Source organism: Oceanicaulis sp. UBA6590, assembly GCF_002433705.1.
GTDB lineage: Bacteria > Pseudomonadota > Alphaproteobacteria > Caulobacterales > Maricaulaceae > Oceanicaulis.
This window is the reverse complement of record NZ_DJIQ01000022.1, coordinates 247,387-300,294: the sequence shown is the minus strand read 5'-3', so window position 1 is coordinate 300,294 and position 52,908 is coordinate 247,387. Positions and strand designations below refer to the sequence as shown.

Below are 52,908 nucleotides of genomic sequence, written 5' to 3'. Positions count from 1 at the left end.
CAGAGCGGGCGGCCGGCGCGTTGGGTTCGGGAGGGGTGGTGGTGTCCCGAGCGGGCGCGGTTTAACGCACCGCGCTGCAGCGAAAAGGCGGGACTTCGTACATTCCGGCGATCCTGTTGGAGCCGCGCCCCTGGGGCAGGAATCCCTGGGGCGGACGTCTGACAAACGTCCAGCTTGGACAGGCTGCGTAGAACTGGCGTCAGCAAGCCGGTCGAGGCCGTAGAAAACACCACCGCGCGCGGGAGCCTTATCGGGCTCCATAACAACAATAAAACAGACCTATAATCGCCCGGACTGCTCCCGCGCGCCCTGCTCATGCCCTCGCCGCATCGCGGCGGGGACAAGGGTGCTGAAAAGCCTCTACTCCTCCGCCCGTCTAGGCGAGGACGCGGCGCCGGCGAGGATGCCGCCATCCAGATGCAAATCCGTACCGGTCATGTAGCTCGACGCCTCCGAAGCGAGGAACAGCGCCGTCTCGGCCACTTCCCCGGGCCGTCCGAACCGGCCCATGGGAATGCCCGCCTCCACGTCTGCGACGGCGCGGTCGCGCGCTTCGCCTTCGCCCAGCATGTCCTCCCACATCGGGGTCAGGACCGCGGCGGGCAGGATGGCGTTGCAGCGAATGGCGTAGCCTTGTTGCGCGCAATAAAGCGCCACGGTGCGGGTATGGTTCAGCACCGCCGCCTTGGACGCGGCATAGGCCGCCGCGGCGGGAATGCCCACCACGCCCGAGCGTGACGACAGATTGATGATCGAGCCGCCCTGGCGCGCCTTCATCAAACGGATCGCCCACTGACAGCCCAGCATGACGCCATCGGTATTGACCCGGTGCACGGTGCGCCAGGCTTCAAGCGAGACATGTTCGGGATCATGGAGACCGGGCGCCTGGGCGAAGCCGGTGATGCCGGCATTGTTGACCAGCACATCCAGACCACCCCAGCTCTGCTCGACCCATTCGGCGGCCTGGCTCCAGTGCGTCTCATGGCTGACGTCCAGCGTGCGCGCATGGGCCCGCTCGCCCAGCCGCGCGGCCAGCGCCTCGACGCCTGCGCCATCAATATCGGTGAGCAGCACCTCGGCGCCCTCGCGGACAAAAAGCTCCGCAATCGCTGCGCCTATGCCGCGCGCGGCGCCGGTGACCAATGCCTGCTTGCCTGAAAGTCGTGCCATGTGCGCCTCCCTTTGGGACGCTGCTATAAGCGCCCCGGGCGGGCCCGAAAAGGTCAGGAAGGGCTCAATCCCCGCCTTCGCGCAGACCGGGTTCAGAACGCCAGCGAGTCGGCATCGAGATCCTCCGGGCCGGTGCAGGTGAACTCGATGACGGTCCGTTCGATATTCACCCGCTGGACCACGCCATTGCGCACGATCAGCAGATACCGCTTGCTGCGCTCGCCCATATGCAGATGGTCAGGCAGGGTTTCGGTGAGGCCGAACCAACGCGAGAACGCCATGGGTCCGTCTGCATAGAACTGAAGACGTCCCTCGGGGTCGATCTGGCGGCGCCATTGGTCCACCGCGAAGGGGTCGTTGGAGACAATGCAGCTGATCTGGTCAAATCCTGACTGCTTCAGCGCAGGCGCCTTCTCGATGAAGCGGGGCAGATGACGCTTGGTGCAAATCGGCGTGAAGGCGCCGGGGACCCCGATAACGATATGGGTCCCCTGATCCAGAATGCCGCGCAAGCTGATCGAAACGGGCAAGCCCGCCTCGTCGAGATGGCCGACATTCACGTCGGGAATGCGCTGGCCCAGTATGACCTTCATGACTTCAGCCCCTCTCCCTGATCGGAATGAGGCGCCCGAAGTCATGAAAGAGGCTTTACACAGCTGCGCGACTAGCGACCGGCGACACAGGCGCCAGAGCTGACAACGCTGACGCCGGCGGCGGCCGCCGTGCAGGCATTGCCGTAAGTCTGGCCGTCACAGCCGCAGACCGGACGGTATTCCCGGGTGCACATTTGCGGGCGCGCGGTGCAGGTTCCCATCTGGTCCGCCGCACCGCACTGGGCGGTCGGGGCGTAGGCGCAATAGGCGGCGCCGGTCTGTTCGCCTTCGCACATGATCCCGGCCATGCCGCCACAGGCTTGCCCAAGGCCGACCACGCGCCAGTCATTGTCCGGGCCGCCATTGATCGGCGCATCGCCCGGAGAAGTCGCGCTACAGGCGCCCAGCACCATCATTCCAAGAACCATGAAGAAAATTCGCATCTGCGTCCCCTTGAAGCTGCGGCTTGCGTCCCGTGCCCGCCTGTCATGATCAGCGTCCGTCAAACTCTGGCGTCGAGCGCCTGTTCGCGCAACACTGCAACGCCCAGTCTGCATGGAGGTTCCTGAATGTCCGATGATCGCCAGCATCCCGTACCCAGCCCGTTTGGAGCCCGCTCCACCGCCGCTGAAGTCGCCGCGGCGGCCGATCTGAAGGGCAAGACCGTCATCGTCACAGGAGGCTATTCGGGCATCGGACTTGAAACCACCCGCGCCCTTGTCGGCGCTAGTGCGCGTGTGATCGTCACCATACGCTCTGAAGGCAAGGCGCAAGCCGCCCTGGACGGGCTCGGGGTCGAGACCGTCAAGCTGGACCTGATGGAGCCTGACAGCGTCGCGGAAGGCGCCCAGGCGCTCAGGGACCTCACCCCGGACGGCATCGACATCCTCATCAACAACGCCGGGATCATGGCGACGCCCCTGCGGCGCAATTCAAAAGGGTGGGAAAGCCAGTTCGCCACCAATCATCTGGGGCATTTCGCCCTGTTCGCGCGCATTTGCGATCTCCTGCTCAAGCGCCCGGGCGCGCGGGTCGTGGCGCTGTCCTCTCTCGCCCACCGCATCAGCGATGTGAATCTGGACGACTGGAACTGGCGTGATGCGGACTATGAGAAATGGCCCGCCTATGGCCGGTCCAAGAGCGCGAACGCCCTGTTCGCGCTGGAGCTGAACCGACGGTATGAGCCGCGCGGCCTGAAGGCGTTCTCGGTCCATCCGGGCGGGATCATGACCGAACTGCAGCGCGATCTGCCCGAGGCCGAAATGCGCGCCCTGGGATGGTTTGATGAAAACGGCGTGTTGAACCCGGTCTTCAAGACGGTGGAGGAAGGCGCATCGACCACGCTCTGGGCCGCGACCTCTCCTGTGCTGGATGCGCGCGGCGGCGTCTATTGCGAGGATTGCAACATCGCCGCCCCGAACCCGCCCGAAGGCGCGTTCTACGGCGTGCATCCGCACATCCGCAACGCCGAAACGGCCAGGACGCTCTGGACGCTGAGCGAGGAGATTACAGGGCTGAAGGCCGCCTGAGGCTTTCACTGAGCCCCGCTTCGGTTTAGGTCCAAGCCCAGACTCCAACAGCCAAGACGCTCCGCCATGACCTTACGCCTCGCCTTCATGGGAACTCCGGATTTCGCCGCCGCCTCGCTCGCCGAGATTGTCGGCGCGGGTCATGAGGTGGTTGCGGTCTATACCCAGCCCGAACGTCCGCGCGGACGCGGCCAGACTCTGGTGAAGACCCCGGTCCATCAGCTCGCCGAGCAGTTCGGGCTGACCGTCCACACGCCCGAGAGCTTTCGTGATCCTGACGTCATCGCCCAGTTTGAAAGCCTCGATCTCGATGCGGCCTGCGTTGTCGCCTACGGCCAGATCCTGCCCCAGCAGGCGCTCGACGCGCCGCGCCTTGGCTGTCTGAACCTGCACGCCTCGCTGCTGCCGCGCTGGCGGGGGGCCGCGCCCATCCAGCGCGCCATCATGGCGGGCGACGAGATGACCGGCGTGCAGATCATGCAGATGGAGGCCGGGCTCGACACCGGCCCTGTGCTGATGAGCGAAGTGGTCCCGATTTCCGAGACCGACACCGCCGCCAGCCTGCATGACCGGCTGATGAGCACAGGCGCGCTTTTATGGCCGCGCACCCTCGCCGCGCTTGAGCGCGGCTCGCTCAACGCCGCACCGCAAAGCGAGGAGGGCGTCACCTACGCCAAGAAGATCACCCGTGAGGAAGCGCGCATCAACTGGTCCAAACCCGCCAGCGAGGTGGCGGACCATATCCGCGGCCTCTCCCCCTTCCCCGGCGCATACTTTGAACTGCCCGGAGACAAGCCCGTGCGGGTGAAGGTCCACTTCGCCCAGCCGGAAGCCGGCGACGGCGAGCCGGGCGAAGCGCTCGATGACTCGCTTCTGATCGCTTGCGGGCGCGGCGCTGTGCGCCTGGTCCGCCTTCAGCGCGAGGGCAAGGGCGTGATGGACGCGAAGGCCTTCCTCAACGGCGTGGACGTGCCCAAGGGCACGGTGCTGGCCTAGCCATGCCGCGCTACAAGCTCACCATCGAATATGATGGCGGCCCGTTCGTGGGTTGGCAGCGGCAGGACAATGGCCCCTCGGTGCAGGGCGCGCTGGAAGCGGCCGCCGCCAAGCTCGATGGCGGCCCGCGCGAGGTCTATGGCGCGGGGCGGACCGATTCCGGCGTCCATGCGCTCGGTCAGGTCGCCCATGTGGATCTTGAAAAGGATCTCCCCGCCGACAAGGTGCGCGACGCGATCAATCATCATCTCAAACCCCACCCCATTGCGGTGGTCGAGGCGGTGCGCGTCACGGACGAGTTTCACGCCCGCTTCAAGGCCCACCGGCGCGGCTATATCTACCGCCTGCACGCAAGGCGCGCGCCCCTCACCCTGACCCGCGGTCAGGTCTGGCGCGTCTATCAGCCGCTTGATGTGGAGGCCATGCACACCGCCGCCCAGCATCTGGTCGGCACGCATGATTTCACGACCTTCCGCGACAGCCAGTGTCAGGCCGACAGCCCGGTCAAATCACTCGACAAGATCGCGGTGTTCCACTCCGGCGAAGAAATCCATGTGACGGTGGAAGCGATCAGCTTCCTGCACCGTCAGGTGCGCTCGATTGTGGGCTCGCTGGTCGAGGTGGGTCTGGGCAAATGGACGCCAGAGGATTTCAAGGCGGCGCTTGACGCCGCCGACCGCTCCCGCTGCGGCCCTGTCGCCCCGCCGGACGGGCTCTACCTGTCGCTGGTGGCGTATCCGGACGGGTTCGAGCTTCCCGAGTGAATTCCCGGGCGAGCGAAGCGAAGACCCGGGACCTTGTTCCGCGCATCGCGCCTTATCCTGATGGAGGCCCCGGCTCTGCGCTGCGCTTGGCCGGGGTTTCACTCTCTCAAAATGTCATTCACCGGTTTATCCGGTGAATCCATGCCGTGACCTGTGATCGGACCAACCGGAATGGATCCCCCGGACAAGCCGGGGGATGACAGGATGAGAGGTTTGAGGATTAACCCCTACTCCGCGCCCCAGGGCGCGGGCGGAGTCTCGACCGGTTCGGTCAGGTCAAACTCCACCGCGAAATGCCGGTTCGGGCGATCGAGCGCATAGGTGAAGCTGTCATCGTCGAGCGTGATCGACCAGACATTCGCCATAGAGGCGGGAATGTTCTCGCGCTCGAACAGGGCCTGGCTCTCCGCATCGGCGGGAAAGTCCGCACGCACAGGGCCAGCCGGACCGTCGGTGTCGCCGCCATACTGGGTCAGCACGTCTTCAGAGCCGTCCTCATGGCGGTGATCATGCTTGAGCCGCAGCCCGTCCTCGGGCAGGCGCGTGATCACCCAGGTCCGAGAGCGATCCTCGCCCACATGGAAGGGGATGCGCATCTGCGTCTCGCCGCACGTACGCACATGCATGACCAAACGCTCTGTGGCGAACGCTTCGTCACGCGGATCATCAGAGATGACCCGGCCTTCAAAGGCCTGCCCGCAATAGGCGCTCAGGCGCTCGAACAGATCCGGTTCGGGCTGGGCGGCAGGCGCACAGGCTGCCAGAGCCAGCGGCGCGCTCAGAAGCGCGAAGCGAAACCCGATCACTCGGCCGCTTCCGTCGGGGCGCCGCGCTGCTTGACCAGCTTCTGGACCTTCTTGACCGCGCGATCCCGCTTCAGGCGCGACAGATAGTCGATGAAGACGACGCCTTCGAGGTGATCCATCTCGTGCTGGATGCAGACCGCGAACAGGTCTTCGGCGATCTCTTCACGTTTCTCGCCGTCATAGTCGAGATACTCGACCTTCACCTTCTTGGGCCGCTCGACGCTGTCAAACACATCCGGGACCGACAGGCAGCCTTCCTGATAGGGTTTGAGGTCTTCGGTCAGCGGGGTGATCACCGGATTGACGTAATAGCGCGGATCATTGCGCTCGTCCGACAGGTCCATGACGATGACGCGCTTGTCCACGCCCACCTGGATCGCCGCCAGACCAATGCCGTCGGCGGCGTACATGGTCTCGACCATGTCATCCATCAGGGCGCGAAGCGCGTCGTCCACCGCGTCGACCGGCTTGGACACCAGCTTCAGACGCGGATCGGGAACGGTGAGTATCTCTCGAATAGCCATGCCTGATAGGTAATCCCGCAAAGGGTTTGGTTCAAGCGCATCGCGCTGCGCGCCTGGACGCGATCAGACTGGAACCCGCGCGCAAAGCGTATAGCCTGCCTCAAACACCAGTCTGGGGGGATATCATGAAAACCGTCTTGCTCGCCTGCGCTTTGGCGTTCACCGCCGCGACACCTCTCTTCGCCCAGACGCCCGAGCCGGACTCCGAAAGCCCTGTGACCATCGGCGTGAGCGTGGTTCTCGATGCGCCGAGCCTGAATGATCAGCGCGAAGTGAATATCTGGGTCCCGCCTTTCCTCGATCAGCTCGAAGAGCCGATCAACGTCGTCTATCTCGTTGATGGCGGGCAGGATCAGGACTTCGTCCACATGGCCGGCCTTGCCCAGCTGGGCGCGCTGAGCTGGCAGTATGAGCCCTTCATGCTGGTGGGCGTTCAGACCAGGACCCGGCTCTTTGACCTGACCCGTCCTGCGGAAGACCCGCGCTATCAGGCCCAGTTCCCCGAACAGGGCGGATCGGAAGCCTTTCTCGCCTTTCTGACCCGGCAAGTGATCCCCTATGTGGAGGCGCATTACCCGGTGTCGGATCGCCGCGCGCTGATCGGGGAGTCCCTGGCGGGTCTCTTCGTCACCGACACCTTCCTGAACGCCCCATCGAGCTTCACCGACTATATCGCGGTCAGCCCGTCGCTGTGGTGGGATGATCAGGCCGCGAGCAAGGCCGCTCCGGCGCTCTTGGCGCAACACGATGACGCCGAACGCCATCTTTATCTGACCATGGCCGATGAAGGCGGGACCATGCAGGCCGGGCTCGACCGGCTTCTGGCGGCGCTGCGTGAGGATGCGCCTGAAGGCCTCGACTGGACCCATGTGGACCGGTCAGACACCGAGAGCCATTCCACGATCTTCCACCCGGCGGCGCTCGATGCCTTCCGCACCCTGTTCGCCCTGCCGCCCTATGAGTATGGCGAGGCGCCCTGGTATCTGATCGAAGGCGGGGAGCCGCCTGCCGAGGAAGAAAGCGAAGGCTAGGCCTTCTCCTCGTCCGGGCCGGTCAGGAGCCTTGGCGCTTCATCGACCTGGGCCGGAGACTCGATCTGCTTCATCTGGCCATTGAGCTGGGCCATGTCGCGCGCCTTGGGCAGCACCCGGCTGTCAAACGAGCCCACCGCCTTGTTGTAATTGGCGGTCGCCGATTTCAGGCCCGCCCCCACACGCCCCAGATGGTCGGAGAAGGTATTGAGGCGCGTGAACAGCTCATCGCCCAGGGCGGCGACCTTCTGGGCGTTCTGCTCCAGCTTCTCCTGCCGGAAGCCATAGGCGACGGCCTTGGCGAGCGCGAGCAGGGTTGCGGGCGTGGTGATGATCACATTGGCCTTGATGGCGTCGTCAAACAGGGCCGGATCTTCCTCGATGGCGGCGGAATAGAAGCTCTCGCCGGGTATGAACAGCGCCACGAAATCGATCGCGCCATCCACGCTGGCCGCATATTCCTTTTTCGCCAGCTGTTTGACGTGGGTCTTCACCTGCTGGGCGTGACGGCGCAGCGCGTCACGGCGGCTCGCCTCATCCTCGGCTTCCACAGCGTCGAGATAGGCGGTCAGCGCCACTTTTGAGTCCACCACGAAACGCCCGCCGCCCGGCAGCTTGATCACGAAATCCGGCCGCAGCGCCGCCCCGTCCGTGTCGCGGGTCTGGTGCTGGGCGTCGTAATCGATGTTCTTGGTGAGGCCCGCGAGCTCGAGGATGTTCTCGACCGTGCGCTCGCCCCACTGACCGCGCGTTGTGGACTTGCGCTGCAGGGCGTTGACCAGCTTTGCGGTTTCCTTGTGCTGGTCATTCAGGCCCTGGCTGAGCTTGGTGATCTGCTCGGCGATCGCGCCGGAATTGCGGGCGCGATCCTGCTCCATCTTCTCCACCTGTTCGCGGAATTTATCGAGCCGCTCGCGGATCGGATCGACGAGGGATTTGACCCCGCCCTCCGCTTTCTCATGCTGGGTCTTGAAGCTCTGCTGAGCCTGTTCGAGCAGCTTTTTCGAGGACACGTCCAGCGCCTCGTCCGCCAGAGCCTTGAAGCGGTCCTGCATCTCCTGGCTCAGCGCGGTCAGGCGCTCGCGTTCGGCCTTCACCGCCGCATCGCGCTCTTCCAGCCGTTCGCGCAGGGCCCGCAATTCCGATGACGCGCGCTGCTCGGCCTGCCGGGTGGCTTCGAGCTGCTCTTCAAGCCCCTGAACGCGGTCGGCCTGGGTGCGGGCGCTGGCGAGTTCGCGTTCCGCCTGATCCCGCACTGTCCGGGTCTTCTCAAGGTCGACCCTCAGACTTTCGATCTGGCGAAGCTCGGTCTGCGCTTCGCGCAATTCCAGCTGCGCCTCTGACAGCTCCGCCTGCATCTCACTGAGACGAGTCCGCAAACCATCGGCTTCCCCCCAGGCCTTGCGCAGAAGCACCACGCTCACCCCGCCCAGAATGAGACAGGCGCCGCCGAGCGCGATCAGAGCAAGTGAAACGGGATCCATGGCGCACCTTCACATCAGACCAGAACGAAACGGGACCATACATGAGTCCCGTTCGGCGCGCGCCTTGCATTTTCACCTGAAAGACGACTTTCGGGGGATCAATATGCGCCTGTTTGATACGCCTTTGTCCGAGCTTGGCATCCGGGACCTGGACCGGTGGCGGGAACTGGCGCGTCCGGATGGGCGTCTTGTCAGCCCCTATCTCCTGCCCGATTTCGCCCAGATGGTGGATGCCCAGCGCCATGATGTGCGCGTCATCATCGCCGAGGAAAACAGCGCCCCGATTGGCTATTTCGCCTATCACGCCCCCCAGGGCGGCATTGCGCGCCCGGTGGGAGCGCCGCTGTCAGACTATCAGGGGTTCGCGGCCGTTCCCGGCTTCAGGGTGGATGAAAAAGACCTTTTGACCGCCATGGGCGCGGATGTGCTGGTCTATGACAACTGGATGGGTCAGCCTTTGGGCAAGACCCGCGCGCAAACCCGCTCCTCCATCATTGATCTAAGCGAGGGCCTCGACAGCTGGATGGCGCGCAAGGAAGCCACCCAGCACAAGCACTTCAAGAAGCTGCGCCAGCGTCAACGCAAGGCCGAGCGCGAATTCGGACCGATCCGCGTGGTGTTTGGCGACCCGCTGGGCGATCACTTCGACACGCTGCGCACCTGGAAGAGCCAGCAATATCGCGATACGGGCCTGCTGGATCTGTTTGGCGTCGCTTGGGTGGACTCCGTCATCCGCAATTGCGCCGCGCGCAGCTTCGGTCCGTTCCGCGGCCTCGTCGCCTCCCTGTATCTGGGCGAGCGTCTGGCGGCGGTGGAAATGGGGATTGTCGCAGGCGATGTGTATCATTCCTGGATGCCCGCCTATGATCCGGCCTTCCGCGCCGTGTCGCCCGGCCATTTGCTGCTTCAGGGCATCATCGAGGCCGCGCCCAACATGCGCATCAACCGCATCGACCTGGGCGGCGGCGATTACGCCTACAAGGCCGCCTACACCGATTACGAGGTGGCGCTCTCAGGCGGACGCGCCATGAAGCCGAGCGCGGCCATGGCCAGTCTTCTCGCCTGGGATGGCGCGGAGGCGGCCGCCCGTCTCCTGCCTGGCCCGCTGGCGAATGCGCCCCTGAAGCTGCGCCGCCGCTGGGCCCAAACCGCCGCCGCCGAACCGGTCCTGGTCCGGCGCGTCCACCATATGGGCGAAGCCTTCCTCAAGGCGCCGCAACGACTGACGGCCTAGCCTTTAACGGTTCCATTCAGCGCCTGATCGCCTATCTTCCCGGCAAACCATTTACGGGGAGACCACTATGATCCGTTCCACCGCCATCGCCGGCCTGAGCCTCATGGCTCTGTCCTCCGCCGCCTTCGCCCAGGACGTCATTGAGACCGAACAGGCCGATTTCATCGTCGAAACCGTCGCGGGCGGGCTGGAATACCCCTGGTCCATCGCCTTCCTGCCGTCTGGCGAGATGCTGGTCACCGAGCGCGAGGGCCGACTGCGCGTCATCGATGCGAACGGGCTTCGCGAAGCCCCGGTTTCGGGCTTGCCGGATGACCTGCTGGTGGAACGTCAGGGCGGTCTGCTGGACGTCGCGCTGGCGCCCGATTTCACCGACAGCCGCATGATCTATTTCAGCTATGCCGAAGGCACGGCGCAGGCGAACAACACCGCCCTCGCCCGCGCGACCCTCAGTGAAGACCTCACCACGCTCGACAATGTTGAAGACATCTTCCACGTCAATTTCGAGAAGGCGGGCGGGTTCCACTTTGGCGGACGCATCCTGTTCAACCCGGACGGGACGCTGTTCCTGACCCTGGGCGAAGGCGGCAATTACCAGCAGGAATCCCAGAACCCCGAGAACCATCTGGGCGCGGTCGTGCGCCTCAATCTCGACGGATCGATCCCGGCTGACAATCCGGTGATCGAGAACGGCGCGCCGGGCGTCTACACCTATGGCCACCGCAATTCCCAGGGCATCGCCCGCAACCCCATTACCGGCTCGGTCTGGGAGCTGGAGCATGGCGCGCGCGGCGGGGACGAGATCAACATCCTTGAAGCCGGAACCAATTACGGCTGGCCCGAAATCACCTACGGCATCAATTACGACGGCACGATCATTACCGAGGACCGTGAACGCGAGGGCCTCGCCCAGCCGATCTGGTACTGGAATCCCTCCATCGCCCCGTCCGGCATGATGTTCTACACCGGCGACCGCTTCCCTCACTGGCAGGGCGACCTGTTCGTCTCCGCCCTGGCCGGCAGCAAGATCGAGCGTCTGGAAGTTGATGGCGACCGGGTGATCAGCGTCGAACCGCTGCTCGAGGATCTGGGTCAGCGCTTCCGCGATGTGCGCACGGGCCCGGACGGCGCCATCTACACCCTGACCGATGACTTTGAAGGCTCGGTGCTGCGGCTTGTCCCGGCGGAATAAGATCCTGAAGGGCTGGCTCTAGAGCCAGCCCTTTTTCCGGAACCACCAGATCAGACCGCCCGCCACACCGAGACACAGGGCGCATACGAGGGCGAAGGCATAGGGCCAGTTGGCGCCTGGCAGTCCGCCCACATTGATGCCCAGAAGCCCCGTCAGGAAGCCCAGCGGCAGGAACACCGCGGCCACCACCGAGAGCAGCAACATGGCCGAGTTCATCTCCTCGGCCCGCGCATCCACCATCTGATCGTTGAGGATCGAGCTGCGGTCGCGAACCATGTCCAGCTCCTCCACAAGCCGGGTCAGCTGATCGGCCGTCTCGCGCAGACTGACGCGGACACCGGGCACACGCAGCGGGCCGATATCCTCCACCGACAAGCGCGCCAGCACATCACGCTGCGGAGCCAGATAACGCCGCAGCGCAATCGTCGTGCGTCGCACCTCGGCCAACTGTCCGCGCAGACCGGACGCCTGGTCCACGCTCCGCTCCTCCAGATCATCGATCTCGTCCACCAGCTCGTCGAGCACCGGCTCCATGCGCGCGGTCAGCCCCTGAGCCAGGGCGCAGATGAAGTCCGAGGCGGTGGCGGGTCCCTGCCCGGCCCTGAAACCGTCCGCAATCTCGGCGACCGCCATCAGACGCCGCATCCGGGTTGAAATCACGAGCCGGTCACTGACCCAGAGCCGGATGGAGACCATGTCCTCGGGGTCCGAGTTCGGATTGAGGTTCACCCCTCGCATGATCAGGATCAGCCCGTCGGCATGTTCGGCCACACGCGGACGCGTGTCTTCCCGGCCCAGGGCGCTGGCGACGACCGCATCGGCCTGCGCCTCGATCCAGGCGGTTACGCCCTCCGCGCTGCGATCCAGGTGAACCCAGCGATACACGACCTCCCGGCCCGCGGGCGCGCCAAGATCCTCGACCGGGCGCGTTGCTCCGCCCGCCATGACATCAAACGCGTAAATGGGTGTGGGCGTCATGCGTCAGCTCCATCCGCACCGGAACTGGTCTGTCCCGGGATGATGTGCAGGTCCCGTTGCGGGAACGGAATCCTGACCCCGTTCGCCTCGAAGCGGTCGACAATGGCGAACATGACCTCGCTTTGCGGCACCATGCGGCCCTTGGTGACGTCGCTGACCCAGAACCAGAGCGTGAAGTCGATGGAGCTGTCGCCAAAGGTTCGCATCACGCAGAGCGGCGCCGGATCCTCGATGCACAGCGGGTGCGCGCTCGCCGCCTCCAGCATCAGGGACTGGGCGAGGTGCAGGTCCGAGCCATAGGCGACCCCCACCTTGATCTCCACCCGGCCGCGCGTGTTGTTGAGCGTCCAGTTGATCACCCGGCCGGTGATCAGCTCCTCGTTGGGGATCAGGATTTCCTTGCCGTCAAAGGTCTCCAGCAGGACATAGCGGGCGCTGGTGCGTCGCACGAACCCGGTCGTGCCGTCGGCCAGCTCGACAAGATCATCTTCCTCCACAGAGCGTTCGGCCATCAGGATCAGACCGGAAATGAAGTTCGAGGCGATCTTCTGAAGCCCGAACCCCAGGCCAATGCCCAAGGCGCCGCCAAAGACCGTCAGGGCGGTCAGGTCGAGCCCCACCACGTCCAGCGTGATCAGACCGGCGATGATGTAGATGGCGATGCGGACGATCTGGGCGATCAGCGAGCGCGTGCCGGACTTGAACGCCTTGGAGCTGCGGATGCGCGTGTCGAGGACCCCGGCGATGACCGCAGCCATCCAGTAGACCAGCGCGAGCACCACGATCACCCGCGCCACCATATAGGCGGTGATAGTGAAATCCCCGGTCGAGAAGCTCAGTCGTTCGGAACTCAGAAGACGTTCAACCGGATCCAGCCAGCCCGCCACACCGGCGACCAGAATGGCGCACAGGCCCAGAAACAGCGCCCAGAGGATGAGCGGTCGAAACCGCGAGCCTTGCGGCTTCTCGTCGATGGTCTCGGTCTCTTCGATCATGGTCCGTCCTGATTCCTGTCACTCGGTCCGTCGACCAAAATGCGTCAGGACTCGCCGACTTGCCAGCGTGCTGACATCCGGAAGATGTCAGACCTGAGCGTCCGCATCGCCTGGACGCGCCTCAGGACAGAAAAAACCCCGCCGGTTTCCCGGCGGGGCAGAGTACGGGTTCCTTTGAGGATCCTAGAACTGCTTGCGCAGCGTGATCCCGTAGGTGCGAGGCTGGTTTGGATAAGCGGAGAAGGAGCCCGCTTGCAGCGTCGTCGGGAACCCCGAAGTGTAATACTCGTCCTCGTTCAGGTTCCGCGCCCAGAGCAGGGCTTCGAGACCGTTATCGAGGTTCACCCCGAAGGAGGCGTTGATGGTGTTCACCGACCGGGTGATGTCATCCGGCAGGTTGTTGAGCAGCTTGACCTCGGATTCGTACTGGTAGTCGGCCCGGAAGAAGGCCTCGCCGCCATTGAAGTCGCGAGTGTACTGAACACCGAAGGAGCCGGCGAATTCGGGAATGCCCGCAACGTCCTCGCCGCTGAGATCGCCCACGCCATTGGCGACGCCGTCCGCCAGGTCTTCCGGACTGCCCGTGACGACGGGCGCCCCCGGATAGCTGTCATACTCGGCGTTCATCCAGATGCCTGACAGGGTGAAGGTCAGGCCCGGAATGGCCGGCGGGTTGATCGTGCTGTCAAACTCCAGGCCCTGGCTGGTCTGTTCGCCGGCGTTCACCACCGCAAAGCCCGCGCCCTGGAAGATGGAGGACTGGAAGTCCTCGATGGTCTGGTCAAACAGCGCCACATCCAGCGAGCCCCAGGAGAAGCGGGTCTTGAAGCCGATCTCGAGCGTGGTCGTGATTTCCGGACGGGCAAAGCGCTGATTGCCGGCGACCCCGAGCGCTTCCGCGGTGTTCACCACCGTGGGCAGGCCCAGAGCGTTGTCCGCCGCCAGTTCGCCGGCCGCCCTCAGGGCGGCGACATCCGCCGTATTCGGACGGGTGTCCGGCGTCAGGTTCCAGGAGGACGCCTTGAAGCCGCGCGCATAGGAAACGTAGACATTGGTCCGGTCCGTCGCGTCGTAGGCCAGACGCAGGGTGTAGGGCCAGTCTGAATCATTGGTCTGGCCGTCTTCCACCGAGTTCGGGAACGGGGTCAACGCGCCCAGCGGCTGGAGTCCCAGCTGGAAGAAGTCCAGAAGCGGGTTGGCCAGGGGCAGACCCGTCGCCGGGTCCACCACGACGCCGTTCACCAGCACGCCGCCATTGCCCAGGGCCACCGAGTTGAACGTGGTCGAGGCGTTGACGAAGGCGTTGAAGATCGCCGGTTGGGAGGCCGCAAAGGCGCCCACCTGCGTCGGGTCATTGGGATTAACGCCGGCGCTCTGCAGGAAGCTGCCCAGACCCAGCTGGACAAAGTTCAGGTCCGAGAACGGGTTGGTGCGGATCACATTGGTGAAATCAACGCTCTTGTTGGTCTCGAAGTAAGCCAGGCCCGCTGTCAGGACCAGGCGATCGGTCAGATTGAAGTCCATCTGGCCGAAGATCTGGAACTGCTCGTCGGTCTGTTCCGCCGTGAAGCGCGTCCCGCCGCCTTCGGCATAGAAGGTGCCGGGCGCGAAGCCGAGCGGCGCCTCGAACATCGCCAGGGCGCCGCCGGTCAGGATGTCCACATAGGCGCGGGAATCTGCGCCATAGATACGGGCGTCCTCCACGGTCATGTCTTCGTCCGAATAGAACGCGCCCAGCAGGAAGAAGGCCCGGTTGTTCCAGTCGCCGGTCAGGCGGAATTCCTGGGTGAAGGTGCTCACGTCCAGCCCCCGGATATTCTCTCCCAGGATATCCAGATCGGTGAAGTCGCCCTCATAGTCGACGAAATCGTCGTACTGACGGAATGCGGTGATCGAGCTGAGGGTCAGATTGTCGTTCAGCTCCCAGTCCGCCTGCAGCGAAATCCCCGAATTCTCGATCTGGTTCCGGTTGGGCAGATCGGTGGCGATCCGGTAGGCGAAATCGCCCTGCGAGGTCTGTCCGCCCAGCAGGCCCCGAATGGCGGGGCCGGCGGCGCCGTCGGTGACGCGATCCGTGCCGCAGCATTGTTCGTCGATCTCGTCATAGTCCGCGATCAGGCGCAGTTCGAGATTGTCGGTCGGCAGCATCAGCAGCTGGCCGCGAATGGCGTAGCGGTCCCGATCATTGAAATCGCCGCCCGGCCCGCTGTTCTCGTAATATCCGTCACGCTGGTTCATGCTGCCGGACAGGGAGAAGGCGACATTCTCGTTGAGCGGTCCGGTGACCGAGCCCTTGAGGATCGTCGCGCCGAAATTGCCGAACGTGACCTCGCCCGTTCCGCCCCACTCGAAAGACGGGCTCTCGGTGATGATGCTCACCACGCCCGCCGTGGCGTTCTTGCCGAACAGGGTCGATTGCGGACCGCGCAGCACCTCCACCCGCTCGATCCCCATCAGGTCAGACAGGACCGAGCCCGCCCGAGGCCGGAACACGCCATCGATATAGACGGCGACCGACGGCTCGATGCCGGGATTGTTCGCGCCATTGCCCTGGCCGCGAATGATGAAGGTCGTGTTGGAGCTGCGCTCCAGCTGACTGACGCGCAGGGCCGGCACGACGGACTGCAGATCAAGCGCATCGATGATCTGCGCGTTCTGGATGGTTTCAGCCTGGACCACGGACACCGCGATCGGCACTTCCTGAAGCGTCTGCTCCCGCTTCTGGGCGGTCACGGTGATGACATCAGGCTGCTGAGCATGCGCCAGTCCCGTCAGACCAGCCGCGAGCGCTGTTGCGCCAAGCGCAACGGACTTGATGGATTTCTTCATTCTTTCCTCCCCCGACGCCTCGCAGCTTTGTCGCCGCTGTTTGGTACAGGCGTGTCCGGACAGGTTAGAGAAGCTTGTGCAGCACAAGCAAGTAAAGACTTGAACAGATATGGATATAACCAATTGTGCAGCGCACCAGAATTTTGGCGACTCCACTCGGGAATTTTGCTGCGCAAGCGAAGCCTGCACTTCTCAAACGTAATGCAATTATGCTTTTATCTGCACTTCTGCATGCAAGTCCGACGTCAGAATACCTGCTGCGCCGCACTCAAAACAGACGCCATGAAAAAACCCCTCGGAGCCGGGCTCCGAGGGGTTTTATCTCAGGATGCCTGAGAGGATCAGGCGCTGGCGGCGCTGATCTCGTCAGACGGGTCACGCAGCACATAGCCGCGGCCCCAGACGGTTTCAATGTGGTGATCGCCGGAGGTGGCCGAAGCGAGCTTCTTGCGCAGCTTGCAGATGAAGACGTCGATGATCTTAAGCTCCGGCTCGTCCATGCCGCCGTAAAGATGGTTGAGGAACATTTCCTTGGTCAGGGTCGTGCCCTTGCGCAGGGAAAGCAGCTCCAGCATCTGGTATTCCTTGCCGGTCAGATGCACGCGCTGGCCATTCACTTCGACGGTCTTGGCGTCGAGGTTCACAGCGATGTCGCCGGTCTTGATGATCGACTGGGAGTGGCCTTTGGAGCGACGCACCACCGCATGAATGCGGGCGATCAGCTCTTCCTTGTGGAAGGGCTTGGTCATGTAGTCGTCAGCGCCCGAACCGAGGCCGCGCACCTTGTTGTCGATGTCGGCATTGCCCGAGAGGATCAGGATCGGCGTATCGACCTTGGCCACGCGCAGGGTTTTGAGCACGTCAAAACCGGGCATGTCCGGAAGGTTCAGATCCAGCAGAATGATGTCATAGTCATAGAGTTTGCCGAGATCGACACCCTCTTCGCCCAGGTCCGTCACATACGTGTTGAAGCCCTCTGACTTCAACATCAGCTCGATACCCTGCGCTGTCGCGCGATCATCTTCGATCAGCAGAACCCGCATCGGTTCCCTCCCATGGCCGACGCACGAATCACCACCTCCGCGCGACGTCACAACCGTTAACCTTATTCGCTATCAGAGGCGAGAAACCCTTATGGGAAGTTAACGACTGTTTGACTCCCGTGGCAGAATCGAGTCCTGCAGCTCGAATCACAGATTAAAGGCCATATTAATCATGAACTTGATTGTGCTGGAAAAAATTCACGAATCGTAAAAAAGCCCCCGCCGACAGACCGGCGAGGGCTTCTCAAATCCGTGGAAAACTCCGAAAATCTCAGCGGTTTTCAGGGCCTCGTTTTCAACGCCACAGAGCTATTCCGCGGCCTGCATCAGCGCCGGCGCCAACGCCGCCAGAACCGGCGCCCATTTGTCGTCCTGGCTCTGCACCCGGCCATCATAGAGGATGCGATCCTCATAGCCGCTGATCCACAAAGCCTCGGGATTGCGGCGCGCGATCACGATGTCGCTCTGCCGGTCCGAATGCGGCGTGCGGTGCAGGCGGAAAACGACCAGACCGTCCGCCAGCGCCTCACCCAGCTCGCCGCCCAGCGAACGCAAACGCTCATCCCCGTCGATGACCGAGACCATCTCCATCTTGCCCGCCTCGGTGGACAGGGCGAAGCGCGAGCGCTCGATCCCTGACAACCCATGCTGGCTTTCGGCGTGCAGCTTCCAGGCTTTCTCGACCGGCACGGCGAAGGCGCGGAAGCCCTCGATCTCGCGACACTGGAAGAAATAGTGATTGTTCACACCCATGCGCTTGAGCTCCTGCTGCATCAGGCGCAGGGCGTCCGCATCGTCATTCACGCCGTCAATGATGGGCGTCTGGTTCTCCAGCGTCACAAAGGGACGCGCCCGCAGTCGGGTCGCCGCCTGTTCCACGAGCGGGTTGCGCAGCGGGCGACCGCGCTCATCACGCACATAATCGCCGTTCACATCCAGACGCAGGAACTCATCGGGGTGGGTGAAGTGGACCATGAAGGCCACCAGCACCTGGGGATGCACCTCATGGAAGAGATCGAGCATGCGGAAGAAATTGTCGTCAAAGCGCTCGGGATAGAACGCCATCTCCTTGGTGCCGATGCGGATCACCTCGACGCCCGCTTCCGCAAGGCCATTGAGATAGTCAAACAGATTGCGGTTCGACAGCACCATCGGGTCGCCGCCCGACAACAGGACCTCGCGCACCTTGGGCTTGTGGGTGATCTCGCCGCGTTCGACCTTGGCGTTATGGGTCTCGATATAGTCCTTCACCTCGTGGATCGAGGCGGTGTCCTTGCCCGTCTTGCCGGTCAGGAAGTCCGACCGGTAGCAATACCGGCACCAGCTCGAACAGGTGCGCACCACATAGACGAGGCACAGCTCGTATTTGTGCAAGAGGCCCGGAATGGGGCTGTATTTGAGCTGGTTGGACGGATCGGCCTCGCCCGAGAGGTCTTCCATCTCTTCAGGACGCGCCTTGATCAGGTTCTTCACCGCCGTCGAGCGCTTGGCGAGATCAAGGTAATAGCCCGTCGCCCGCGGCGGCAAACGGTTTGAAACCCCCGCCGCTTCCAGCTCATCCAGCTCCTCGGCGGAATAAACCTCCGCCCCGCCCTCATCGAGATATTTGCGATACCGCGGCAGGTCGTGAACGACATAGCGGTTGAACTTGCTCTCTTCTATCTGGCCGTAGAGATTATCTTTGTTTTGACGCGAAATGGCTTTTTTCTTCGGGCGCGATCCTGCGATGCGCACAGTCTTGGCGTTGAGCGACATAAGGCTCCCTCGTCGTCGAATACTCGGCGGCGGCGCTTGCGCCAGCGATGTGAAACTAGGTGAGGCACCGGATTTCAGTCCCTCGACGCGCCCTGGACCTTCGTTCGAAGACCACCCCTTGCTGGCGCAAAGGCTCGGATACGGGCGCGTGAGCACGCTGTCAGGCGGCTGCAGCCCGTCGAGCCGAAGGGGAACATAGCCATTCGCACTCAAAAGAAAACCGGCTTACGGAAGTTTATTGCGCGCGTCACAAAGCAAGTTCGTGCAGCGACGTTTACGCGGCTGAAACCGCGTTTGGGTTAAACAAGGGTTCCAAGCGGGGAAAAGCCCTGTGCAACAACGCGAGAAGAGCGGTGGATAGCCTGATCGACCGGATCTCCAATCTGGAGACCCGAACGTTCAAAGGCCGCGTATCAGCGGTCAACGGCCTGTTGGTCGAGGCGGAGGGGCCGGCGATGGCGCTGACCCTCGGCGCGCGCGCTCATCTTGACGGTCCTGTCAAAGCCAGTTTCGAAGTCGTCGGCTTTCGGGGCGAGACCGCCCTGATGATGGCCTATGACGATCTGACCGGCGTCCGCCCCGGCGCGATCGCCACGCTCGATCCGCGCGGCGACGCCATCCGTCCGCACAAGGCCTGGCTGGGTCGGGTGATGGACAGCTTCTGCCGCCCACAGGATTCTCTGGGCTTCCTGCCCGAGGGCGATGTGGAGTACGCCCTCAAAGGCCGCCCGCCGGGCGCCCATAGCCGCCAGCGTCTGGGCGAACGCCTCGATCTGGGCGTGCGCGCCATGAATGTCTTCACCCCGATGCGGCTGGGCCAGCGCCTGGGTGTCTTCGCCGGCTCGGGCGTGGGCAAGTCGGTACTGCTGTCCATGCTGGCGCGCGGCTCTGAAGCGGATGTCATCGTCATTGGCCTGATCGGCGAACGGGGCCGCGAAGCCCGCGAATTCGTCGAGGACGTGCTGGGCCCTGAAGGTCGCGCCCGCTCTGTCGTGATCACCGAAACCTCGGACGCTCCCGCCCTGGCGCGGCGCCGGGCCTGTTACACCACGATGGCGACGGCGGAATACTTCCGCGATCAGGGCCTGAATGTCCTGTGCCTGATGGATTCCATCACTCGCTTCGCCCTCGCCCAGCGCGAAATCGGCCTCGCCGCGGGCGAGCCGCCGACCACGCGCGGCTATACGCCTTCGGTCTTTGCTGAACTGCCCGGCTTGCTCGAGCGCGCCGGCCCCGGACCGCAGGGCACGGGCACCATCACGGGCCTGTTCACCGTGCTGGTGGACGGTGATGACCATAACGAACCCATTGCGGACGCCGTCCGCGGTATTCTGGACGGCCATATCGTGATGAGCCGTTCGATCGCCGAGCGCGGGCGGTTCCCCGCGATCGACGTTCTCAAATCGATTTCTCGCTCCGCGCCCGAAGTCTATGCGCCCGAAGAGGCGCCGCTCGCGCGTGAAGCTCGAAAACTCCTCGCCGCCTATGCGGACATGGAGGAGCTGATCCGACTGGGAGCCTATTCCAGCGGGTCGAACCCGGAGGTGGACCGGGCGATCGCGGCCAATGAACCGCTTGAAGCATTCCTGGGACAGGGAAAAGACGAGACCTCATCCATTGGAGAGAGTTTCGCACACCTGGCCGGGATTTTGGGTGATGGATAGGGATAAGACATGGCGACACGTTCACACGCACCGCTGATCCGGCTGGCCCGGTTCAAGGTTGAGGAACTGCAAAAGCAGATGGCCGAGATCGAGCGCGCCCGCGCCTCGATCAACGATCAGATCGACCGGCTCGAGGAAAGCGTTCCTGAAGAGCAGGCGATCGCAGAGGAAAACCGTGACGGCTACCTCGCCTATGGCAGCTATGCCCGCTCGGTGATCCAGCGCAAGGACAAGCTGCGCACGTCTCTGGGCGAGGTGGATGCGCAGGCCGACGAGCTGCGCGGCCGTCTGGAAACGGCGTTTGCCGATCTCAAGAAATACGAGCTGCTTGAAGAGCGTCGCCTGACCCGCATCCAGGATGCGCTTAAGGCCGCCGAGCAGGCCCAGATGGACGAGATCGCCGGCCAGATGCGTCGACGCGCCCAGTAACAGGACCGCCCCGGCTCTCAACCCTCGTCAGGCGCAACCACGCCTGAGAGGAGAGTTTTGGCTTGATCCCAATCCTTTACACAGTATTAATCCCCTTCAGACGTGACGGATCCTGGGGGGGATATGAGGGGACGACGCATACTGGAGCTGGGGCTGGCCGCGATGATTGCGAGCGGCGGCCTGTTTGCAGCCTTCGTACCGGGCGCCGCCTCTGACGCGCCAGTCCATGACCTTGATCCGTCGCTCACCGGTCACGCCCTGCCCACACCCCGGGTCAATCCCGCTCAATTGCGCAATCCGGAATTCTATCGCGACCTGAGAATCTCCGAAGCCTCGCGACGTGTGGCCAACGCAGTCATGTCCCACACGGTTGATCTCGATAACTCCAGGCCGGACGAGCGGATCGCCTCTCCTCACATCGCCATGGAAGGCTTCGCCATCTCGCCGCGCGCGCAATCGGAATCCGGCGATGGCTGGTCCGCCTCGGCGCTTGGCGTGCAGGTGCGCGTCAATCCGGAGACCGGCGTCTCAGATCCGCAATGGTGGATTGTGGGTGGCGCGGGCCGCGAGAGCTATGCCGTTTCGCCGGGCAGTCTGCGCGAGTTCACGGTCGCCCCCTTCTCGTCCGAAACCGTGATCGGCGACACCCATGTGGGCGTCGCCGTCAAGCTCTCCGACCGCGCCCACGCCAGCTTCGGCTATGTGCGGGAAAAGCGTGAGTTTCATCTTGGACGCGAGGACTGGGAGGAAGACGAACACTTCCTCGGCGTCGGCCTGCACGCGCGCTGGTAGCGAGGATCAGGCCGCCGAGGCCAGTTTCGCCGCCATGGCGGGTTTGGCGTACAGACCCCGATGCCCGCTGATCGGACGCAGGCTGTCGGTCAGACCGACCACCGTTTCCGCCGCGCCCAGAAGCAGGAAGCCGTCATCGGCCAGTTGCGCCGCCAGACGGTCGAGCACCTTGGCCTTGGTCTGGATGTCGAAATAGATCAGCACATTGCGGCAGAAGATAACGTCCATCTTGCCGAAGCGCGCAAAGTCATCGAGCAGGTTGGCCTGTTCGAAGCGCACTTTCTGACGCAGCTGGGGTTTGATCCGCCAGGAATCGCCGACCTGATCGAAATGCTTCACCAGGCGCTGGATCGGCAGGCCGCGCTGCACCTCGAACTGGGTGTAGATGCCCGCCTTGGCTTTCTCCAGCACAGGCGCGCTCATGTCCGTGGCCAGAATATCCGCGCTCAGGCCGGGGATCTCATCCAGCAACATGCCCAGGGAATAGGGCTCCTGTCCGGACGAGGCCGCCGCACACCAGATTTTCAGCTGGCGTCCCATGCGCGCCGTCTTGAGCGCCGGCGCAATCACGTTCTCGAACAGGTCAAACGGCGTCTTGTCGCGGAAGAAGAAGGTTTCATGCGTGGCGAGCGCCTCGCTGGCGGCCACGCAGATGCGCTGGTCGCCGCGCATCATGGCGTCGATCAGGGCCTCAACGGAGGCGAACCCTTCCTTGCGGGCGAGCGGGCCCAGCCGACTGTCGATCAGGTACGCCTTCTCCTGGCCGAGCACCAGGCCTGAACGCTTGCGAACATCCTGACAGAGAAAGTCGAACTTGTTTGAAGGAAGAGCGCTCATAGCGGTCCTTTCAGGCGCCGGGTCAGTTCCGGCCCAATGTCTTTTAGGCTCAAGATTTGGTCTGCGAGTCCGGCTTCGGCAACCGCGCCCGGCATGCCCCAGACCACGCTGGACGCCTGATCCTGGGCGATGACCTGGCCGCCGGCCTCACGAACAGTGCGGGCGCCGTCGCGGCCGTCATGACCCATGCCGGTCAACACGACGGCGAGCACGCCATTGCCGGCGACCTTGGCGCAGCTGTTGAACAGCGGATCCACGGCCGGACGGCAGAAATTCACAGGCGGGGACTGATCCAGATGGGTCGTGATCACCCCGTTGTTCGAACGCAGGGTCATGTGGAAATCACCCGGCGCCAGATAGATGCGGCCCGGACGCAGCGGTTCGCCTTCCTTGGCTTCCGCAGCCGGCATGCCCAGCTTGCTCAGGTGCTCGGCCAGAATGGCGGTGAACAGCTTGGGCATGTGCTGGGTGATGACGATGGGCACATTGGTGTCGCGCGGCAGCGCGCCGATGACGTCGCGCAAGGCCTGCGGTCCGCCCGTGGACGAGCCGATCGCGATCAGGCTGGGCCGGCGCGCCGGCGCCACGGGGCGCGGCGTTGCGGGTTTGACCGAGATTGGACGCGGCGCCATCCCGGCCGGGCGCGGGCTCAGCGCCACCAGCTTGTCGAGCAATTCCTTGCGATAGGCTTCCGCTCCCGCCACGCGGCCCGCCTCGGGCTTGGGCGCATAGTCGGCCGCGCCCAGCGACAGGGCGCGCATGGTGATCTCGCCGCCCTTCAGGGTCAAAGTGGACGCCATCACCACCTTGGCCTTGGGGCAGGCCTTGAGGATTTGCGGCAGGGCCGTCAGCCCGTCCATGCGCGGCATCTCAATGTCGAGCACCACGATGTCAGGCTGCAGTTCGGCCGCCTTGCGCACGCCGACTTCGCCATCTGAACAGGTCGCTGCAACCTGCAGGCGGGAATCCGCCTCGATCCAGCGCGACACCAGACCGCGCACCACGGCGCTGTCGTCGATGATCAAGACGCTGGGCAGCCCGGATCGGCCCGCAGGGGAAGCAGATACGCTCACTTGGTTCTTCCGATCTAGACCAGGCCGGTTTCGGCGAATTTGCTCTCGATGATGTCACCGTCAAACGGCTTCATGACATACTCATCCGCACCCGCGCGCAGCGCCTGGGTGATATGGGCCATGTCATTCTCGGTCGTGCAGAACACGACGACAGGCTTCTTCCCGTCGGGCTCTTCGCGCAGCTTGATCAGGAAATCCAGGCCGTTCATGACCGGCATGTTCCAGTCCAGAAGCACCGCCTCGGGCATGTTCTTCTTGCAGTAATCCAGCGCCTGCTGGCCGTCGGCGGCCTCTTCACAGGCAAAGCCCAGATCTTCAACGATTTTACGGGCGACTTTCCGGATAACCCGGCTGTCATCCACAACAAGGCAGGTCTTCATAGCCATGCTCCAAGATTAAGCCGCAAGTCCGCCTTGCCAGGCGATCAGGGCTCGGATGTCCAAAACCGCCAACAAATCCTTTTCCAGACGGTGAACGCCCTTGAGCAGAGCGCGCCATTTCGGATCCAGATGGGCCGGGGTGGGTTCAAGCGTATCGGATTTCAGGCGCATGACTTCGCCCACCTGGTCGACCAGGACCCCGAACAGCTCCGTACCTTCTTCTAGTCCCAGGGCCATGACAGCGGCGTCCGGGTCGCGGGGCGGCAGCCCCAGACGGTGGCGTGCATCAACCGCCGTCACGATGCGGCCGCGCAGGTTCAACAGGCCCGCGATTTCTCCCGGCGCACGCGGGACAGACGTCACGTCCTGCGGCGAGAAGACTTCCCGGATCTGTTTAACTTCGACGCCGAACAGCTGGTCGCCAATGCGAACCGTGACGTATTCGAAGCTATCTTCAACAGACATGCCTGCTCTCCTCTAGGCCGCGCTGCGCGCGGCTTGGTCCAGCGCCGCGATCAGGCCGCCACGATCCCCGGCCGGCATGATGGCGACAAAGCCCTCGGTCGACTGGGTGTAATCGTGCTCACCGACGCCCAGTCTAGGCACATTGGTGTAAACACCTTCTTCCTGAAGACGCGCGAGTGCAGCCGGATCCCCGACCAGCACGTCGTATTCCGCGCCCATGGTCGCCGCGTCACGCGCTTCGTGAAGCCCGCCCGCCACGGTGACGTCATAGCCCGCCGCCGCCAGCAGCGGAGCCAGCATGCGCCGGGAGAAGGCGTCGGCCTCAACCAGCAGCACCGCATTGCGGCCCGTGCCGGACTTGCCCTTGCGCTGCGGCGCGCCATTCCAGGCGCGTTGCATGTGCCAGGCGATATCGAGCACTTCGGTCGCCTTGCCCTTGATGATGGCCGAACCGATCACGCCCGGGCGATCCGATCCCATTTCCAGATCGAGGCGCTCTTCCACCACGTCGAGGATCTCGTCCACCGCGACGCCCGCGGAGCGGCCATCCTCGGCGAAGACCAGAACCGGCTGACGCCCCTCGGTGGGGAAGTGATCCATGCCGCCCGCATGCGCCAGAGGCAGCAGGCGTCCGCGATACTGAACCACATAACGTCCGTCGGTCTGTTCGATGGTGTTCGCTTCGAAGTCTTCCAGACGCGTGATGAGGCTGACCGGAACCGCCTTGGGCTCCTCCCCGCCGGCGCGGACCAGCAGCAGGCGCTGGCGGCCATTGGCGCCATGCGCCTCGGACGCGTCCTCGGCGGCCGCATCGCTCTTCTCTTCGTCCTCGGCGGAGGAGGTTTCCTGCGCCAGACCGTTGGGATCGAGGATCATGATCACCGAGCCGTCGCCCAGAATGGTCGCGCCGGAGAACACATTGATGCTGCGCAGCGGACCCGAGAGCGGCTTGACCACGATCTCCTCGGTGTCGAGCACGTCATCCACCACAAGGCCGATCTTGCGGCCGGCCGCCTCGAGCACGATGACATAACCGGTCATTTCGTCTGCAGAGGTCGGCGGCGCGGTGTTCAGCACTTCGGTCAGCGCAATGACCGGCAGAAGACGGTCGCGCAGGCGGATCATGTTCGCGCCATTCAGCGTCTCGACCGCGATCGAGGAGCCCGCGCCCACCCGGACCAGCTCTCGCACCGACAGTTGCGGCGCCGCGAAGCGCTCCTCGCCCGATTTCACGATGAGGGCGGAGACGATCGCCAGGGTCAGCGGGATCTTGATGGTGAAGGTGGTGCCCTTGCCCTGTTCGGAGAACAGTTCGATGGACCCGCCAATCTGTTCGATATTGGTGCGCACCACGTCCATGCCGACGCCGCGGCCGGACAGGTTGGTGACCGCCGCCGCCGTCGAGAAGCCCGGCGCGAAGATGTAGCGCTGGATCTGCGCTTCGCTCATGTTCTCGAGTTCGGCCTCGGTCGCGAGACCCTTCTCGATCACCTTGGCGCGAATCTTTTCGGCGTTCAGCCCGCGACCATCATCGATGATCTTCATGATGATGGCGCCGCCTTCGTGATAGGCGGACAGCTTCACCGTGCCCATTTCACTCTTGCCGGCGGCGACGCGCTCATCGGGCGTCTCCAGGCCATGGTCGCAGGAGTTGCGGATCATGTGGGTGAGCGGATCACGGATCAGCTCGAGCACCTGCCGGTCCAGCTCGGTGTCTTCGCCTTCCTGGACGAGGCGGATCTTCTTGCCCAGCTCCTGGCTGACGTCGCGCACGATTCGCGGCAGCTTGCGCCAGGCGTCGCCGACCGGCTGCATGCGGGTCTTCATGACGCCGTCCTGCAGCTCGGCGGTCACCGAGGACAGGCGCTGCAGCGGGGTCTTCAGAGCGGAATCGTCGGAATCGCGAACGATCTGGTGCAGCTGGTTGCGGGCCAGAACGAGCTCGGAAACCGTCGTCATGAGGTTTTCGAGCGTATCCACATTCACGCGGATGGTCGCCTGGGAGCGATGGGATTGCTGCTGACCGCCATCATCATTGGCCGGCGCCTTGGCTGCCTTGGGCGCCGCGCTCGCAGCCGCCGGAGCTGGCGCTGACGGTTCTGATTTCACAGGCGCAGCCGCCTGAACCAGGTCTTCCTCTGCGTCGTCATCGGCCTCGAGGTCGTGATCGTGATCATGACCGGCGTCGGTTTCGGCCTCGGCCTCGAACTCTGGCCCCGGGGTCGCGAGGAAGGCCGCCTCGAGATCCGCCAGGGAGACCTCGCCGGGGCGAAGCTCGCGGCCGAGATCCGCATCATAACCGGAGGGCCCTTCATCGGCTTCGGCGACAATTTCGGGCTCGGGTTCGGGCTCCGGCTCGGGTTCGGGAATGATTTCAGGTTCGGGCGCTGCAGCGGCAGGCGCGCCGGCTTCAGGATCGCCCTTGCCCATGGACAGGGATTCCAGACGATCGATCAGATCGCGGTCCTCGCCTTCAGGCTCGACGCCTGTCTGCTCGAGACCATTGGTGATCTCCTTGATCCGATCCAGGGATTTGAGAACCACGGTCACGGCGTTGGAGTCCGCAACCATGTCGCCGTCCCGGAACTTGCCCAGAAGCGTCTCACCTGCGTGAGCAATCGCTTCCAGCCGTTCCAGGCCGAGGAATCCGCACGTCCCCTTGATGGTGTGAAGCAGCCGGAAAATATTATCCAGCGTCGCACGATCCGTCGGATCCGCCTCAAACTTTACAAGCTCAACGTCAATGACGTCGAGGCTCTCCGACGTCTCTGCGAGGAACTCGCCGATCAATTCATCCATGGTCAGCCCCGGTGTTACAAAGCGGCTTTGTCACCAACACTGTCACGGGCAGAGTTAACGCAAGGTTGGGAACCTGCGCATTCCGTCAAAAGATGTAAGGGATTATTCAGCAGCCTTGATCTGGCTGCCTTCCGGACCAATGAGAGCGGCCAGTTCGACCCGGTCTCCGTCCAGCCGGGCTTCCGCCCGACCACCACTTTCGCGTGCAATCAGCCCGGCATAATAGGGCTGCACGGAACGGCCATCGTAACCATCCTCGGGACGCTCGCCGCGAATGGCTTTCTGATACGCTTCGTCCAGACGCAAACGCATGCCCTTGGCCGCCACCCGCAAGCGCGCACCGCCATCGGAGCTGGCGCTGGCCTCAATGATGACATCGCCGCCGCGCGGCAGGCTGTCCACGCCGATCCAGATCAGATTCAAGAGCACACGGGCCGCCGTCTTGCTGATGGCGCCGCCATCCGAAGGCCAGACCAGATCAGGACGGGAATCCTCGAACATCGGCTCGGCCAGGGACTTGATCTCGGACAGGCTGACCTCGCCTCCCCGTGAGCCGGCGGCGCCGAAACAGACGCGCGCATATTCCAGCTTGGCCCGGATCTGCTTGGCGCCGGTCCGCAGCAGGGCGATGGCGTCATCGCGCATGTCCAGGGCGCTTTCATCGTCCAGAACGGACAGGGCCGCGCCCATGGCGCTGGTCGGTCCCGCAATGTCGTGACAGACGCGGGAGGACAGCAGGGCTGCGAGTTCGGCGGCGGTGGGGGCGGTCTCTGTGCTCATGATCAGTATGCTTAATGCGATTCTCGACTGGAAAAGGGTTAACGGCCTGCGTGAAACTCACACATCGTCATCGAGATCGTCATGTCCGCTGCGGCTGGAATGAAACACCAGCATCATCAGGCCGATGCCCAGCGCCGTCGTGAACACGACTCCCAGAAAGAGCGCCAGCCAACCGTGCCAGCTCATGGAAAAGGCGATCTCGCCGCCATCCATGCTGGTCCAGACAGACACGGACACCCAGACCGAAGCCGCCAGCAGCGCGCCCATCACCACGATGGCCACAAAAATACCCTTCATGGACAATCCCTTCCCTGATACGGGCTCCACATCAAACCGCGCAGCATCTTTGCATCCTGTTAAGCGATGCGCCCTAAATCGAAATATATGGGTAACCCTTAGCCCGGATTTACGACGGGCGCCCTGCCGGACTGGAACGAAGATTGCAGTAAACGGCACTTCCAGATGCGTTTCAGGCGCGCTAGCATTCCCCCGCTGGTGGGGAGCAATGAGGGATAATCTGCGTACATGTCCGGATTTGATGTGCACTTGGCCGACGCCCGGCGTTCACGCTCTTTAGTCTTCTTCATCGCAGTCGGGGCCGCCCTGTTGCTGACGGTCGGGTTCCTGATCAGTCGCGACCAGAGCGATCCGCGTCTGATGGCGCAAGCCCAGACCGAGATGGCGGATGATGACGCGACCGAAATGTCTGCGGAGTCCGCAGATGCTGATGATGCCGCCGTCTCCCCGCTCGAAGCGCTTGACGCGGCGCCCCAGTCTTCGGTGTTGACCGAGCATGCCCTGTTCACCAATCCGAACAAGCGCCCGGCCGTGCACAGCGTGGACGTGACCGTGCGCCGCGGCCAGACCTTCGCCAGCGTTTTGTCGGATGCCGGCGCGGACCGCGTTGACGCCGCCCGCGCGATCAATGCGCTTGATCCGCTCTACGCCGCGCGCCTTCTGCGCGCCGGGCAAGATCTGACGCTCTATTTTGAAACGCCTGCGCCCTATGAGATCCAGCATGCCTTCAACACCGAAGAAGGATCCGTCTCCACCACGCGGCTTGCGGGCTTCTCCTTTCGTCCCGATCAGGAACGCACGCTGACCGTGTCACGGGACGGCCAGGGCCAGTTCCACGCCCGTGAAGCCACCGCCAGCCTGCGCCGCGAAGTCGTGCGCGTGCGCGGCGAGGTCAGTTCCAGCCTCTATCTGTCCGCCATCGAGCTGGGCGCGACCGACCGCGTCGTCTTCGAACTGGCCAATATCCTGGGCTTCGCCGTCGACTTCCGCACCGTCCAGCCGGGCGACCCGTTCGATGTGGTGTTCGAGCGTTTCGTGAACAGTCGTGGCGAAACCGTGCGCACGGGCGACATCCTCTATGTGGTGTTCGACGGTCGCGGCGATCCGCTGGAATACTTCCGCTATGAAATGGATGACGGCGAAGTCGGCTATTACACCGGCGAAGGCGAAAGCGCCCAGCGCCTCCTGATGCGCATGCCGATCAACGGCGCCCGCATCTCCTCGTCCTTCGGCATGCGCTTCCACCCGGTCCTCAATCGCAACCGGCCTCATAACGGCACCGATTTCGCCGCGCCGCGCGGCACGCCGGTGATGGCCGCCGGCGCAGGCATTGTCGAGCGCGCCAACCGCTTTGGCTCCTTCGGCAATTATGTCCGTATCCGCCACGCCAACGGTTATCAGACCGCCTATGCGCACCTTCAGGGCTTCGCCAGCGGCGTGCGCGCCGGCACGCGGGTCCAGCAAGGCCAGATCATCGCCTATGTGGGCACCACCGGTCGCTCCACCGGCCCGCACCTTCATTACGAAGTGCATCTGAACGGCAATCCGACCAATCCGATGAGCCTGGATCTTCCGACCGGTCGCCGACTGGAAGCCGATGAGCTGGATGATTTCACCCGCGCGCGCGATGAATTGCTCCAGATCCGCGACAATGCTCCGCCGGCGCTGGACGTCCGCGAGGATGGCGGCGCCATCCTGACCGCGGACAATGCCGGCGACGCGTAAGCGTCAGGCGCTGCGTTTCAAGCGATAGCTGAGAAAGGCCAGAACGTCCCGCGCGGCTTCCAGCGTGGGCTGGCCGTCTTCGGCGATCAGATCCTTGGTCAGAACGGCATGGGGAAAGGGATTGCCCTGAGGGTTCTTGGCCGCGTCAGGCAGGACCCGCGTCTCGAGGCAGTCGCCCAGCAAATCCTCAAGCGCGGCGAACCGCGCCGCCTTGCATGACGGGTCCCCGTCAAAACGCAAGGCCATCATTTCCAGATTCTCGCGCTGTGACAGAGCCTCCGCCTCGTCCGGATCAAGATGGATCGAACCCGCCGCATTGAACGGCAGGGCGGGCTCGCACGCGACCGCTGCAATGACGCTCGGCTCCACCGCCACCGACCAGGCGAAATTGCCCGTGAGACAAAGCCCGACGGCGCCCACACCCGGCCCGCCGCACTCTTCATGCACCTCACGCGCCAGGGTGCGCAGCCAGTCTGAAATGGGTGAGCCGCCTGATTTGGCGAAGAGACGGATTTCCCGGCTGACGCAGGCGCGCGCCATGCCGCCCACCTTGCCGTGGATCTCCACCAGCTCTTCATGCGGCGTGCCGGCGGCGTCATAAAGCGCGGGGGCGTAGACCCTGAACCCGGCGGCCACGATCCAGTTCGCGAGCCTCCAGAACTCCGGCACGAAGCCGGGCAGCTCATGCATCAGGATGATGCCCGGCCCCTCTCCTTTCACCAGGACAGGATGCGCCATGCCCTGGGCTTCCCAGTCAAACACCGTGGCGAAGGGCGTACGGTCATCCTGCGCCAGTATATCGGAGTAGAGCGCCTGTCGGCTCTCGGATTCAAACTGCGCCATCCAGTGTCCCTCAAGGTCAGGGTCCCGCTGCGACCAGCATGACCGCATTTGCGTCAGTCAGACAGTCCTCATTTTCCGCCAAGGACGAGCTTCAGCTTGACCCCGCGGTCAGCCAGGCGTATCTGCAGCGCCCTGAGCTGGAAGCGCTCGCCGTCCGCAGGATTTCGATCCCTGGTGAAGTCTTCCCTTTGATCTTGTGTCAGTCGTGCAGCTTTCAGGCGGCGCGGCGGCAATGCGGGCCCCGCCGGTATTCAGGCCGCCTTCATGAAAGGCGCACACCATGACGACCCAAATCCTGCCCGATATTGCTGAGCTGAAAGCTCAGGCCAAACGCCTGCGCGCGGCGCTGGTGGATGACGGCGATTTCATCACCCATTCTGAATCCCTTGAGCTTCTGGCGAAGCAATACGGCTTTCGGGACTGGAACACGCTCCACGCCCGCGCCGGCAATCGCCCGAGCGAACCCTATCGCGTGGGCGACCAGCGTTCAGGCGCCTATCTCGGCCAGTCCTTCACCGGCGAAATCGTGTCGGTCAAACGCCTCGCAAACGGCGCGCTCTACCAGGTCAGCTTCGACTTTGACGAGCCGGTGGATGTGGTGCGGTTCGACAGCTTCTCGGCGTTCAGAAAACGCGTCAGCGTAACGCTTGACCGGGATGGCGTGTCGCCAGACCGGACGTCCGACGGCCAGCCTCACGTAAGATTGCGGGCGGTCTAGCGCGCGTACGCCTTCACAAAAAGCGTGATTGCATTGTCGATCACGGCAGCCTGCGGCAAGGGCTCTGCGCCCAGCATGACCGGCCAGAAGACGGGCTCTTTCACGAGCCCCATGAACTGGCGGGCGGCGAGCGCAGAATCCATGTCCGGGCTCAGAACGCCGCGTGCCTTTTCCGCTTCCAGACGCGTGACCAGCACCTGGGTGGCGGGCAGCTTGCCCGCCTCCAGCACCGCACGGGCGAACTCGGGCTGCACCACCGCCTCACTGATGACGAGACGCAGAAAGCCCTTCATCTTCTCCTCAGACAACGCATCAAGCACGCCGGACGCGAAGCCTTCCAGAAACGCTGTCAGATCGAGATCATCAGGAAGCTCGGACAGACGCGTCCTTAATCCTTCATAGAGACGCGCCGCGACAGCGCCGACCAGATCCGCCTTGGAGGGAAAGCGGGCGTAGAGCGTGCGCTTTGAGGCGCGCGCGGCCTTGGCCACCGCCTCCATGCTTACGCCGTTCACGCCCTGCGCCACAAAAAGCGATTCAGCCGCGTCCAGAAGGCGCGCCGTTACCTCGTCCCTCGACGACGGATCGGTTTTTTCCGGTTCCGGACTTGAAGCGGTCATCCTGAAGACCCATTGTAAACGGTACGGTACCGTACCATGCTTTTCTTCTATTGAGGTCTACCATGAAAACTCTGACTCTCACCGGCTTGTCGACACCTGTCGCAAGGCTCGGACTGGGCTGTATGGGAATGAGCGAATTCTACGGCTCGTCTGATGACGCCCAATCCTTGAAAGTCATGGCGCGCGCGGTGGAGCTGGGCGTGACGCTGTTTGACACCGCTGACATGTATGGCGAGGGGCGCAATGAAGAACTCGTCGGGCAGTTTCTGAAAACCCGCCGGGACGCCGTCACCCTCGCCACCAAATGCGGCATCATTCGCAACAACGAGCCTGCCGCCCGCTCCATCGACACCTCGCCGGACTACATCAAGGCGGCCTGCGACGCTTCGCTCAAACGTCTCGGCGTGGAGGTGATCGACCTGTACTATCTGCACCGCCTGGATGGCGTGACCCCGATTGAGGACTCCATGGGCGCCCTCGCCGATCTCGCCAAGGCCGGCAAGATCCGGGCGGCGGGCCTGAGTGAAGTCAGCGCCAGCACGCTCAAACGCGCGCATGCCGTCTTTCCGGTCAGCGCCCTGCAATCGGAATACTCACTGACCACCCGCGACCCTGAATCGGACGGCACGCTTGAAACCTGCCGTGAGATCGGGGCGGCCTTTGTGGCCTATTCCCCGCTGGGGCGTGGTCTTCTCGCCGGGGCCTTCCGCAGCCCGGACGATCTTGAGGACGGTGATCTGCGCAAGATGGCCTACTTCCCGCGCTTTCAGGGCGACAATCTCGCCGCCAATGTGGCGCTGGCGGACCTCATCGCGCAGATGGCGTCAGACCGCGGCGTCACTCCAGCCCAGCTGGCGCTCGCCTGGCTCCTGTCAAAAGACGGCGTCCTGCCCATTCCGGGCACGCGCAAGATCGAGCGGCTGGAAGAGAACGCCAGGGCGCTCGAGTTCAATCTGAGCGCGGCCGACATCCAGGCGCTGGAAGCGGCGACGCCGCCAGACGCGGTCAAAGGCACGCGCTATGCCGAGGGCGGCATGGCCGTCCTGTCGCGCTAGTCCACACGCAAAACGGGGCGGAGCCGCTGGCTCCGCCCCGTTTCACACAAGCCCCGCCCTCCGGGCAGAAGACTTATTGGATGACTGCGGCCTTGGGCGGCTGAGCGTTGCGGCTCACGGCCTTGCCGTTCACCGTCAGCGCGCCGCCTTCGGTCGAGACCTTCAGCGTTTCACCGTCCTGCAGGCTACCCTCCAGGATCAGGCGCGCCAGCGGGTCCTGCAGCTCTTTCTGGATCACGCGCTTCAGAGGACGCGCGCCATAGGCGGGGTCATACCCCTTGGTCGCGAGCCACTGACGCGCGCTCTCATCAAGCTCCAGCGTCATCCGGCGATCCGCCAGGAGCTTCTCAAGCCGCTTGAGCTGGATGTCGACAATGGCGCCCATATGCTGCTCCTCGAGACGACGGAACAGAATGATCTCGTCGATCCGGTTGAGGAATTCGGGCCGGAACGAAGACCGCACCACATCCATGACCTGATCGCGCGCCGCCTCCACATCACCGGCCAGCAGGAACTCGGACCCGAGGTTCGAGGTCATGATCAGGATGGTGTTGCGGAAGTCGACCGTGCGGCCCTGACCATCGGTCAGACGTCCATCATCGAGCACCTGCAAGAGCACGTTGAAGACGTCCGGGTGCGCTTTCTCGACCTCGTCGAACAGCACGACCTGATAGGGCCGACGCCGCACGCTTTCGGTCAGCGCCCCGCCCTCTTCATAGCCGACATAGCCCGGAGGCGCGCCGATGAGGCGGGCGACGGAGTGCTTCTCCATGTATTCGGACATGTCCATGCGGGTGACCGCGGTTTCGTCGTCAAACAGGAACTCCGCCAAGGCCTTGGTCAGCTCGGTCTTGCCCACGCCCGTCGGGCCGAGGAACAGGAAGGAGCCGATGGGACGGCTGGGATCTTTAAGGCCCGCACGCGAACGGCGCACGGCGTCAGAGACCGCTTCAAGCGCCTCTTCCTGGCCGACGACCCGCTTGCGCAGACCCTCTTCCATGGCCAGAAGCTTCTCGCGCTCGCCTTCAAGCATCTTGTCGACCGGCACGCCGGTCCAGCGGCTGACCACAGCCGCGATCTGCTCTTCGTCCACGACCTCTTTGACGAGGGCGGAAGAGTCATTCGCGGCGCCGTCAGCGGCGTCTTCAGCCTCTTTCAGCTGCTTTTCGATCTGAGGGATCTGGCCGTATTTCAGCTCGGACGCCTTGCCGAGATCGCCGCGGCGTTCCGCATCGGCGAGTTCGGCGCGCAGGCGATCCAGCCGCTCCTTGAGTTCGGTCGAGGAGGCGAGCTTGTCCTTCTCAGCGCGCCAGGCCGCGGTGAGCTCGGCGGAGCGGCCTTCGAGCTCGGACAATTCCTTGTTCAGGCTTTCCAGACGCTTCTTGGACGCCTCGTCTCCCTCTTTCTTGAGCGCTTCAGCCTCAATCTTCAGCTGGATGATCCGGCGGTCGAGCTCATCAAGCTCTTCGGGCTTGGAATCCACCTGCATGCGCAAGCGGGCCGACGCCTCGTCCATCAGGTCGATCGCCTTGTCGGGCAGGAAGCGGTCGGTGATGTAACGGTTCGACAGGGTCGCCGCCGCCACGATGGCGCCGTCCGCGATGCGCACCCCGTGGTGCACTTCGTATTTCTCCTTCAGACCGCGAAGGATGGAGATGGTGTCTTCCACCGTCGGTTCTTCCACGAAGACCGGCTGGAAACGCCGCGCCAGAGCGGCGTCCTTCTCCACATGCTTGCGATACTCATCGAGCGTCGTCGCGCCCACACAGTGCAGCTCACCGCGCGCCAGAGCCGGCTTGAGGAGGTTGGACGCATCCATTGCGCCATCGGTCTTGCCCGCGCCGACCAGCGTGTGCATCTCGTCGATGAAGAGGATGATGTTGCCGCCAGCCGCTTCGACTTCGTTCAGCACCGATTTCAGGCGCTCCTCGAACTCGCCGCGATACTTCGCGCCAGCAATGAGAGAGCCCATATCTAGGGCGAGGAGGCGTTTGCCTTTGAGGCTTTCCGGCACGTCGCCATTGACGATGCGCAGGGCCAAGCCCTCGGCAATCGCGGTTTTACCTACGCCCGGCTCACCGATCAGCACCGGATTGTTCTTGGTCCGGCGCGACAGCACCTGAACCGCACGGCGGATCTCCTCGTCCCGGCCGATGACCGGATCAAGCTTGCCTTCCCGCGCCACTTCGGTGAGGTCGCGCGCGTATTTCTTTAGCGCCTCATAGCTGTCTTCGGCCGACTGGCTGTCGGCGGTGCGGCCCTGACGCAGATCATTGACGGCGGTGTTGAGCGCCTGAGGCGTCACGCCCGCCTGCTTGAGGATTTCCTCGGCCTTCTGGCCCTTCACCAGGGTCAGGCCCTGCAGGATGCGCTCGGCGGTGATGTACTCATCGCCCGCCTTCTTGGCGGCTTCCTCGGCGGTGGTGAAGACCTCGGCGGTCTTCGGCGCCAGATACAGCTGGCCCGTCGCGCTCTCCACTTTCGGAAGCGCGGTCAGAGCCCGCTCGGTCAGGTCAGCAGCCACGTCGGGACGACCGCCCGCCGCCTTGATCAGATTGACCGTCAGCTTCTGGTCGTCATCCAGGAGCGCCTTCAGAAGGTGCTCGGGCGAAAAGTGCTGGTTCTTGTTCTTGAGCGCCAGACCCTGCGCGCCTTGCAGCACGGTTCGGGCCCGGTCGGTGAATTTTTCAAAGTCCATAGTCATGTCTCCTGAGGTTCAGCGAGACAGGCGGGGTCGGCGACCTTCTTGGAAGCATCCCCATACCGCCCTGTCAGAGTTCGAAGTAGGTGTTGCATATCCGGCACACAAGAGGCTGTGCACGGAAAAGACGAACGGTCGCAGGGAGAAGGGTGAGGCCGAACAAAAAAGGCGACGCAGTCGCCTGCGCCGCCTTCAATATGAATGCCCCGGCCCTTACGCGATTTTCTCGGCGATATAGGGCGGCAGGGCGAAGCTGCCCTTGTGGATCTCGGGGCTGTAATACTTGGTCTTGATATCGAGCGCAGCGAAACGCTCGCGGATCTTCTCGATGTCGCGATCAAAGGTCGCTCCGTCATTGGTCGCGAAACCCAGCGCCATGAAGCCACCCGAAAACGCCGGCACGCAGATCAGGTAAAAGCCCGAATGCTTGAACAGCGATTTGAAGCTGTCTGAGGTGGATTTGACCGGCTCGGGATGGATCGCGGCGAGGCCTGACTGGGTGACGATGACGCCGCCCTCATTCAGCAGCTTGGAGCAGGCGGTGTAGAATTCACGGGTGAACAGCACCGCGCTCGGCCCGACCGGGTCAGAGGAGTCGATCAGGATGAGATCGAATTTGTCCGAGGTCTCCTCGACATATTTCGAGCCATCCGCGATCACCACATTAACGCGCGGATCATCGAACGAGCCCTGGGGCACGTCCGGGAACCATTTTTTGGAGAACTCGATCACGTCCGGGTCGATCTCCACGAGGGTGATCGATTCAACGCCCTTGTGCTTGAGCATTTCGCGCATGGCGCCGCCATCGCCGCCGCCCACGATCAGCACACGCTTGACCGCGCCGTGCGACAGGAGCGGCACGTGGGAGACCATCTCGTGATAGATGAACTCGTCCGCCATGGAGACCTGCACCAGACCGTCAATCGCCAGCACGCGACCGTTCTCGTTGTTTTCGAACACGATCAGGTCCTGAACGTCAGAGGCTTCGGCATAGAGCAGATTGTCGATGCGCAGGCCATTGCCGATCCCCTCGCTCAGGGATTCCCGGAACCACAGATCGCCATTGGCGTCGCGATAGGTGTGCTTGGGCGTATCGGTCATGAAACTCTCCTGAAGGCGCGTGCAGGAACGCTGATGGCGGGTCGCGGGTTTACTCGCGTCCGCGTCGCTTGAAGGCAAGGGAAAATGTGAAAAGGAGCGGTTCTTGGCAGAACCGCTCCCTGTCCGTCAGCCCTGTGGGCGAAAAGCGCTTACGCGCCCTCGCCGCGCAGGATTTCGGTGACGCGCACCTCAGCGGCCTCGAAGGCCTCCTTGAGGATCGCGACCGCCTTGATCGGCTGGGCGTCGCCGCACATGAACACGTCGAACGCCGCATAGTCGCGCTCGGGCCAGGTGTGGGTCGAGATATGGCTTTCCGCCAGCACCGCCACGCCGGACACGCCGCCATTGGGCTCGAACACGTGCGTGTGGATGTGCAACAGCGTCGCGCCGCAGGCTTTCACGCAATCGCGGAACGCCTGCTGGATGCGATCTTCATCGGTCAGGTGACGCGCGCCCATCAAGTCGATGATCAGGTGACGGCCCGCCACCTGCTTGCCGTCGACCATGATGAAGTGGTCGAGATCGTCCTTGGCGTTGGCGTCAACCGGCTCGAACGCGGTGTCGAATTGCGGGTTGTCCGCCAGGGTCAGTCCATCCATGAGAGGTCCTTCCGTGTGGGAACGCGGCGCTCGGCCGCGCTCACTCCCGTTTGTTCTTGTTAGAAAGCGTCGTTGAAAAGGTCGGCGAACCGACGACGGGGACGCGTTTTCCACGCGCCGCGATGGAAGACGTCAGAGACGATCACCGGCGCCACCGTGGTGGCTTCGGCATAGACCATCTGCTCGAGCGCCACGTCCACCTTGCCCCAGGAGCAGGCCTCCTTCAGGGTCGAGGACGAGCAGGCGCCGTCGCGCACGTCCGCCACGGTGATCTGCACCGCATATTTGTGCATTTCCACGTCTTCGTGGCCGAGGATCTCGGCGCAGACAACGGTGTCCTGCGCGAAGTTCTTCGGCACGCCGCCGCCCACCATGAACAGGCCGGTCGAGCCCGCCTTGATCTTGATGTCGGTCAGTTCGCGGAAATCAGCCACGGAGTCGATGGACACATAGCCCTCGCCCGCCTTGATGCGCTTGACCTGGTGCTTGACGAGACCGAAGCCCGCCGAGCAATCGGAAAACGCCGGCACGAAGATCGGCACGCCATGGCGATAGCACTCTTCGATCAGAGAGCCTTCCTTCTTGGCGTTGCCGTCCGCGAGCCATTTGCCCATCGCCTTGATGAAGGCGCGCGAGCTGATCGGACCGGCGGGAAGGCTGTCAGCGATGTCGCCAATGATATGGTCGCACGCCTGCAGGTCTTCCTCGTCGATATAGGTGTCGTAGATGCGGTCGATATAGAGATCGCGCAGCACCCGGTCGTCGGGGACTTCCTTGGCCTGATAGTGCTTGAAGCCCAGCGCCTCGAAGAAATCCATGTCCACGATGGACGCGCCCGTGGCTACCACGGCGTCGACCATGTTGTTGCGGATCATGTCGCGCCACACATGCATGCAGCCGCCGGCCGAGGTCGAGCCTGCGAGCGTCAGGATGACGGCGCAGTCCTTGTCCTCTTGGGACGCCTGCAGGATGCGCGCGGCGCGGGCCGCGTCGCGGGAGGTGAAGCTCATCTTCTCCCAGGCATCGATGATCACACGACCGTCAAAGCTGGAAATATCGATGTGTTCGACCGGGCTGGAGAGCAGCTCGGCCTTGCGGTTTGAGGTGTCAGTCATCCTCAACGCCTTTTCATAATACGGTTACGACGGCGCCGGTTGAGGCGCGAGAAGGACACCACACGTCCGGAAACGTCTTCAGCAGCCGCCGCCGGCTGATCGGCCACAGGCCGGTCATAGACGGACGCCCAGGGAAAGTCGGAGACCGTCTCGGTCTCCACTTCGCCGAAGCCGTTGAACCGGGTGGCCATGGCCACGCCGTATGCGCCCAGCATTGCGAACTCGATCACGTCGCCTTCAGACAGATCCACCGGCAGTTCAACCGGTGCGGAGACAGCGTCAATGGCGTCGCATGTCGGCCCGTACAGGCGGAAGCCGGCGGTCTGACCGCTGGGTTCGCCCTTGGCCCGGTGCACGCGGATCGGATAGGGCCACTTCATGTGGACCAGATCGAACAGCGTGCCGTAAGCGCCGTCATTGAGATAAACCTGATCGCCCTTGACCAGCTCGACGCGGGTCAGGATCGAGGTGGATTCCGCGCACAGCGCCCGGCCAGGCTCACACCACAGATCGGCGTTCTCGAGAACCATCATCTCCTCGAACGCATTCTCGATGGCGGCCACATACTCAGACAGCGGCGGCGGGGTCATGCCCGGATAGGCCACGGGGAAGCCGCCGCCCACGTCCACGATGTCGACGGTGACGGCCGCGCGCTTGATCAGGCGGGACACGTCCAGCATGGCCCCCCGATAGGCGCTCGGCGCCATGCACTGGCTGCCCACATGGAAGCTCACGCCGAGCTCGTCCGCATAGACGCGGGCGCGCTGGATCAGCTCCACGGCGTCGTCTTCGGACGCGCCGAACTTGCCCGCCAGCGGCAGGGTCGCGCCGTCATTGGAGACCGCGATCCGCACCACCAGGGTCAGGTCCTTGGCGTAACCGGTTTCAACGAGAATCTTCTCGAGCTCGGCTTCACAGTCGAGCACGAAGATCCGCACACCGTAATCGAAATAGGCCTTGTTGATGGCGCGCCGGCTTTTCACCGGATGCATGAACGCCATCGTCGCATCCGGACACCGGGATGCGATCAGCTCAACTTCATTCAGCGACGCCACATCGAACCAGCGCATGCCAGCGGCATACAAGGTGTCGATCACCCACGCGGACGGGTTGGACTTGACCGCGTAGAGAACTTCGCCGGGAAAATTGTTCTGGAACCAGGATGCCGCAATCGTCAGTCGATCGGGCCGCGCGCAGGCGACCGGGCCTTCGACAGGCCGAGAGCGGACCAGGTCCAGGGGCGTATGGTAATGAGACAACTCACGGAACCCCCTGCTTGTTGTTAACCCAATCCGGCATCGAGCGCGTCGCCTCCGCCGGGACGGCGCGAATTAGTACCTGTGACCTTCCATGTAAAGCCGAAAATACGCGCGCCTGTCATTTTTTTGGGCTCCGAATTCTTTGACCGGCTCATCAGAACATCGATCCGCCTCAAAAAAAAGTTTTGCATATGACGTCCCGTCCCCGGAAACCGGCCCGAATGCCTTTGCGCCAAAGGCGATCTGGCAATTAAGTCACGCGCCTGTCATACAAATGACGTGCTCGTCGCGTTAAAAGACACAACGCTGTCCGCATCTGAAAGTTCCAGGAGAACTCGCATGGCCTATCTGCGCGCCGACCATGGTTTCATCGCTCTGGCGATGCTGGCCCTCGCTGCGTGCGGCGAACCGCGTGAGGAGATTGTCCTGCTCGACGAACCCGCCGAGACGGTCGAACCCGCCGCCCAGACTTCAGCGAATCTTGGCGCAGGGGTTGGCGGGCGCGAGGGCCTGCGCATGGTGGGGTCCTCTACCGTGTTTCCCTTCGCCACCGCGGTCGCAGAGAATTTCGGCGCCAAGAGCGCTTTCCCGACCCCGGTGGTGGAATCAACCGGCACGGGCGGGGGCATGAACCTGTTCTGCGCCGGCGTGGGGCTGGGCTTTCCCGATCTCACCGGAGCGTCGCGCCCCATCAAGGCGACCGAGTACCAGCTGTGCCAGGACAATGGCGTTGTGGCCATCACCGAAATCCCGATCGGATATGACGGGATCGTCCTGGGCAATTCGGTGGTTTCGGATGCCATGGACATCGAGCGCGTTCAGCTTTTCCTGGCCCTGGTCGCTGAAACCCCGATGCCGGTGGACGCCGAGGGCCGTCCCTTGTTTGACGGGCGGGGCGAGATCAGCGAAGGCCGAAGCTATGGCGAGATCGCCGGGTTTTCCTGTGATTCCTTCATTACCAACCCGTTCCAGCGCTGGTCCGACATTTCAGCCGAATTGCCGTCTCAACGCATCGAGGTGTTTGGACCGCCGCCCACCTCGGGGACGCGCGACGCCTTTGTCGAACTCGACATGATCGAGGGCGCCCAGCATGTGCCCTGTCTGGATGAGCTTAGCGACACGGATGCGCACATGTTCGAACGCCTGGCCTCGCGCATTCGCGAGGATGGCGCGTGGGTGGACGCAGGCGAGAACGACAACACGATCGTACAGACTCTCGCGAACTCCCCCTCCGCCTTCGGGATTTTCGGCTATTCCTTCCTCGAGCAGAATGGCGACCGCATCCAGGCCGCGCGCATCGACGGGATCGAACCGACCTATGAGAACATCTCCAACGGCGTCTATCCCGGCTCGCGTTCCTTGTTCGTGTACGTCAAGAACCAGCATGACGGCGTTGCGCCGGGCCTGCAGGCCTTCGTGGAGGAGCTGACCAGCGAGGATGCGTGGGGTCCGTTCGGCTATCTGGCGGAACGCGGACTGATCGCGCTGCCCGAAGCCCGCCGCCAGCAAGCCGCCGAAGAGGCGCGCGCGCTCACCCCGATGCAGATGCCCGGCTAGCTCCAGAAGCGCCCTCAACCGGAGCGCGACGAACTTGCGTTTTGGCAAGGCGGGAATGCGTTCGCGTGGCCTCGCCAAGCCCGTCCGCTCGTGTTAGGCCGCAAATGCAACGCATCGTTTCATCTGGGGACTGCACATGGACGCGCTGGATCTGAGCCTCATGACGGCTTCGCTCGTCACGTTTTTCGTCGTGATCGACCCGATCGGCGTGGCGCCGATCTTCGCGAGCCTGACCGAAGGCTCCACCAACGCGCACCGGCGCGTGATGGCCATCAAATCCGTGCTGATTGCGACCGCTGTCCTGTTCGGCTTCGCCTATCTGGGGGAATGGCTGCTTGACGCCCTGCATGTCAGTCTCGACGCCTTCCGCGCTGCGGGCGGCGTGCTGCTGTTCATGCTGGCGCTCGACATGATCTTCGAGACGCGCTCCAAGCGTCGCGAGGAACGCGCCGAGGCCCTGAACGAAGCTGATGAGGAAATTCCCGGCACGCATGAGGACATTTCCGTCTTCCCCATGGCCATCCCGATGCTGGCCGGTCCCGGCGCGATCGCCTCGATCATGCTGTTCATGAACGAGGCTGAAGGTCTGGGCGGGCAATTGATGGTGTTCGTCGGCATGGGCGCGAACCTGCTGCTCTGCCTCGTGCTGTTCCTGGCCGTGGGCGCGATCATGAAACTGATCGGCGACACGCTGGCCGCCATGATCACGCGCATTCTGGGCGTCATCCTGGCGGCTCTGGCCGCCCAGTTCATCTTTGACGGCATTCAGGGCGCGCTTCTGGCGAGCTAGACGCGCGGCCCTTACCAAATATTAGCCGGATCGAGCCATACTCACGCCGTAATGGTGTGGGAGCGTCCGACCGTGTCGTTTCGTCTGATCATACTCGCCATGGCGGCTTTCATCGCCCTGGGCGGCCTGCTGGCCGGCGCGCTTAGCCTTATGGGCGGCGCGATCGATCAGGCCGTGGCCTTCACCTGGCCGGGGCTTGCGGGCGCTGTGGCGCTCGCCCTGATGGTCCCGGGACGCCCGGCGAAATAAACCGCCCTAGCCGCGATCCTTCCAGACAATCCGGTACAGATCAAAGCGACGGTCACGCAGATTGCGGACCGTGCCTGACCGGCGCGCCTGTACGAGATCATCAAGGTGCAGGTCCGCCACCGCGATCGTCTCCACATTCTCGCTGGTCTCAGCCGCGATGCCGTCGCGGGCGAAGGGGAAGTCGCACGGGGTCAGGATGGCGCTCTGGGCGTAGTTGATATCCATGTTCTCAACGCCGGGCAGATTGCCCACATTGCCCGCTGTGACCACATAGAGCTGGTTCTCGATGGCGCGCGCATGGGCGCAATAGCGCACCCGCAAATGCCCGCCCCGGTCATCGGTGGCGTAGGGGGCGAAGATGATCTTCGCGCCTTCATCGGCCAGACGACGGGCCAGTTCGGGGAATTCGGTGTCATAGCAGATCAGCACGCCCACCGGCCCGCAATCGGTGGGGATGGTGGCGACCGCGTCGCCGCCCTTGATGTTCCACCAATAGCGTTCATTCGGCGTGGGGTGGATCTTCTCCTGGGCATGAACGGAGCCGTCGCGCAGGAAGACATAGGCGACGTTCTGGATGTCGCCGTCATCGGTGCGCGTGGGGTGAGAGCCGCCCACAATGTTGATGTTGTAGCGCACCGCCAGCGTGCTCATCAGCTCGATGAAGCGCGGGGTGTGCCGCGACAGCGCCGCGATGCTCTCCTCAGGCGTCAGCTTGCGCTTTTCCAGCGCCAGCAGGGCCACGGTGAACATTTCGGGGAAGACGCAGAAATCGGCGCGATAATCCGAGCAGACCTCGACGAAGTATTCGACGTTGCGCTCGAATTCCTTGAGCGTCTCCATGGACCGCATCGCCATCTGGATCGCCGCCACGCGCACAGTGTTCGGCGTTGGCCGGTTTACCGGACCATTGCTCTCCACATACATGGGATTGCGCCAGACCATGCGGGCCGCCGCGCCGCCGGAGTCCTTGTCATCAGGCAGATAGCCCTTCAGAACGCCCGCCGGTTCATACCCCATGCGCATCTGGAAGTTCAGCACCGGATCGCGCAGCTCGTTGCTGACCACGGCGTCAAGATAATCCTGCGGCGTGGGATATTGCTTGCGCTTGCGACGGAAGCCCGCCATGCGGCCGCCAAAGACGACGCCCTTCAGCCCCCATTCCTCGCACAGGGCCTTTCGCGCATCATACAGGCGTTGACCAATGCGTAGGCGACGCCGGCTCGGATCCACGGCGACTTCCATGCCATAGACCCAGTCGCCATCGGGATCATGACGGGCCGCGAAGCCGCCGCCGGTAATGCTGGCCCAGGTGTGGCGGGAGAAGGCCGCCTCCTCATCGATGATGAAGCTGGCGCACCAGCCCACCAGATCGCCTTCATACTCGACGACGAACTGGCCATCGGGGAAGTTTGCGATCTGACCGCGGATCATCGCCGGAGTGTCGGGATCCCAGCCCGGATAGGCCCGCTCCTGCAGGTCCAGAATGGCGGGCACATCGGCCAGCGTGGCGGTCCGGACCAGAAGTTTTGCGGAGCGGCGGGTCTGGGTCATGCGAAGTCCTTCTGCGCATCACAGGCGACGCCGCGCCGGACATCATGTCCGGGCGGCGCTCTGTTAGGTTTCAGGACCGGCAAACGCCGGTCTTTCATCGCTAACGCGCAGAACGCGCACCCGGTTCCGCGTTGCGATCTAGAGATACAGCTCCGGACGACGATCGCGGAAAAAGCCCCAGGCGGCGCGGAAGGTGTCGAGCGCCTTGCGGTCAAACGTGGCGGTCAGCACCCCGGTCTCGGTCCGGCCCAGCTCGGCTTTCACCTCGCCCGTATTGTCGCAAATGAAGCTGGTCCCGTAGAAGACCTGACCGTCCTCATCGCCGATCCGGTTGGCGGCGCCAATCGGAATACAGTTGGAGACGGCGTGGCCCTGCATGGCCCGGCGCCAGGCGGCGGCGGTATCCATCTCCGGCGCTTGCGGCTCGGCGCCGATAGCGGTCGGGTAAAGCAACATTTCCGCGCCCAGAAGCGCCATGGAGCGGGCCGCCTCGGGGAACCACTGGTCCCAGCAAATGCCCACGCCCACCTTGCCGAACTTCGTGTCCCAGACCCGGAAGCCCGTATCGCCGGGGCGGAAATAATACTTCTCCTGATAGCCCGGGCCATCGGGGATATGGCTCTTGCGATAGACGCCCAGCGCCTTGCCGCCAGCGTCCACCATGACCATGGAGTTGTAGTAAAGCGGCCCTTCGCGTTCATAGATGGACACCGGAATGGCCACATCCAGTTCCTGCGCGAGTTTCTGCATGGCGATGACGCACGGATGCTCCATCGCCGGATAGGCGGTCGCGAACCAGTCCTCGACCTGGGTCTTGCAGAAATACGGGCCCTGGAACAGTTCGGGCGGCAGGATGACCTGAGCCCCCTGCCCGGCCGCTTCGCGCACCAGGTCTGAAATCGTCTTGATGTTGGCGTCCATATCGCCGCCCAGCGGCGCTTGCAGGACTCCCATGGTGAAGGTGTCAGTCATTATCTCATCCGAGCGATCGCATCGTCGACGAAGGCCCCAGGGCCGTCGCCGGTGCGCATATCCATAGCGGTCGGCCACAGCAGGCGCGGCAGGCCGAAGTCTGCATTCCACAACGCAACGAAGGCGAAACCGGTTTCAGGCTCCAGCACGACCTGCGAGCCATAACCGGCGAGCGCGCCGCCATGAACGATCAGCGTGCGCTCGCCCTGCCAGTCATAGATGCGCCAGCCCAAACCATAGGCGGTGTCCTCCACCCGGCCCAGGCGACGCAGATTGCGGGTTTCCCGCAGCGAGCGGGTTTGCGGGGTGTGCGCGCGTTCAATCGCGCCCGCCGGCAAACCGAACGCTTCGGGATCCATCTGGGCCTGAGCCCAGATGATCAGGTCATTGAGGCTTAGCGAGACGCCTGCCGCAGCCGGCAGGGTGTCATAATCCGTCGCCGCACCGCCTAAGCGCTGACGGCGTCCGAAATGTGGCGCCGCCCAGCTTTCCGCGCGCTCGAGGTTTTCAGCCCCGAAGCCAGCGCTCTGCATGCCAAGCGGATCAAACAGATAGGTCTGAACAGCGTCCTGATAGGTCTGGCCAGTGGCGTCTTCGATCAGATCGCGCACCACGTCGAACGCCACATTCTGATAGGTATAGCAATCGCCCATCGGACACATGAGCGGCACTTCGGTCAGGCGTGCGCGCACGGTGTGCGCATCCCGTCCCGCCTCGATCAGATTGTCATAGGCGTTCGGCGGCAGGCCGGTCTGATGGCTGGCGAGCTCGCGCCAAGTGGGCTGGCGTTCACCAGACAGATCGAGAATGCTCTCGGGCACACGCGCATCCAAGCTTACAAGACCCGCCTCATCCAGAAGGCCCATCATGGTTCCGGCAAAGGTCTTGGACACGGACGCAAGACGGAACACCGTGTCTGCGGTCACCGCCTCGCCTGAACCGCGTCGCGTCTCGCCAGAGGTGTAGATCGCCACCGGCTCGCCGTTTTCCAGGATCGCCGCCGCAAATCCCACCATCCGCTCATGCTGGGCGACATCAGCGACTTCGAGCTGGAACGCGTCGAGATAGTCGAGCGCTTCCTCCATGGCGCGCAGGGGCGCATCAGCGTCGGGCGAACGCGCAGAGGCGGATGTGTCCGCCAGAGCCAGGGACAGGACGCTGAGCGGAAGAGCGAGTGCGATCACGGTGTTATCAGCCTAATCAGGTTGGTTGTTGGTGACGCAATGGAATGCGCCGCCACCTGTCAGGATATGATTTGCGGGGCTCGCGACAACCTCGTGCTCAGGAAAAGCGTGGGAAAGTGCGCGCACAGCCTCATCGGCATGCCGGTTATAGGCCGGCATCACCACATGGCGCGGCCCGATGATCCAGTTCATGTGCGAGGCCGCCGCCGGACCGCCATCCTCGGCTTCCACAAAGCCAGGCGACGGAATCTCGATCACTTTCAGTGTCCGCCCCCTGGCGTCCTTCGCCTGTTTGAGCGCCCGCACCGTGCGGGCGTAGAGCGCCGTATTGGGATCGCCCAGCCCGGACGGACGCTGGGTCACCACAACGCCAGGCGCCGCAAAGCGCGCCACATTGTCGATATGCCCGTCGGTATGGTCGCCCGCCAGCCCGTCATCGAGCCAGATCACTTTCTCGACGCCGCAAGTGCGCTTGAGGTCGGCTTCGACCCGGGCTTCAGTCAGACGCGGATTGCGGTTGGGATTGAGCACCACGTCACGGGTGGTGATCACCGTGCCCTCGCCGTCAAACTCCAGCGCGCCGCCCTCGCAGATCCAGTCGAGCGTCTCGATCTCGGCGCCCGCGCGTCTTGCGATCACGGCGCCGATGCTCTCATCGCCCGGATACTCGTACTTGCCGCCCCAGCCATTGAAGCGGAAGCGTACGGCCTTCAGCCCCTGATCGGTCTTCACGAAGACCGGGCCCGTGTCGCGGGTCCAGACATCGCCATAGGTCGCACGCACATAGACAGCCTTCTCGCCCAGCGCCTGGCGGGCGCTGGCCTCGGCCTCGGCATTGGCGACATAAATCACCAGCTTCTGCGGCTTGCCGTCCGCGCCCGGCGCGGCGACGAGGCTCAGAAACTCGGTGAATTCCGTGCGCGCGCCATCCAGCGCCTCCGCCCAGTCCTCATGATAGGGCCAGGCGGTGTGGATGACGGTTTGGGGGGCGGTTTCGTGGGGTACGGTGCGTGTGGTCATGGCAACGCCCATATCACGCGCCGCACCCCGATTGTAGCGGATTTATCGGACGGGTCAGACTTCCACCGCGCCGGGCTGCCCCGCTTCGATGACATACTGTTTCTGGTTGCGCGGGGCATAGCCGTCGCGTCGCGCCACATCGCCCACAACGCGCAGATCCACCTCGGCCCGCTCACGGCTCAGACGGATCAGGCCATAGCCCTGCTCACGCGTGTCGAAATGCTTGATATGCGGGTTGTCGGGCAGGAAGGCCGCGGTGCTTTCATACCCGCCGCGATGGCTGGTGACCGCTGTGGTGACGAACTCGGACGCCACGGTGGCCGAGTTCATGTCGGCATAGTCCTGCTTCACATCGGTGACCCAGTAGCAGTGCGTGTCGCCGCCCAGGATGATCGGGTTGGCGTTCTCCTTGCGGGCCAGCGCATCGATCAGGCGCTGACGCGCCAGCGGATAGCCATCCCAGCCATCGGTCCAGACCATGGCTTCGCCGGTCTGGCCATTGGAGAAATTGAATGGCGAGAACAGGGTCGGCTGGACAATGAAGCTCCAGATGGCGCCCGATCCGGCGACTCCGCCCGCCAGCCAGCGCTCCTGGCTGTTGCCCAGATAGGTGCGGGCGGGATCGATCAGCTCTTCACAGCTTGCGGGCACGATATTGCCGCCGCGATCATATTCGGTGGGGCAGGCCATGGGCGTCTTGAACTGGCGACCATCGGTCATGTTCACTTCGGCCAGATCGCCAAAGACAGTCTGCCAGTAGATGCGCATACGGCCCGAAGCGCGCTCCAGCATGGAGCGACGGCGCAAGGGCATGTTTTCCCAATAGGCCTGATAGGCCGCGAGACGACGGGCCCGGAAATCCTCCGCCGAGACGAACGCCTGCTCGCTAATATCGCCCGCATAGTCATTGTCGACCTCATGGTCGTCCCAGGTCACCAGCCAGGGCGCAATGGCGGCGGCGGCCTGAAGGTCCGGGTCGAGGCGATAAAGCGCATGCACCATGCGATAATCGGTCAGCGTGTAAGGCTCGGGCACCACATGACGGCGCACCTGCGGGCCCCAGCTCGATTCATAGATGTAATCGCCGGTGTGAACGATCAGGTCCGGGCGCTCTTCGGCCATGTTGCGATAGGCGTGGAAGAAGCCCTGCTCGTAATGGGCGCACGAACACCAGGCGATCTTCATCGCGTCGACGCCCGAGCCATAGGCCGGGGCGGTCAGCGCACGGCCGACGGGGCTGGTCACCCCACCCGCATGAAAGCGGAAGAAATACTCGCGGCCCGCCGGCAGACCATAGATCTCGGCATGAACCGAATGGCCCCAATCGGGCAGCGCCCGCTCGACGCCCGTGCGCACGATGGTGGTGAACGCCTCGTCCTCGGAAAGCTCCCAGGCCACATCGACCGCTTCGGGGGCCATGCCGCCATCGGGATCAAGCGGGTTCGGCGCCAGGCGCGTCCACAGCACGAAACCGTCCGAGGTCGGTTCGCCGGACGCCACGCCCAGGCTGAACGGGTCATTGCGGAAGACCGGCGCCGAGGCTTCGGTGACCGGCATGGTGCAGCCCGCCGTCAGGGCGGCGGCGGCGCCGGAAGCGGCGGAGGTCAGGACGAAACGGCGCGTCCAGGCGGAGGCGAGAGTGCGGACCATGATGTTTCCCCATGCGGCAGGCGATCAGCAGTGAAGGCCTGCATAGCGTCTAGCCATCACAGTTTTGCGACGGGTCGCCGCCAGGCCGCGGCCGGTCAGTCATAAAAAGAAAAGGGCGGCCCCGGGGCCGCCCTCCTTGCTGGGATCAAAACGGTCGGCGAGACCTAGAACTCGTAGCGCACGCCGACGCGAATCTGCCAGATCGAGGCGTCGCCCACGACCGGGTCCTTCGTTTCCGGATTGAAGTTGGTGTAGACGAACTGGCTGTCATCGCCGCTCAGGCGAGAGTCCACGACGCTGACGCGGCGCGGGAAGCTCGCTTCACGCAGAATGCCCCATTCATCGTTCAGCAGGTTCGTGAAGTTGTCGATCACGAGGAACGCGCTGGTGCGATGCCCTTCCATCAGGCCCGGCAGCTCCTGCTCGAAGCGCAGGTCGACCTTGGTCCACCAACCGCCATTGAAGCCGTTGCGGGGCGCGAAACCGCCTGCGTATTCGCTCAGGCCTTCGGCATCGAGATAGTCGAAGAAGGCCTGGACATCGGTCAGGCCGCTCAGATCCACGTTCGGATCACTCACCCCGGTCGGCACATACAGCAGATAGTTGTCGCTATCGCTCAGGAATGGGTTGAAGCCCGACAGGTCGCCGCCGCCGCGGCTGGTCATGGTATAGCTGTACGGGCGGCCTTCAGAGGCCAGCGCGAACAGGCCGATGCTGGTGTAATAGTCCGGCACCAGCCAGTCGGTTTCATAGTTCAGCAGGAAGGTGAAGCGGTTCTCGATATTGTAGTTCGAGGTCGCAATGCCCGGATTGTTGGGATCCACGAAGGCCGGAGAGGTGTAGTTGGAGAACGCCACCGAGGACGTCATCGGGTTCACGTCTTCCGCATCGTTATAGGCATAGCCGAACACCCAATCGAGGCCGAAATCGTACTCACGGCTCACCGAGAAAGAGAGCGAGATGGATTCCGCTTCCAGATCGGTGTTGGTCAGCGTCAGCGTGTTCGGGCTGCGCGGGCTGGAGTATTGCGGGAACAGCCCGCCGACCGCCGGCGTGCTCGGCTCGAAATCGCCGCGAATGATCGTCGCGGCGTTATGGTCGCGGGTGTACAGGAAGTCCGCGTTCAGCACGTACTCGCCGCCCACGAACGGAGCCGCCAGATCCAGCAGATAGGTCGCGCCCAGAGAGGCTTTCCACTCGCCCGGAATCTCGAAGTTCGGATCAAGATTGTTCATCTCGAAGCCCGACACGGAGTCGGCGGCCGCGACAGCGTCAATGAGCTGGGACGGGACGGAATAGCCCGGTCCCTGGCCATCCGGATAGACGATGCCCGGGTCGAACAGCGAGGTGAAGCCGGCGCCATAGAACGCGTCTTCATCCGCGCCGAACTTCCGCACGAAGTCATTCTGGTAGTTGTTCGTCAGCCAGACATTCGGGTTGCCGCCCGAAAACAGGCCGAACCCGCCCCGCAAGGTCAGCTGATCGTTGACGTCCCACTGAACGCCGACCCGCGGCTGCAGCAGGCCCTCACCGTCCAGATTGTTGGCGTTCGTGTAGCCGTAGCTGGCCAGGAAGTCCGCATTCTCGGCCGGCAGGTCGTCGGAGGTGTACCAGTCATAGCGCAGCCCCGCGGTGATCACGATTCCGTTGAGAAGATCCCACTCGTCCTGAGCGTAGAGGGAATTGGTGGAATAGGCGAACTCGCCCGCGGCGTCGATCGGATCCAGCGACGGCGCATTCTCATAGTCGATTCCGCTCGGCGTGCCGTTGCGGAAATCGTCAATGCTGCTGAAGTCGAACTGGCCGATCGAGTGCTGGACGAACAGGTTGTAGACGTCGAAGGTCTCACGCTCGAACCCGAATGAGAGCGCGTGGTTGTTCCAGTCGTAATTGCCGCGAAGGATGACGGATTCTACCGTGTAGTTCAGGTCATTGGACTGACGGGAATCGTCCTCGCCGATATAGATGGTGTTGCCGCCCTCAAAGATGCGGAACTCGCCGAAACCGTCCTGACCCACCGAATTCTGACGATTGTCCAGATCGGTGTAGCTCAGGCGCACCTCGGTGGAGAAGTTGTCGGTCCACTGGGAGAACAGGGCGCCGGTGTAGGAGTGCAGCTCGGCGCCGCGCTCGTAGAGGTGATTGGAGAATTCGAACTCGTTCGCGTCGCCGTCGGATTCACTGATGTTGAAGCCGTCATTGTAGTTGTACGTGAACGTCGCCCGGTGATTGTTGTTGATCTCCCAGTCCAGCTTGACCAGCAGCTTCTCGTCCTCGTTCGGGAAGGAGGTCGGCAGCGTGCCGGGATCGTAATTGTACTGGTTGATCGCAATGTCGCGGATCTCGTCGAACATCGCCTGGGTGAAGCCGGACACTTCGTTCAGCGCGCCGGAGCCTTCCGGACCGCGATCAAAGGTGTTGGCGCCTTCCTGGTATTCATAGGCGACGAAGAAGAACAGCTTGTCGCGGAGAATCGGCCCGCTCAGATTGAAGCCCCAGCGCTCTTCCTCGAACTCTGCGAGCTCAACCGGATTGCCTTCCCGGCTGTCGCCGCGGAGATCGTCGCTGGTGAAATCGTAGAACAGACCGCCATGGAACTCATTCGTCCCGGACTTGGTCACTGCGTTGATGTTACAGGCCGAAAAGCCGCCGTAATAGACATCGTAGGGCGCCAGTTCGACCGCCACCTGTTCAATGGCGTCATAGGAGAAGGGCTGACGCTCGGTGGGGAAGCCATTGCGGTTCAGGCCGAAAGCATCGTTCAGACGCACGCCGTCCAAGGTCAGCGAATTGAAGCGCGAATTGGCGCCGGCGCACTGGATGCCGTCCACATCCGCTTCGTCCACATAGATGCGCGGATCGATCCGCACGACATCATTGAGCGTGCGGTTGATCGCGGGGGCGTTCTGCAGGGTTCCAAGGTCAAAGGTCGCGTTCGGGCCGATCGCGGTTTCCACCACATTGATGGCGGAACCGGTCACGACGATCACGTCTTCCGCGACAGCGCCCGATTCCAGGGTCAGTTCGAGATCGGTGCTTTCACCCAGATTGATGCTGACGCCTTCAACACGGGTCGGACGATAGCCCGGCGCAGTCACGGTCAGGCTGTAGGGGCCGCCGACGCGCAGATTGCTCGCGCGGACAAGGCCGTCGCTGCTGGACTGGACGACCGTCGCGGACCCTGTCGGTTCGTGAATGATTGTCACATTCGCGCTGACAACCGGCGCGCCGGACGGATCGGTGATCGTCGCCCGGATGGAGCCTGTGGTTTGCTGTGCGTGAACGGCGGCCACCGGAGCGAGCGCGGCCAGCGCCGCTACGGATGCGCTACGCGCGAAGTTTTTCAAAAGCGCCATTTTTGATGGTCCCCCTAGATCGACCTCAAACCCGCACAGGCCCGTCGCCTGCACTTACTTTTGGCCGCTTATTGGTCCCGGACGACCTTGGGGCGACAGTTTTGTGAAGCTTTTACGACATCCGGCAGGATGAATTTGTCTGCCCAGATACGATCTTTACGCGTTTTGTGACTGGATTCTGACAGGGGAGTCAGGACCTTGACGACGCCTAAAAACGGAGCGGCAAGAAAATTCGTTAACCATTCGCCCCGCCCTGAGCACGCGGAACCGCGGGCCGGGTTTTCAGCGAATGTGACTTTTCAGACACGTTTGAACCAACAAGAAGGGCGGCGGTCATATGACCGCCGCCCCACTCTGTGCAGCTCGATCCGTTGTGAGTCTTAGAACTCGTAACGGATACCGAT

47 protein-coding genes (1 of these 47 only partly in view) are annotated in these 52,908 nt (G+C 63.4%); 15 read left to right on the top strand and 32 right to left on the bottom strand.

The features are described from left to right. Positions 1–360: 360 nt before the first annotated feature. The 3 genes from B2Z70_RS05115 to B2Z70_RS05105 form a co-directional block, all read right to left on the bottom strand. Positions 361–1,170, bottom strand: coding sequence for a glucose 1-dehydrogenase (locus B2Z70_RS05115; protein WP_292981775.1), 810 nt, complete (start codon positions 1,168–1,170; stop codon positions 361–363). Positions 1,171–1,262: 92 nt separating this feature from the next. Continuing rightward, complete coding sequence (locus B2Z70_RS05110) at positions 1,263–1,763, bottom strand: peroxiredoxin family protein (protein ID WP_292981773.1); 501 nt, start codon at positions 1,761–1,763, stop codon at positions 1,263–1,265. A 71-nt stretch (positions 1,764–1,834) separates the two neighbouring features. Beyond that, positions 1,835–2,206: a Kazal-type serine protease inhibitor family protein gene (locus B2Z70_RS05105; RefSeq protein WP_009802950.1), complete on the bottom strand. Its 372-nt coding sequence runs from the start codon at positions 2,204–2,206 to the stop codon at positions 1,835–1,837. A gap of 126 nt (positions 2,207–2,332) precedes the next feature. On the opposite strand from B2Z70_RS05105, the gene B2Z70_RS05100 reads away from it, so the two are divergent. The 3 genes from B2Z70_RS05100 to truA all read left to right on the top strand — a co-directional run bounded on the left by B2Z70_RS05100 (position 2,333) and on the right by truA (position 5,052). After that, the gene (locus B2Z70_RS05100; protein ID WP_292981769.1) at positions 2,333–3,292 is read left to right on the top strand and encodes an SDR family NAD(P)-dependent oxidoreductase; all 960 of its coding nucleotides are present in this window, start codon (positions 2,333–2,335) and stop codon (positions 3,290–3,292) included. Positions 3,293–3,358: 66 nt separating this feature from the next. Beyond that, entirely contained in the window at positions 3,359–4,288 is a 930-nt protein-coding gene (gene fmt, locus B2Z70_RS05095) for a methionyl-tRNA formyltransferase (protein ID WP_292981766.1), read from the top strand. 2 nt (positions 4,289–4,290) lie between these two features. After that, entirely contained in the window at positions 4,291–5,052 is a 762-nt protein-coding gene (gene truA / locus B2Z70_RS05090; RefSeq protein WP_292981763.1) for a tRNA pseudouridine(38-40) synthase TruA, read from the top strand. Between the two features lie 227 nt (positions 5,053–5,279). Here the strand turns inward: truA and B2Z70_RS05085 are convergent, their stop codons facing one another. Further along, positions 5,280–5,858: a hypothetical protein gene (locus tag B2Z70_RS05085; RefSeq protein WP_292981760.1), complete on the bottom strand. Its 579-nt coding sequence runs from the start codon at positions 5,856–5,858 to the stop codon at positions 5,280–5,282. After that, positions 5,855–6,382, bottom strand: coding sequence for a peptide deformylase (gene def / locus B2Z70_RS05080; RefSeq protein ID WP_009802945.1), 528 nt, complete (start codon positions 6,380–6,382; stop codon positions 5,855–5,857). Before def ends, B2Z70_RS05085 begins: the two co-directional genes overlap by 4 nt. A gap of 125 nt (positions 6,383–6,507) precedes the next feature. Between def and B2Z70_RS05075 the strand changes: the two genes are divergently transcribed. Beyond that, positions 6,508–7,413 carry an alpha/beta hydrolase gene (locus B2Z70_RS05075; RefSeq protein ID WP_292981755.1) on the top strand — a complete coding sequence of 302 codons (906 nt, stop codon included), beginning with the start codon at positions 6,508–6,510 and terminating at the stop codon, positions 7,411–7,413. Here the strand turns inward: B2Z70_RS05075 and B2Z70_RS05070 are convergent. After that, a complete protein-coding gene (locus B2Z70_RS05070; RefSeq protein ID WP_009802943.1) occupies positions 7,410–8,897 on the bottom strand; it encodes a DNA recombination protein RmuC in 1,488 nt (495 codons plus the stop codon). The genes B2Z70_RS05075 and B2Z70_RS05070 overlap by 4 nt on opposite strands. Positions 8,898–9,000: 103 nt before the next feature. Here B2Z70_RS05070 and B2Z70_RS05065 point away from each other — a divergent pair, with 103 nt between their 5' ends. Both B2Z70_RS05065 and B2Z70_RS05060 read left to right on the top strand, forming a co-directional pair. Beyond that, positions 9,001–10,131: a GNAT family N-acetyltransferase gene (locus tag B2Z70_RS05065; protein WP_292981752.1), complete on the top strand. Its 1,131-nt coding sequence runs from the start codon at positions 9,001–9,003 to the stop codon at positions 10,129–10,131. A 67-nt stretch (positions 10,132–10,198) separates the two neighbouring features. Then, positions 10,199–11,323, top strand: a complete 1,125-nt coding sequence (locus tag B2Z70_RS05060) for a PQQ-dependent sugar dehydrogenase (protein ID WP_292981749.1) — start codon at positions 10,199–10,201, stop codon at positions 11,321–11,323. 18 nt (positions 11,324–11,341) lie between these two features. Here B2Z70_RS05060 and B2Z70_RS05055 read toward each other — a convergent pair whose 3' ends face one another. From B2Z70_RS05055 to B2Z70_RS05035, 5 genes are all read right to left on the bottom strand, one after another. After that, positions 11,342–12,301 (bottom strand): zinc transporter ZntB, encoded by a 960-nt coding sequence (locus tag B2Z70_RS05055; protein WP_292981746.1) that lies wholly within the window; start codon positions 12,299–12,301, stop codon positions 11,342–11,344. After that, positions 12,298–13,296: a mechanosensitive ion channel family protein gene (locus B2Z70_RS05050; protein WP_292981743.1), complete on the bottom strand. Its 999-nt coding sequence runs from the start codon at positions 13,294–13,296 to the stop codon at positions 12,298–12,300. Before B2Z70_RS05050 ends, B2Z70_RS05055 begins: the two co-directional genes overlap by 4 nt. A gap of 183 nt (positions 13,297–13,479) precedes the next feature. Further along, a complete protein-coding gene (locus tag B2Z70_RS05045) occupies positions 13,480–16,125 on the bottom strand; it encodes a TonB-dependent receptor (RefSeq protein ID WP_292981740.1) in 2,646 nt (881 codons plus the stop codon). Positions 16,126–16,466: 341 nt separating this feature from the next. Continuing rightward, on the bottom strand, positions 16,467–17,168 hold the full coding sequence (ctrA, locus tag B2Z70_RS05040) for a response regulator transcription factor CtrA (protein WP_009802937.1): 702 nt from the start codon (positions 17,166–17,168) through the stop codon (positions 16,467–16,469). 309 nt (positions 17,169–17,477) lie between these two features. Beyond that, a complete protein-coding gene (locus B2Z70_RS05035) occupies positions 17,478–18,923 on the bottom strand; it encodes a KamA family radical SAM protein (protein WP_292981737.1) in 1,446 nt (481 codons plus the stop codon). A gap of 353 nt (positions 18,924–19,276) precedes the next feature. On the opposite strand from B2Z70_RS05035, the gene B2Z70_RS05030 reads away from it, so the two are divergent. The 3 genes from B2Z70_RS05030 to B2Z70_RS05020 all read left to right on the top strand — a co-directional run bounded on the left by B2Z70_RS05030 (position 19,277) and on the right by B2Z70_RS05020 (position 21,808). Continuing rightward, the gene (locus B2Z70_RS05030; RefSeq protein WP_292981734.1) at positions 19,277–20,587 is read left to right on the top strand and encodes a FliI/YscN family ATPase; all 1,311 of its coding nucleotides are present in this window, start codon (positions 19,277–19,279) and stop codon (positions 20,585–20,587) included. A gap of 9 nt (positions 20,588–20,596) precedes the next feature. Then, entirely contained in the window at positions 20,597–21,016 is a 420-nt protein-coding gene (gene fliJ / locus B2Z70_RS05025; protein ID WP_009802934.1) for a flagellar export protein FliJ, read from the top strand. A gap of 123 nt (positions 21,017–21,139) precedes the next feature. After that, entirely contained in the window at positions 21,140–21,808 is a 669-nt protein-coding gene (locus tag B2Z70_RS05020) for a hypothetical protein (protein ID WP_292981731.1), read from the top strand. A 6-nt stretch (positions 21,809–21,814) separates the two neighbouring features. Here B2Z70_RS05020 and B2Z70_RS05015 read toward each other — a convergent pair whose 3' ends face one another. The 7 genes from B2Z70_RS05015 to B2Z70_RS04985 all read right to left on the bottom strand — a co-directional run bounded on the left by B2Z70_RS05015 (position 21,815) and on the right by B2Z70_RS04985 (position 28,439). Then, positions 21,815–22,645, bottom strand: a complete 831-nt coding sequence (locus tag B2Z70_RS05015) for a CheR family methyltransferase (RefSeq protein ID WP_292981728.1) — start codon at positions 22,643–22,645, stop codon at positions 21,815–21,817. Next, a complete protein-coding gene (locus B2Z70_RS05010) occupies positions 22,642–23,718 on the bottom strand; it encodes a protein-glutamate methylesterase/protein-glutamine glutaminase (protein ID WP_040612703.1) in 1,077 nt (358 codons plus the stop codon). The genes B2Z70_RS05015 and B2Z70_RS05010 overlap by 4 nt, the downstream gene beginning before the upstream one ends. Positions 23,719–23,732: 14 nt before the next feature. Then, the gene (locus tag B2Z70_RS05005) at positions 23,733–24,098 is read right to left on the bottom strand and encodes a response regulator (RefSeq protein ID WP_009802930.1); all 366 of its coding nucleotides are present in this window, start codon (positions 24,096–24,098) and stop codon (positions 23,733–23,735) included. Between the two features lie 15 nt (positions 24,099–24,113). Then, complete coding sequence (locus tag B2Z70_RS05000) at positions 24,114–24,563, bottom strand: chemotaxis protein CheW (RefSeq protein ID WP_009802929.1); 450 nt, start codon at positions 24,561–24,563, stop codon at positions 24,114–24,116. A gap of 12 nt (positions 24,564–24,575) precedes the next feature. After that, positions 24,576–27,362: a chemotaxis protein CheA gene (locus B2Z70_RS04995; protein WP_292981718.1), complete on the bottom strand. Its 2,787-nt coding sequence runs from the start codon at positions 27,360–27,362 to the stop codon at positions 24,576–24,578. Between the two features lie 102 nt (positions 27,363–27,464). After that, positions 27,465–28,142 carry a histidine phosphotransferase family protein gene (locus B2Z70_RS04990; protein WP_292981715.1) on the bottom strand — a complete coding sequence of 226 codons (678 nt, stop codon included), beginning with the start codon at positions 28,140–28,142 and terminating at the stop codon, positions 27,465–27,467. Positions 28,143–28,199: 57 nt separating this feature from the next. Continuing rightward, on the bottom strand, positions 28,200–28,439 hold the full coding sequence (locus B2Z70_RS04985) for a hypothetical protein (protein WP_009802926.1): 240 nt from the start codon (positions 28,437–28,439) through the stop codon (positions 28,200–28,202). Positions 28,440–28,667: 228 nt separating this feature from the next. On the opposite strand from B2Z70_RS04985, the gene B2Z70_RS04980 reads away from it, so the two are divergent. Then, positions 28,668–30,164, top strand: a complete 1,497-nt coding sequence (locus B2Z70_RS04980; protein ID WP_009802925.1) for a M23 family metallopeptidase — start codon at positions 28,668–28,670, stop codon at positions 30,162–30,164. Between the two features lie 3 nt (positions 30,165–30,167). Here the strand turns inward: B2Z70_RS04980 and B2Z70_RS04975 are convergent, their stop codons facing one another. Next, entirely contained in the window at positions 30,168–31,007 is an 840-nt protein-coding gene (locus B2Z70_RS04975; RefSeq protein ID WP_292981712.1) for a dienelactone hydrolase family protein, read from the bottom strand. Positions 31,008–31,287: 280 nt separating this feature from the next. On the opposite strand from B2Z70_RS04975, the gene B2Z70_RS04970 reads away from it, so the two are divergent. Further along, positions 31,288–31,725, top strand: coding sequence for a glyoxalase superfamily protein (locus B2Z70_RS04970; protein ID WP_292981710.1), 438 nt, complete (start codon positions 31,288–31,290; stop codon positions 31,723–31,725). Here B2Z70_RS04970 and B2Z70_RS04965 read toward each other — a convergent pair. Then, positions 31,722–32,345 (bottom strand): TetR/AcrR family transcriptional regulator, encoded by a 624-nt coding sequence (locus B2Z70_RS04965; RefSeq protein WP_292981708.1) that lies wholly within the window; start codon positions 32,343–32,345, stop codon positions 31,722–31,724. The two genes, B2Z70_RS04970 and B2Z70_RS04965, sit on opposite strands and share 4 nt — an antisense overlap. 62 nt (positions 32,346–32,407) lie before the next feature. Here B2Z70_RS04965 and B2Z70_RS04960 point away from each other — a divergent pair, with 62 nt between their 5' ends. Then, on the top strand, positions 32,408–33,400 hold the full coding sequence (locus B2Z70_RS04960) for an aldo/keto reductase (RefSeq protein ID WP_292981706.1): 993 nt from the start codon (positions 32,408–32,410) through the stop codon (positions 33,398–33,400). A gap of 73 nt (positions 33,401–33,473) precedes the next feature. Here the strand turns inward: B2Z70_RS04960 and clpB are convergent, their stop codons facing one another. The 5 genes from clpB to B2Z70_RS04935 all read right to left on the bottom strand — a co-directional run bounded on the left by clpB (position 33,474) and on the right by B2Z70_RS04935 (position 40,175). Then, complete coding sequence (gene clpB / locus B2Z70_RS04955) at positions 33,474–36,098, bottom strand: ATP-dependent chaperone ClpB (protein WP_292981704.1); 2,625 nt, start codon at positions 36,096–36,098, stop codon at positions 33,474–33,476. Between the two features lie 216 nt (positions 36,099–36,314). Continuing rightward, complete coding sequence (speE, locus tag B2Z70_RS04950) at positions 36,315–37,202, bottom strand: polyamine aminopropyltransferase (RefSeq protein WP_292981702.1); 888 nt, start codon at positions 37,200–37,202, stop codon at positions 36,315–36,317. A gap of 149 nt (positions 37,203–37,351) precedes the next feature. Further along, positions 37,352–37,801, bottom strand: a complete 450-nt coding sequence (speD, locus tag B2Z70_RS04945) for an adenosylmethionine decarboxylase (protein WP_009802918.1) — start codon at positions 37,799–37,801, stop codon at positions 37,352–37,354. A 59-nt stretch (positions 37,802–37,860) separates the two neighbouring features. Then, positions 37,861–38,916: a 1,9-bis(guanidino)-5-aza-nonane synthase gene (locus B2Z70_RS04940; protein ID WP_292981699.1), complete on the bottom strand. Its 1,056-nt coding sequence runs from the start codon at positions 38,914–38,916 to the stop codon at positions 37,861–37,863. A 2-nt stretch (positions 38,917–38,918) separates the two neighbouring features. Beyond that, positions 38,919–40,175, bottom strand: coding sequence for a type III PLP-dependent enzyme (locus B2Z70_RS04935; RefSeq protein WP_292981697.1), 1,257 nt, complete (start codon positions 40,173–40,175; stop codon positions 38,919–38,921). A gap of 339 nt (positions 40,176–40,514) precedes the next feature. Between B2Z70_RS04935 and B2Z70_RS04930 the strand changes: the two genes are divergently transcribed. From B2Z70_RS04930 to B2Z70_RS04920, 3 genes are all read left to right on the top strand, one after another. Beyond that, on the top strand, positions 40,515–41,732 hold the full coding sequence (locus tag B2Z70_RS04930; protein ID WP_292981695.1) for a substrate-binding domain-containing protein: 1,218 nt from the start codon (positions 40,515–40,517) through the stop codon (positions 41,730–41,732). Between the two features lie 136 nt (positions 41,733–41,868). Further along, positions 41,869–42,522, top strand: coding sequence for a MarC family protein (locus B2Z70_RS04925; protein WP_009802914.1), 654 nt, complete (start codon positions 41,869–41,871; stop codon positions 42,520–42,522). 72 nt (positions 42,523–42,594) lie between these two features. After that, complete coding sequence (locus B2Z70_RS04920) at positions 42,595–42,771, top strand: hypothetical protein (RefSeq protein WP_156776245.1); 177 nt, start codon at positions 42,595–42,597, stop codon at positions 42,769–42,771. Between the two features lie 6 nt (positions 42,772–42,777). Here the strand turns inward: B2Z70_RS04920 and B2Z70_RS04915 are convergent, their stop codons facing one another. The 7 genes from B2Z70_RS04915 to B2Z70_RS04885 all read right to left on the bottom strand — a co-directional run. After that, positions 42,778–44,322 (bottom strand): bifunctional GNAT family N-acetyltransferase/carbon-nitrogen hydrolase family protein, encoded by a 1,545-nt coding sequence (locus B2Z70_RS04915; RefSeq protein ID WP_009802912.1) that lies wholly within the window; start codon positions 44,320–44,322, stop codon positions 42,778–42,780. A gap of 138 nt (positions 44,323–44,460) precedes the next feature. After that, positions 44,461–45,294: an N-carbamoylputrescine amidase gene (gene aguB, locus B2Z70_RS04910; protein WP_292981691.1), complete on the bottom strand. Its 834-nt coding sequence runs from the start codon at positions 45,292–45,294 to the stop codon at positions 44,461–44,463. Then, positions 45,294–46,478 (bottom strand): serine hydrolase domain-containing protein, encoded by a 1,185-nt coding sequence (locus B2Z70_RS04905; RefSeq protein ID WP_292981689.1) that lies wholly within the window; start codon positions 46,476–46,478, stop codon positions 45,294–45,296. Before B2Z70_RS04905 ends, aguB begins: the two co-directional genes overlap by 1 nt. Positions 46,479–46,490: 12 nt before the next feature. Continuing rightward, positions 46,491–47,498, bottom strand: coding sequence for an agmatine deiminase family protein (locus B2Z70_RS04900; protein WP_292981687.1), 1,008 nt, complete (start codon positions 47,496–47,498; stop codon positions 46,491–46,493). Positions 47,499–47,552: 54 nt separating this feature from the next. Next, entirely contained in the window at positions 47,553–49,148 is a 1,596-nt protein-coding gene (locus B2Z70_RS04895) for an alkaline phosphatase D family protein (RefSeq protein ID WP_009802908.1), read from the bottom strand. A 164-nt stretch (positions 49,149–49,312) separates the two neighbouring features. Continuing rightward, positions 49,313–52,504 carry a TonB-dependent receptor gene (locus tag B2Z70_RS04890; protein WP_009802907.1) on the bottom strand — a complete coding sequence of 1,064 codons (3,192 nt, stop codon included), beginning with the start codon at positions 52,502–52,504 and terminating at the stop codon, positions 49,313–49,315. 380 nt (positions 52,505–52,884) lie between these two features. Beyond that, positions 52,885–52,908: the 3' portion of a TonB-dependent receptor gene (locus B2Z70_RS04885; RefSeq protein WP_292981684.1), read on the bottom strand. The gene runs 3,237 nt beyond the window's last position; 24 of the gene's 3,261 nt are visible here — the last part of the coding sequence; its start codon lies off the right edge, out of view; its stop codon occupies positions 52,885–52,887.

What these genes read in the sequence shown, in the direction of transcription:
- B2Z70_RS05065 (WP_292981752.1), top strand. Translation starts at nt 9,001, where the DNA reads ATGCGCCTGTTTGATACGCCTTTGTCCGAGCTTGGCATCCGGGACCTG.
- B2Z70_RS04980 (WP_009802925.1), top strand. Translation starts at nt 28,668, where the DNA reads ATGTCCGGATTTGATGTGCACTTGGCCGACGCCCGGCGTTCACGCTCT.
- B2Z70_RS05045 (WP_292981740.1), bottom strand. Translation starts at nt 16,125, where the DNA reads ATGAAGAAATCCATCAAGTCCGTTGCGCTTGGCGCAACAGCGCTCGCG.
- B2Z70_RS05005 (WP_009802930.1), bottom strand. Translation starts at nt 24,098, where the DNA reads ATGAAGACCTGCCTTGTTGTGGATGACAGCCGGGTTATCCGGAAAGTC.
- ctrA (WP_009802937.1), bottom strand. Translation starts at nt 17,168, where the DNA reads ATGCGGGTTCTGCTGATCGAAGATGATCGCGCGACAGCGCAGGGTATC.
- B2Z70_RS04970 (WP_292981710.1), top strand. Translation starts at nt 31,288, where the DNA reads ATGACGACCCAAATCCTGCCCGATATTGCTGAGCTGAAAGCTCAGGCC.
- B2Z70_RS04930 (WP_292981695.1), top strand. Translation starts at nt 40,515, where the DNA reads ATGGCCTATCTGCGCGCCGACCATGGTTTCATCGCTCTGGCGATGCTG.
- B2Z70_RS04925 (WP_009802914.1), top strand. Translation starts at nt 41,869, where the DNA reads ATGGACGCGCTGGATCTGAGCCTCATGACGGCTTCGCTCGTCACGTTT.
- B2Z70_RS04960 (WP_292981706.1), top strand. Translation starts at nt 32,408, where the DNA reads ATGAAAACTCTGACTCTCACCGGCTTGTCGACACCTGTCGCAAGGCTC.
- B2Z70_RS05070 (WP_009802943.1), bottom strand. Translation starts at nt 8,897, where the DNA reads ATGGATCCCGTTTCACTTGCTCTGATCGCGCTCGGCGGCGCCTGTCTC.
- speD (WP_009802918.1), bottom strand. Translation starts at nt 37,801, where the DNA reads ATGGATGGACTGACCCTGGCGGACAACCCGCAATTCGACACCGCGTTC.
- B2Z70_RS04900 (WP_292981687.1), bottom strand. Translation starts at nt 47,498, where the DNA reads ATGACCACACGCACCGTACCCCACGAAACCGCCCCCCAAACCGTCATC.
- truA (WP_292981763.1), top strand. Translation starts at nt 4,291, where the DNA reads ATGCCGCGCTACAAGCTCACCATCGAATATGATGGCGGCCCGTTCGTG.
- B2Z70_RS05110 (WP_292981773.1), bottom strand. Translation starts at nt 1,763, where the DNA reads ATGAAGGTCATACTGGGCCAGCGCATTCCCGACGTGAATGTCGGCCAT.
- B2Z70_RS05015 (WP_292981728.1), bottom strand. Translation starts at nt 22,645, where the DNA reads ATGAGCGCTCTTCCTTCAAACAAGTTCGACTTTCTCTGTCAGGATGTT.
- B2Z70_RS04975 (WP_292981712.1), bottom strand. Translation starts at nt 31,007, where the DNA reads ATGGCGCAGTTTGAATCCGAGAGCCGACAGGCGCTCTACTCCGATATA.
- B2Z70_RS05035 (WP_292981737.1), bottom strand. Translation starts at nt 18,923, where the DNA reads ATGTCGCTCAACGCCAAGACTGTGCGCATCGCAGGATCGCGCCCGAAG.
- B2Z70_RS04940 (WP_292981699.1), bottom strand. Translation starts at nt 38,916, where the DNA reads ATGACTGACACCTCAAACCGCAAGGCCGAGCTGCTCTCCAGCCCGGTC.
- B2Z70_RS05115 (WP_292981775.1), bottom strand. Translation starts at nt 1,170, where the DNA reads ATGGCACGACTTTCAGGCAAGCAGGCATTGGTCACCGGCGCCGCGCGC.
- B2Z70_RS05100 (WP_292981769.1), top strand. Translation starts at nt 2,333, where the DNA reads ATGTCCGATGATCGCCAGCATCCCGTACCCAGCCCGTTTGGAGCCCGC.
- B2Z70_RS04890 (WP_009802907.1), bottom strand. Translation starts at nt 52,504, where the DNA reads ATGGCGCTTTTGAAAAACTTCGCGCGTAGCGCATCCGTAGCGGCGCTG.
- B2Z70_RS05000 (WP_009802929.1), bottom strand. Translation starts at nt 24,563, where the DNA reads ATGTCTGTTGAAGATAGCTTCGAATACGTCACGGTTCGCATTGGCGAC.
- B2Z70_RS04990 (WP_292981715.1), bottom strand. Translation starts at nt 28,142, where the DNA reads ATGAGCACAGAGACCGCCCCCACCGCCGCCGAACTCGCAGCCCTGCTG.
- B2Z70_RS05105 (WP_009802950.1), bottom strand. Translation starts at nt 2,206, where the DNA reads ATGCGAATTTTCTTCATGGTTCTTGGAATGATGGTGCTGGGCGCCTGT.
- fmt (WP_292981766.1), top strand. Translation starts at nt 3,359, where the DNA reads ATGACCTTACGCCTCGCCTTCATGGGAACTCCGGATTTCGCCGCCGCC.
- B2Z70_RS05020 (WP_292981731.1), top strand. Translation starts at nt 21,140, where the DNA reads ATGAGGGGACGACGCATACTGGAGCTGGGGCTGGCCGCGATGATTGCG.
- B2Z70_RS04915 (WP_009802912.1), bottom strand. Translation starts at nt 44,322, where the DNA reads ATGACCCAGACCCGCCGCTCCGCAAAACTTCTGGTCCGGACCGCCACG.
- B2Z70_RS05060 (WP_292981749.1), top strand. Translation starts at nt 10,199, where the DNA reads ATGATCCGTTCCACCGCCATCGCCGGCCTGAGCCTCATGGCTCTGTCC.
- def (WP_009802945.1), bottom strand. Translation starts at nt 6,382, where the DNA reads ATGGCTATTCGAGAGATACTCACCGTTCCCGATCCGCGTCTGAAGCTG.
- clpB (WP_292981704.1), bottom strand. Translation starts at nt 36,098, where the DNA reads ATGGACTTTGAAAAATTCACCGACCGGGCCCGAACCGTGCTGCAAGGC.
- fliJ (WP_009802934.1), top strand. Translation starts at nt 20,597, where the DNA reads ATGGCGACACGTTCACACGCACCGCTGATCCGGCTGGCCCGGTTCAAG.
- B2Z70_RS04965 (WP_292981708.1), bottom strand. Translation starts at nt 32,345, where the DNA reads ATGACCGCTTCAAGTCCGGAACCGGAAAAAACCGATCCGTCGTCGAGG.
- B2Z70_RS05050 (WP_292981743.1), bottom strand. Translation starts at nt 13,296, where the DNA reads ATGATCGAAGAGACCGAGACCATCGACGAGAAGCCGCAAGGCTCGCGG.
- speE (WP_292981702.1), bottom strand. Translation starts at nt 37,202, where the DNA reads ATGACCGATACGCCCAAGCACACCTATCGCGACGCCAATGGCGATCTG.
- B2Z70_RS04895 (WP_009802908.1), bottom strand. Translation starts at nt 49,148, where the DNA reads ATGGTCCGCACTCTCGCCTCCGCCTGGACGCGCCGTTTCGTCCTGACC.
- B2Z70_RS04995 (WP_292981718.1), bottom strand. Translation starts at nt 27,362, where the DNA reads ATGGATGAATTGATCGGCGAGTTCCTCGCAGAGACGTCGGAGAGCCTC.
- B2Z70_RS05055 (WP_292981746.1), bottom strand. Translation starts at nt 12,301, where the DNA reads ATGACGCCCACACCCATTTACGCGTTTGATGTCATGGCGGGCGGAGCA.
- B2Z70_RS04985 (WP_009802926.1), bottom strand. Translation starts at nt 28,439, where the DNA reads ATGAAGGGTATTTTTGTGGCCATCGTGGTGATGGGCGCGCTGCTGGCG.
- B2Z70_RS05075 (WP_292981755.1), top strand. Translation starts at nt 6,508, where the DNA reads ATGAAAACCGTCTTGCTCGCCTGCGCTTTGGCGTTCACCGCCGCGACA.
- aguB (WP_292981691.1), bottom strand. Translation starts at nt 45,294, where the DNA reads ATGACTGACACCTTCACCATGGGAGTCCTGCAAGCGCCGCTGGGCGGC.